The organism is Bradyrhizobium sp. BR 1432 (assembly GCF_051547705.1).
Taxonomy (GTDB): Bacteria; Pseudomonadota; Alphaproteobacteria; order Rhizobiales; family Xanthobacteraceae; genus Bradyrhizobium; species Bradyrhizobium zhanjiangense.
On sequence record NZ_JBPUGF010000003.1, the window covers coordinates 6,962,629 to 7,019,891 of the forward strand.

A 57,263-nucleotide genomic window follows, 5' to 3' on the forward strand; every position below is an offset into this window, starting at 1 on the left:
TGTCGATGGAGCCGTTGAGGCCGACCTGGGTCAGGTCGAGTGTCGCCGACTGGAGCGCCAGCGGCACGTCGATGTCGGTGTGGCTCTGGTCGACCGAAAAGCCGATATTGACACCCGGTGCGAGCCGCGCGCCGATGCCGGCGACACCGCCAAAGGTCTTGCGCTTGTCGCCGAGAAAGTCGCCTTGCGCATCGGTGCGGACCGAGATGCCGTAACCCTCGAACCAGGTGCGGTAGCGCGGATCTTCGGTGCTCGCCGATGCGCCGCCGCCGCCGGGATTGGTGCGGGATGCCCGGTTGATGCCGCTCGATGCCTGATTGCCGAGGCGCTCCAGGAAACCTGAGCCGAGATTGAGCGTGCTGTTGCCGGCCGACTGGTCGTAATTGGTCGAGGTCGGCATCGGAACCGGGGTCGGCGACGGCGTCGGTGTCGGGGTCGGCGTGGGCGTCGGCGTCGGACTTTGCGCGAGGACGGGCGTCGCCGCCGACACCGTCACGATGAGCGCAAACGTCATAAGGGCAAAGGTCGTGGCGACCGCTGCCGCGACGCGGCGGATGCGGCTCAGCCCGACAGTCTGCCGTGTCCCTGGTGGCTGCGCGGTGCAGCGCATGACGACAAATCCCAAAGCAAATGGCGGCGCGCAAAAATGCAACAGGAGCGGCGCACGCATAAGCTGATTTGCGCCGAACTGTTACGGAGGGTCAACCAGCTGACACCTCCTGACGAGGGGGATTGCTCCTGATTGTGGTTCCCGGGCCACAGGTCGAAAATTGCACTCGAGCGTGTCCGGTGCGATCTTCGAAATTCGCACCCTGCTTGCTAACGCGCGCTTTTCATGTTGCAATATTGGCCACAATCGGAATTGGCCGCTCGGCTGTGCGTTTCGCGACATTAAGACTTAAAACTCGAACAGACTTCCGGAAGCCCGTTTGTGGCGTGGCACGCGAAAAGCGGCCGCGTCTTTTTTCTATCTAGTGGAGGAGATTAGCGATGCCGCAAAAGGGCACCGTCAAATGGTTCAACCCGACCAAGGGCTATGGGTTCATCAAGCCGAACGGCGGCGACAAGGACGTGTTCGTCCACATCTCCGCCGTCGAGCGCGCCGGACTCTCGACCCTCAACGAGAACCAGGTGGTTGAATACGACCTCGTGGAGAACCGCGGCAAATCATCCGCGGAGAACCTCAAGGTCTCCTGATTTCTCTCAAAGCTACGCGCGAGAGATCATGACGTTGCCCCGGCTCTGCCGGGGGATTTTGTTTGGGAAGTCGAAAAGCGACGTCGCTTCAGCTCACCACCGGCGCAACCAAAAAATTCTCCGACGCAGAGCTGCCCGCCGTTCTGCACACCTCGCCGTCGATCCGGACCCTGCCGGCCGCGAGCAGCCGCAGCGCCTCGGGATAGATGCGGTGCTCGACTTCGAGGATGCGCTCCGAGAGCGTGTCCGACGTATCGTTGTCGCTGACGGGAACCGCGCCCTGCATCACGATCGGTCCGGCATCGGTCTCGGGGATCACGAAGTGGACCGTCGCGCCGGACAGCTTGACGCCGGCACGCAAGGCCTGGCCGTGCGGGTCGAGACCGGGGAAGGATGGCAGCAGCGAGGGATGGATGTTGAGCATCCGCCCGTACCAAGCCTGGGTGAACTCCGCCGTGAACAGGCGCATGAAGCCGCCCAGACAAATCAGCTCGATGCCGTGCCGGTCGAGCGCGGCCTGCAGCACCTTCTCAAAACCTGCGCGGTCCTTGCCGAACGGCTTGCTCTCGATCACCTCGGTTGTCACGCCGCTCGCCCTGGCCCGTTCGAGCCCCAGTGCATCGGCCTTGTTCGAGATGACCAGCGAAATCTCTGCCGGAAAATCCGCGGCAGCCGCTGCCTTGATCAGCGCAGCCATGTTGGAGCCGCGGCCGGAGATCAGGATGGCGACGCGGCGCTTCATCACAGCGCCAGGTCGAGGTGGCCGTTATAGACGACGCGGTGCTCGCCTTCGGCCGGGATCACGGTGCCGAGCTGCGCCACGGTCTCGCCGGCATCGGTGAAGACCTTGACCACCTTGTCGACCTGGTCAGGCTCAACGATCGCGATCATGCCGATACCGCAATTGAAGGTGCGCAGCATTTCCAGCTCGGCGATGCCGGCCTGCGCGGCCAGCCATTTGAACACCGGCAGCACCGGCAGCTGTGCAAGGTCGATGCCGACGCCGAGGTGCTTCGGCAGCACGCGCGGAATGTTGTCGGTGAAACCGCCGCCGGTGATGTGGGCGAGCCCCTTCACCGCGCCGGTCTCGCGGATCGCACGCAGGCAGGATTTGACGTAGAGCCGCGTCGGCGTCAGCAGCGCGCCGCCCAGCGTCATCACGGGCGCGAAAGGCGCCTGCGCCTCGAAGCCGAGACCGGATTGTTCCACGATCTTGCGCACCAGCGAGAAGCCGTTGGAATGCACGCCCGACGAGGCGAGCCCGATCACGGCGTCGCCCGCCGCGATGTCCTTGCGCGGCAGCAGCGTGCCGCGCTCGGCGGCGCCGACGGCAAAGCCGCCGAGATCATAATCGCCGTCCTTGTAGAGGCCGGGCATCTCGGCCGTTTCGCCGCCGATCAGGGCGCAGCCGGATTCGCGGCAGCCCTCCGCAACGCCAGCGACGATCGCGGCGGTGGCCTCCGGATCGAGCTTGCCGCAGGCAAAATAGTCCAGGAAGAACAGTGGCTCGGCGCCCTGGACCACGAGGTCGTTGACGCTCATGGCGACGAGGTCGATGCCGATGCCGCCATGCAGGCCGGTCTCGATCGCGATCTTGACCTTGGTGCCGACGCCGTCGGTCGCAGCAACCAGGACGGGGTCCTTGAAACCGGCCGCCTTGAGGTCGAACAGGCCGCCGAAACCGCCGATCTCGGCGTCGGCGCCCGGCCGTGCGGTGGCGCGCACCATCGGCTTGATCAGGTCGACGAGGCGGTTGCCGGCGTCGATATCGACGCCTGAATCGGCGTAAGTGAGGCCGTTTTTGCGGTCGGTCATGCCCGATTTCCAGTGGGTTTGCGGCTGGTTACGTCGAATTCCGGGGACGCGCAATGGCTCGCATGGCGCCCGGCCCTATACTATGTAGATATCAACCGGTTCAGCCTCCGAGGGGGCCGGATCTGAGGTCAATCCGGGTGCCGGGAAGCGCCGCGTGAGTATTCCGAACATCATTACCCTGGGCCGCATCATGCTGGTCCCGATCATCGTCTGGGCCATCGTGTCGAGCCAAATGGAGGTGGCGTTCGCGGTCTTCCTGATCGCCGGTATCAGCGACGCCGTCGACGGCTTCCTGGCCAAGCGCTTCAACATGACGAGTGAGCTCGGCGCCCTGCTCGATCCGCTCGCCGACAAGGCGCTGCTGGTCTCGATCTACATGGCGCTCGGCATCTGGGGGGCGATTCCGCGCTGGATCGTCATCCTCGTGGTCTCGCGCGACATCATGATCGTCGCCGCCGTGATCGTATCCTGGCTGTTCGACCGGCCGGTCGAGATGAAGCCCTCGAAGGTGTCCAAGCTCAACACTGTGGCCCAAGTGGCGTTCGCGGCCTTGGTGCTGGCCGCACTTGCCTTCGGCTTCAAGCCGCAACCCTATGATATGATCCTGATGGGCCTCGTCACGGTTTTCACGCTCTCCTCGGTGTCGCTCTATCTCGTCGAGTGGCTGCGGCACATGAGCACGATCGAGGCCAAATGAGTTGGGATGCGGCCCCGCAAAAGGCCAACTCCCGCTCGATCAAGTCGAATCTTTTCCAACGAGGCCGGCGCGCCGGCATGGAGCAAGGCAAGCGTGGCAGGCCGCGTTCATCCCCGACAATTGGCGTTTTCGCTTCCGCATGCGGAAAGTCTCAGCCGGGACAATTTTCTCGAGGGCCCGGCCAACGCGGCCGGCCTCGGCCTGATCGACGCCTGGCCGGAATGGCCGAACCGGATCATGTGGCTGGCCGGCCCCGAAGGCAGCGGCAAGAGCCATCTCGCCGCGATCTGGGCCGAGGAGGCTGGCGCCCGCTCGACCACGGCCAATGCCCTGACCGCCGCAGCGGTCCCGGGCGCGCTCGCCACCGGGGCGCTAGTGGTCGAGGACCTCAAGGCGAAAGAATTTGACGAGCGCGCGCTCTTCCACCTGATGAACCTCGCCCGTGAGGATGGCGCCTACGTCCTCTTCACCGGGCGCGAGGTCCCGGCATCGCTCGAGATCGAGCTTCGCGACCTGCGCTCGCGCCTGCGCGCCGTGCCGGCGGTCGCGCTGCTGCCGCCCGACGACCAGCTTTTCCGTGGCCTGATCGTCAAATTCTGCGCCGACCGTCAACTCACGGTGGATGAGAGCGTGGTCAGCTACCTCGCCACCCGCCTGGAGCGGTCCTCGGCCGCCGCCCGGCGGGCTGTGGAATTGCTCGACAGCGAGGCCCTGCGGCTTGGGCGCCCCGTCACCCGGGCGCTGGCCGCCGAGCTGCTTCGGGACGCCTGACCGGCCCCGCCCGCCTCCGAGGCCGCTTGACGCGGCGGAGCGGCGGAACATCAATGTCATCGAAACGTCATCGCTCTAACACATGCTCCCGCCGGTTTTGCGCGTAAGTCGCAAATTGGGGTGAACTGGATGGATCGACTTCTCATGGACTCTGCGCAAGCCGTTGAAATCAAAGAAAAACCCCCGGAAACCGAGGGCCTGCCGGCGATTGCTTCCAGCCCCGAGCGTTTCATCAACCGCGAGCTGTCCTGGCTGCATTTCAATCGCCGCGTCCTGGAGGAATCGGTCAATCCCAGCCACCCCATGCTGGAGCGGGTACGATTCCTGTCGATTTCAGCGAATAACCTCGACGAGTTCTTCATGGTCCGCGTGGCCGGCATCAAGGCCCAGGTGCGCGAGGGCATTGCCGAGCGCGCCCCCGATGGCCTCACGCCGTCGGAGCAGCTCGCGCTGATCAACCGCACCGTGTCCGAGCTTGCCTCCGACCAGCAGGCGATCTGGCGCGACCTGCGCGGCACGCTCGCCGATGTCGGCATCGTGCTGGTTGAGGGCAAGGACGTCACCAAGGCGGAGCGGAGCTGGATCGAGGACTACTTCCTCAACAACGTGTTCCCGTTGCTGACGCCGCTCGCAATCGATCCGGCCCACCCTTTCCCGTTCATCCCGAGCCTCGGCTTCACCATCGCGCTTCAGCTCACGCGCGCCGCCGACGGCAAGCAGATGAACGCGCTGATCCGCATGCCCGGCAAGATCGACCGCTTCATCCGCCTACCAGCCGAAGGCAGGGCCGTCCGGCTGATTTCGCTGGAACAGGCGACCACCCTGTTCATCAACCGCCTCTTCCCCGGATACAATCTGCACGGTCAGGGCGCCTTCCGAATCATCCGCGACTCCGAGCTCGAAATCGAGGAAGAGGCGGAAGACCTGGTCCGCCTGTTCGAGACCGCGCTGAAGCGTCGCCGCCGCGGCTCGGTGATCCGGCTCGAGATCGACGCCAAGATGCCGGAGGAATTGCGGAGCTTCGTGCAGCACGCACTATCGGCCGCCGATGACGAGGTGTTCCTGGTCGATGGCGTGCTCGCCATGAACGAGCTTTCGCAGCTCACCCGCCTCGACCGTCCCGACCTCGAATTCACCCCTTACGTGCCACGCCATCCCGAGCGGGTGCGCGAGCATGCCGGCGACATCTTCGCGGCGATCCGGCAGAAGGACCTCATCGTCCATCACCCCTACGAATCCTTCGACGTGGTGGTGCAGTTCCTGCAGCAGGCCGCGCGCGACCCGGATGTGGTCGCGATCAAGCAGACGCTCTACCGCACCTCCAACAACTCGCCGATCGTGCGCGCGCTCGCTGAAGCCGCCGAGGCCGGCAAGTCGGTGACCGCGCTGATCGAGCTGAAGGCTCGCTTCGACGAAGAGGCCAACATCCGCTGGGCGCGCGACCTCGAACGCGCCGGCGTGCAGGTCGTCTACGGCTTCCTCGAACTGAAGACGCATGCAAAGCTCTCGATGGTGGTGCGCCGCGAGGGCGGCAGCCTCACGACTTACGTCCATACCGGCACCGGCAACTATCACCCGGTGACCGCGCGCATCTACACCGACCTCTCCTACTTCACCTCGGACGCGACCATCGGCCGAGACGCGGCGCGCGTGTTCAATTTCATCACCGGCTATGCCGCGCCGAGCGATCTGGAGAAGATGGCGGTGTCGCCATTGACCTTGCGCAAGCGCATCATCGAGCACATCCAGGGCGAGACCGCGCATGCACGGCACGGGCGGCACGGCGCGGTCTGGATGAAGATGAACGCGCTTGTCGACCCCGACATCATCGACGCGCTCTACGAGGCCTCGCAGGCCGGCGTCCAGGTCGAGTTGGTGGTGCGCGGCATCTGCTGCCTCAGGCCCGGAATTCCCGGCTTGTCGGAGAACATCCGCGTCAAGTCGATCATCGGACGCTTCTTGGAACACGGCCGAATCTACTGCTTCGGCATGGGCCAGGGCCTGCCGGGCGCGAAAGCGGCTGTGTATATCTCCTCGGCCGACATGATGCCGCGCAACCTCGACCGCCGCGTCGAGGTGCTGTGTCCGCTGCAAAATCCCACGGTGCATCAGCAGGTTCTCGAACAGATCATGGTCGCGAATCTGAAGGATAATGAGCAGAGCTGGCAATTGTTGCCGGACGGGTCCTCAACGCGTATGAAGGCCGCGAAGGGCGAGGAGCCTTTCAACGTCCACAACTACTTCATGACAAATCCGAGTCTGTCTGGCCGTGGAAAGTCGCTCAAAGAATCCTCGCCGCGCCGTCTCACGCGCCGGAACGAACGTCACCAATCCTGATCCCGGATTCTCGACGTGAAGCAGCCGCGCAAGCGCGGCGCGAGCGTCGCAGTTATCGACATCGGTTCCAACTCGGTCCGCCTCGTCGTCTATGAGGCGCTCGCGCGCAGCCTCATTCCGATCTTCAACGAGAAGACGCTGTGCGGCCTCGGACGCGAGGTGCAGAGCACGGGCCTGCTCGCGCCCGACGCCGTCGACAAGGCGCTGACCTCCCTCAAGCGTTTTCGCGCGCTGTGCCGCGTGATGCAGGTCGGGCGCGTGTTCGCGATTGCGACCGCCGCCTGCCGCGACGCCTCCAACGGCCCCGACTTCATCGCGAAGGCCGAGCGCATCTGCGCCGTGAAGATCGAGATCCTGTCGGGCCAGCGCGAAGCGCGGCTGTCGGCGCTCGGCGTGATCTCCGGTATCCATCATCCCGACGGCATCGTCGGCGATCTCGGCGGCGGCTCGCTCGAGCTGATCGACGTGCGCAGGAACAGCGTGCGCAGCGGCGTGACGCTGCCGCTCGGTGGCCTCGCGCTCCAGGACCTCGCGCACAAATCTCTCAAGCGCGCCGACCGCATTGTGCGCGAGGCGCTCGACGAGGTGCCGCAGCTCGCCGCGGGCAGCGGCCGCACCTTCTACGCGGTTGGCGGCACCTGGCGCGCGCTCGCGCGCATCCACATCATCCAGAGCGGCTATCCGCTCCAGGTGATGCACGGCTATTCGATTTCGGCGGCCGAGGCGCTCGACTTCTCGCGACGTCTGCGCCGGCTTGCGGCCGCCGACATGCTGGCCGACATCGAGATCGTCGCTGATGCGCGCCGCCCGCTCCTCACCTATGCGGCACTGGTGCTCGAGCACATCATTCGGGTGGCGAAGCCGAAAACCATCGTGTTCTCGACCTTCGGCGTGCGCGAGGGCCTGCTGCACGAGAAGCTGCCGGACTCCGAACGCAACGAGGACGGGCTGATCTGCGCCGCAGAGGAGCTAAACCAGCTGCTGTCGCGTTCGGCGAAGCACGCCCGCGAGCTGATCGCCTGGACCGACCGCCTCGCCCGTGTCGTGAAGCTGCGCGAGACAGAAGCGGACCGCCGCCTGCGCCACACCGCGTGCCTACTCTCCGACATCGGCTGGCGCGTGCATCCTGATCATCGTGGCGAGCAGACGCTGAGCCTCGTCGTCAACGGCAATTTCGGCGCGATCACCCATACCGAGCGCGCCTTCGTCGGCCTGTCGGTGTTCTATCGCTACGCGGGCCTGAGCGAGGAAAACCAGCCGCCGGCCACCATGCAGAGCCTGCTGACGCCGGCGCAGCTCGAACGTGCACGCCTCTTGGGAGCAGCGTTCCGCGTCGCGCACCTGATCTCGGCGGCGCGGCCGGGTGTGCTGCCCGCCACGCATTTCCGCAATCAAGGCCGCAAGCTGATGCTGGTGTTCGAGCACCGCCTCGTCGATCTCGTCGCCGACCGCGTCGGCAGCCGCTTCCGCCAACTCGCCCGCCTGATCAACCGCGCCGGTTCGATCGTGCGACGGTGACCCTAACCCTTCCGGGACGTTTTTTGAGCCACATGATCAGGCCGCTGACGAACAGGGCGAAAGGCGCGAATCCGGCCGCGAAAACCAACAGGCGTCCTGCGAGTCCGAACGCCGCGCCGTTGTGAAGCCAGAGCTGTTCGGCCAGATAGCGGTCCCCCATCGACATGGCGACCGGACTGCGGTCGTGCACCACTGCGCCGCTCCATGGATCGAGCCAGATCGCCCCCCGTGCCCGTACGGCGGGATCAGCACCGTCGGGACGGAACTGCACGCGCCAGGTGTTGCGCGTTGCGGTCGGCGGATTGAACATAGCAATCGCAACGCCGGGCTTGGCCGCCTGCGCTAGTCGCGCGATCGCATCGGCTGGAAGCAACGGCGTCCCTGTCGGAGGCGGCATTTCGACCCGTGGCGAGCGATCAGGCGTCGTTTGCGACAGAAGGCCAACGATGGGACGCATCACGTCGGGGAAAACGATGCCGACGCCGGTGATCGAGATCCCCAAGAGCACGAGCAGGGCCCAAAAGCCGGCCGCACTATGAACATCCAGAACAAATCGAAGCAGCGAGACGTTCTTGCGCACCGAGACCGATCGCCAGAAAAGACCCGGCCTCGGCCACCACAGGACGAGTCCCGACATGGCCAAACGAGCAGCACGAACCCGGCCACGCCGACCAGCTCCTTGCCCCACAACTCATAGAGCAGCAGCGTGTAGTGGAGACGATAGACCTTGAGGGCGAACGCGTTGACGTAGTCACGCCGCCCGAGCACCTTCCCGTTCGAAGGATCGACCATGGTCGTCCAACGGTTCGGGTAGCGGCCAGGCGCGGTTTCATGCGTATGTATCACGATCCAGACCGGCCAGGTCCGATCCGGCGCAAGGATCGTGGCAATCGGCGCTGGATCCGCCGCCGCGGCGGCGCGCATCACTTCCGACAAAGTGAACTTTTGCTCCGGACCAGCGGGAGCATAGAGCGCTGGATTCAGGGCAACATCGATCTCCCGGTAGAAGACAATGAAGCTTCCGGTGAGGCCTATCAGCACCACGACGATGCCGAAGATCAATCCGAGCCATCGGTGAGCCCACAGCAGTGTGTGCCGCGTGCGCCCGGTCATCATTCGGGATCGGGCGGGCGCGGAGCCGTCCTGTCGCGGCGCCCTGATTCTTTCGTCCATTCAGAGCACCCGTCGTCTGCGCCTGATCGTGGCTCCGCGTCTGGCCTCGGTGACGTTCGGAACGCGCATCGTCGTTGCGCGCATCAAAGCCGACCCGGTTCAGAAATCCGTCGACATCGACAATAGCAGGGTTCGCGGCGTGCCTTGCGCCAATGCGGAGAAGCTCGCCACGCCAGCCCAGTAGTTGGTATCGAATACATTCTGGACCAGGGCCCGGAGCGTGACCGGCCGGTTATTGATGCGCGTGTTGTAGCGCGCACCTAGATCGAGCCTGGTCCAGGCCGGAATAACTTGCGTGTTTGCCCATCCAGATACTGGTGCCCGGTATAGATGGTGTTTGCGACCAGCGTCAGTCCGGGTGCAAACGGCGTGTCCCATTCGGCGGACAAATTGGCCTGCACCTGAGGCACGCCGATCGGCGTCTTGCCGAGATTGGCCAGCGTGCTCGTCTTTGTCAGCTCCGCGTCGATCAACGTCACGCCGCCAAGCACGCGAATGCCCGGCTGCACTTCTCCAAACACGGTGAATTCCACGCCGCGATTGCGCTGTTCGGCGTCGGCCCGGAAGACCTTATCGGCACCCAGCTGTCCCGACGGCTTGGTGATCTCGAACAGGCTGATCGTGGTCGCGAGCATCCCGAAATCGACCTTGACGCCTGCTTCCTTCTGCTTGCTGAAATACGGCGCCAGGACCTCTCCTTGATTGCTCGCCGTCGTCGGTGCGATGTCACCCTTGCTGAGCCCTTCGATGTAGTTGGCGTACAGCGAAACGTTGCTCCAGGGCTTGACGACCACGCCGACCATCGGCGTGAGCGCCGTCTGGTCGTAGGCGGAGGTAACGGCGCCCGTGGTGGTGTTGTAGTTGTTCGACTTGACGCCCTGTTGCCTGACGCCGACGGTCAGCTGAAGGCGCTCCTGGAAAACTGACATGGTGTCGGCGAGCGCAAGACCGGTCAGCTCGGTATCCGACAGCTTCGGCACGGTCGCGGGAGCCGGAACGAGCTGCTCGGGACGGGCGATCGGCGCATAGATATTGGACAACACCGGCGTCCCGGATACAGAGCCGCGCGAGATCTGATCCGTGTAGTAGCTGCCCTGGAAGGTCACGGCGTGACTGATCGCGGCTGTTTCGAACCGGGCACGCACACCGGCATCGGCCACGTTCCTGTCGATATCGAATTTGAAATGCCCCGGCGTCGAAGTCGTGTTGCCTGCCGCGTTCAGGATCGTCGGCGTCCCGAACAGACGATCGACCTGGGTCCTGCCACCACCGCCGTCGGCGAACACTGTCACGGAGTCCGTCACATCGTATTCGGCGCGCGCCAGCAGCGAGTTGTCGTGAACCTTGGCCCACTCCCAGGCCTGCGTGACATTGCGCCGCCCGACCGGTGCGGTCGGGACGGCGACGCCTGTTGCAACCAGAAACGGCCTCGTAGGCGCGTCGAACTTTTCCTCCTGATCGATGAAGTCGAGCGAAGCTCTGAACTTCTCGCCGCGATAGTCGAACGCTGCGGCGCCGACATGCGCCTCCCGGGTCTGGTTGTCGAGCGGCGTATCGCCATTGTGGTAGCTGCCATTGACGCGAATGCCGAATTCGCGGTTCTCGCCGAACCGTCGGCTCACGTCGAGATGCGTGCCGAGCTGGGTGTTTGTCGTGTAGTCGGTCGTGACCCGGGTGAGATCGACATCCCCAGCACGTTTTGGAACGATGTTGATGGTGCCCCCGACGCTGCTGTTTGGCGCCATGCCGTAAAGCAGCGCCGTCGGGCCCTTGATGATTTCGATGCGCTCCACATAATCGGTGAACACCCGATAATTCGGTGCAACGCCATAGACGCCGTTGAAGGCAATTTCTCCGACATTCCCCTCCCCGATCGGAAATCCGCGGATGAAGAAGGAGTTGAGAATGCCACCGGTCTGGCCAGTGAAACGCACCGAAGGATCGTTGCTGACGACGTCGGCGACCGTGGTGGCCTGTTGATCTTCAATCTTCTTCGCCGTGTAGCTGGCGATGTTGAACGGCGTATCCATGAAATCCTTGTTGCCCAGCAAGCCGACCTGGCCGCCGCGGGCGACCTGCCCGCCTGCGTAGGACGGCGGAAGCGCGCCCGGCCTCGCAGCCGTGGGGGTTGCTTCCGCCTGCAACTTGGCCCGCTCATTCGCAGGCGCGCTACGGCCCGCCCTTCGGCCTGGATTGGAGCGTGGACGTGCGCGCGGCTTCGGCGCATCTGCGCTGACGGTCACCGCCGGCAACGTGCTGCCCCGCTCCGTCTCCGGCACAGCGCTTTGCGCGTTGGTGCCGTGCAGGAGGCCGTCGCTGAACAAGGCAATGGAGACCACAGAGACCGCGAAGGCTCCCGGGCTGGAGCAGGTCAGAAGGGCTTTGATGCTAGCGGCAAGAACAGCAACAGGACGGCAAATCACTCTCGACGGCATCGCACCAGCTTCCGATTTCATGAACATGAACGTCGGAGCGACGTGCCGTGGGGACCATCGTTGAGTCAACGAAAGCACCCTTTATTTTCAATAGTTTATAATAAGACAACCTCTAAATCGCGCGTTGGTTGCGAAGGAAGAATCATCGCACGCGAGCCCAAGCGCACTGCGTGCGACCGCGCAACGCAAGGTCTGCGCGCCGGTTGTACGAACGCGATGATGGGAGACTTCGGCTCTTGCGCTGAGCCCATGGCCGGTGATCGCTCGCGTACCGCGGCCAACGCGGCGAGCACATCAGTGACATGCTCGCCTCTCATCGCTGGAGAGAAGACCAAGACCGATCAGAGCGTCGAAGTCACTTCGCCGATGCCTTGGCGTGCCCCTCGGAGGATTCGAGCGCGGCCGCGCTCAGACTGCGCCGGCGCCAGATGGTGCCGACGACCAGCACGAGGACGACGCCGAGCGCGGCGCAGAAATATTCGCCGCCTCCGCCGCCATGGGCGAACTGCGGCGGGATGCGAAGTGCACCGAGTATGCTGTCCAGCGAGGCGCCGAGCGGGCCGTCGAACAGCATGTGCAGCTTCGGTGCGACGCCGGGATCGGTCGCGATCACCTCGCCCGCGATCCAGCCGAGCAGCGCCGCGCCGGCCCAGACCAGGACCGGCAGCTTTGCGAGCAGCGCCATGATCAGAGCAGCACCGGCGACGATGAGCGGCACGCTGATGGCGAGGCCGAGGATCAACAGCGGCACGCTGCCATTGGCGGCGGCCAGCCACCGCAATGACGTTGTCCAGGCTCATGACGATGTCGGCGACCACGACGATCTGGACCGCCTGCAACAGATGCGAGGCGGACTCGACGTCGTCCTCGTCCTCGTTTTCGGGCACCAGCAGTTTTGCCGCGATCACGATCAGCGCAAGACCGCCGACGAGCTTGAGGTAGGGCAGCCCCATCAGGCTCGCGACGATGCCCGTGAAGATGATCCGCAGTATCACCGCGGCGCCCGCGCCGAAGATCATGCCCCACAGCCGGTGCCGCGGCTTGAGGCCGCGGCAGGCGAGCGCAATCACCAGCGCGTTGTCGCCGGAGAGCAGGATGTTGATCCAGATGATCTTGCCGACCGCGATCCAGAAGGTCGGTTCAGCCATCTCGTTGCGAAACTGGGTGAAGAACGCCCCGATCGTCGCGGGATCGAAGATCTGCCAGAGCCAGTTCACAATACGTCCTTTCGCCCCGTCGTCCTAACTTATCGGCTGATGGATCAGCCGACGATCTCGTTGCCCGAAAAAAACTGCGCGATCTCGATTACAGCCGTCTCCGGCGCATCCGAGCCGTGCACCGAATTCTCGCCGATCGACTTGGCGTAGAGCTTGCGGACGGTGCCCTCGGCAGCCTTGGCCGGATCGGTCGCACCCATCACCTCGCGGTACTTGGCTATCGCGCCCTCGCCTTCCAGCACCTGCACCACGACCGGACCCGAGGTCATGAAGTCGACGAGCTCGCCGAAGAAGGGCCGCGCCTTGTGGACGGCATAGAAGGTCTCGGCCTGGTCCTTGGTCATGCGGATGCGCTTCTGCGCGACGATGCGCAGGCCCGCCTTCTCGATCACGGCGTTGACCGCGCCGGTCAGGTTACGCTCGGTCGCGTCGGGCTTGATGATCGAGAAAGTGCGTTCGATGGCCATAAATCTTGTCCTTGGAAGGAATGCGGTGGTTCGGGAGTTGCGGGGCTTATATCGGCGCCTTTGCCGGACGGCAAGCGACCGCCGAGGCGGCCGCACAGGCGCTTCGCCGCAGGCGTCGTAACCCGCGATTTCAGCTGATTACAACGATTTCACCCAGATGAACCGATCCTGAAACCCCCGTCAGGGTTCGGTTCAGCTTCGCGGGCGTAAGGTCGGGCCCATCGAAACCCAAGCCTGATTGTGAGGCAGACCGTTTCGGCGGCCTTTCCATCGACGCGACAGGCCCGCGCCGGCAGTTTGGAGGAGATCACCATGTTGAGGAAACTTTCGCTTGCCGCCGTTGCCGCGGTCGCGCTCGGTGCCGCGCTGGCGCCGACCTCCGCCTCCGCTCACTGGCATGGCGGCTGGCACGGCGGAGGCTGGCACGGAGGCGGCTGGCACCACGGCTGGGGCGGACCGCGCTTCTATGTCGGCGGCCCCGTCTCCTACGGTTATGGCGGCTGCTACGTGCGCCGGCTGGTCCCGACCCCTGGGGACCCCGCTGGCGGCTGATCAACCGCTGCTACTGAGCCCGACAGCACCTTCCAAAGCACTTTCCTGACAAAAGGGGTCCTATGCCCCCCAAGGCACCCCTTCAGGAGAGGCCCCGGCGTTCCCCCGCCGGGGCCTCTTATTTGGGCGGATATGGGGCGATTCATACAACTTTGACGAGAATTTCGGACATTCTCCGCGAGCAGCGAAACCATTTTGGAGGCAATGACTTGGTACCGTGTCTTTACTTTAAGAGCATGGAACCTCGCGATGGCTGGGCCTTTTGCCAATGACAGCGTACAGATCGACCGGCGCACCAGCCGCTCGATTTGCGATGCCGTGGGCGAACGGCTTCAGCAGAATCTGCGCCCCGATCCTCACCTCCCGACGCACCTCGAGCAGCTGCTCAACGAATTGAAGCAGCGCGAGCGCGAATCGCACTGACCGGCGCATGATCGGGAAAAGTGTGAAGCGGTTTTCCGATAGGATCATGCGCAAGCGATAACCACGGAAAAACGGGTTGCGTTCGTCGCGCCTTGCGGTGACAAGGCCGCATGCTGTCCATCACCGATCTCTCCATCCGCCTCGCCGGACGTCTTCTGATTGACCAGAGTTCCGTGCAGATCACGCCCGGCTCGCGCGTCGGCCTGGTCGGGCGCAACGGCACCGGCAAGTCGACGCTGTTCAAGGTGATCCGCGGCGAGCTCGCGGCCGAGCACGGCTTGGTGACGCTGCCGCCGCGCTGGCGCGTCGGCAGTCTCGCGCAAGAGGCCCCGAACGGCCCCGAAAGCCTGATCTCCGTCGTGCTCCAGGCCGACCTCGAACGCGACGCGCTGCTCGCCGAGGCCGAGCACGCGATCGATCCGCACCGGATCGCCGAGATCCAGACCCGCCTCGTCGACATCGACGCGCATTCGGCGCCGAGCCGCGCGGCCGCGATCCTCTCCGGCCTCGGCTTCTCCGCCGCCGATCAGCTCCGCCCCTGCGCCGAATTCTCCGGCGGCTGGCGCATGCGCGTCGCGCTCGCCGCGACGCTGTTCGCAGCTCCCGACCTGTTGCTGCTCGACGAGCCCACCAACTATCTCGATCTCGAAGGCACGCTGTGGCTGGAGGATCATCTCGCGCATTATCCGCGCACGGTGATCGTGATCAGCCACGACCGCGACCTCCTGGAAAGCTCGGTCGACCAGATCCTGCATCTGGAGCGCGGCAAGCTCACGCTCTACAAGGGCACCTATTCCTCCTTCGAGGAGCAGCGCGCCGCGCGCGAATTGCTCGATGCCAAGCAGGTCAAGCGCCAGGAGGCCGAACGCGCGCGGCTGCAAGCCTTCGTCGATCGCTTCAAGGCCAAGGCCTCCAAGGCGCGCCAGGCGCAGTCCCGGGTCAAGATGCTGGAGCGGCTGAAGCCGATCACCGCGCTGGTCACCGAGGACGTGCGCGAGATCAGCTTTCCGGCACCGGAAAAAATCCTGTCGCCGCCGATCATCGCCGTCGACAACGCTTCGGTCGGCTACGATCCGGCAACGCCTGTGCTGAACCGCGTCACCCTGCGCATCGACAATGACGACCGCATCGCGCTACTCGGCGCCAACGGCAACGGCAAGTCGACGCTGGTCAAGCTGCTGGCCGGACGCCTCGCGTCGTTCTCCGGCAGAGTGACCCGCGCGGACAAACTGTCGATCGCCTATTTCGCCCAGCATCAGCTCGACGAGCTCAACGAGGACGCTTCCGCCTACGATCACGTGCGCAAGCTGATGGGCGATGCGCCCGAAGCCAAGGTGCGGGCCCGCGCCGGCGCGATCGGTTTCTCCGGCAAGGCCGCCGACACCAAGGCCGGCAAACTGTCGGGCGGCGAGAAGGCTAGGCTGCTATTGGGCCTTGCGACCTTCTTCGGCCCCAACATGATCATTTTGGACGAGCCGACCAACCATCTCGACATCGACAGCCGCGCCGCGCTTGCGGAGGCGATCAACGAATTTCCCGGCGCTGTGATCATGGTCTCGCATGACCGCTACCTGATCGAGGCCTGCGCCGAACGGCTCTGGATCGTCGCCGATCGCACCGTGACCAATTACGACGGCGACCTCGACGAGTACCGCCGCCTGGTGCTGTCCGCGCGCAACGCCGAAGCGCCGCGCGAGCGCAGTCCCGCAAACGAAAAGCCGCAGCGCCCGAAGTCGGACAATCGCGGCTCGCTGAAGAAGCGCATCGCGGAAGCCGAAGCCGAGATCGCCCGCGTCGGCGAGATCATCACGAAGATCGACACGGCCCTCGCCCTGCCCGACATCTTCACCCGCGATCCCAAGCAGGCCGCGCAACTGTCAAAGGCGCGCGCCAATGCGGCGGACGCACTGGCGCGGGCGGAGGAACAGTGGCTCGAGGCGAGTACGCAGTTCGACGAAGCGGCGGGTTGACCCTCCCGACGCGATTGGCTGCATCAAAACCGGCAAAACAACCCCATGCACAGTACCGGTATTTACGCACCCTGGTCTTAGCCAAATGCCGGCAGGCTTTCGACCCGCAAGCACCTCCCTGAGGAGGATCAGCGCCTCCGAGAAAGCGGCACTCAGAGGTCTCGCCGGGCAGCGAGCCACCCAGCATCATGAGCGTGAGATAGACCGGCGAGCGATCCTGGAGACCGCTGTCGAGACGCCTCGCCGTCGTTACGCCAAGAAGGCATTGAGCTGCTCGAGGAGCAACTCAGGTGCCTCTTCCGGCAGATAATGGCCGCAAGGCAGGCTTCCGCCTCGCACGTCCTTGGCCTTGGCGCGCCATGTGTCGAGGACGTCGTAGCTCGACCCGACAACTCCCTTGCCGCCCCACAGCACGAGCAGCGGGCAACCGATTCTCTTGTCGGAATCCGCCTCATCGTGGATCAGGTCGATGCCGGCAGCGGCGCGATAATCCTCGCAGACGGCATGCAGCGTCTCGCGGGTGTAGCACCGGCGATACTCTTCGAGTGCAACCGGGTCGATGGCGCCCGGCGTCTTGTTCTGCTTGTTGATATGGGTCTGCAGATAGAATTCGAGATTGTTGCCGATCAAGGTTTCCGGAAGCGGCGCCGGCTGAATCAGAAAGAACCACCACATATATCGCGTAGCGAACTCCTTGTTCACCTTGGCGTACATCGTCGCGGTTGGCGCGATGTCGAGCAGGACCGCCCTGGAGACGGTGTCCGGATGATCAAGCATCAGGCGATGCAGAACACGCCCGCCGCGATCGTGGCCGACAGCCTGGAAGCGGTCAAAACCGAGCGCGCGCATCACTTCGACCTGATCCCGCGCCATCTCCCGCTTGGAATATGCGATACTGTCCTTGCCGCCGTCGGGCTTGCTCGAGTCGCCGTAGCCGCGCAGATCGGTCAGCACCACGGTAAAGCGCTCCGCGAGCTTGGGGGCGATCTTGTGCCAGCACGCCAATGTCTGCGGGTGTCCGTGCAGCAACAGCAGCGGCGGCCCCTCGCCCTTCACGAGCGCGTTGATCTCGGCCCCGCTGGTCTTGAGGCGCTTCTGTCGAAACCCCGGTAGCAACTTTTGCAGCGCGCTGGTCGTCACGGTATTATTCTCCTGAGCGAAAGCACCCGGCGCCAATATGGCCGAACCGAGGGCACCGGTTGTCAACGCGATCGACATCAGATGGCGGCGCGTCAACCCGGTCTCTGATCGATCGGAGCATGATTCAATCTGTTCGAATTCGAGCATTGAGATTTCCCCTGGAACATTCGTCCTGCGCGAAGGCCGCGGCCCGTATCAGGACAGCGATTTCATCAAGAGTGTCGCGATCACGATCATGATCGCGCCGCCGACGCGGGTGGCGATCTGGGCGAACGCCATCAGGCCCATGCGATCCGCGGCGCCAAGAATGGCGACGTCGCCGGTGCCCCCGAGGCCCGAGTGGCAGGCGGTCACGATCGCCGCCTCCACTGGATACATGTTCAGCCACTTGCCGACGAAGAAACCTGACACGATCATCGCCAGCACCGTGGTCGTGCAGATCATGATGTAGCCTGGATTGAAGGAGGCAACGAGCTGCTGCCATGAGACCAGCAATGTCCCCATCGCCACCAGGATCGCGAAAGTAAGGTTGGTCGACATGAACTTGTTGATCTGATAAGCGCCGAGCTCCATCTCGGCCGGTAGTAACCTGGTCAGCTTCAATGCCACTGCGGCGATGATCATCATGATCGGCCCGGGGATGCCGGTGAGCGGCGCCAAAATCATGCCGAGCACGAACAAGCCGCACGACAGCACCATGCCGGCACCGAGCAGTCCGAGATCGATCGGCAGGTCCGGCCGCGCTTCGCCGAGAATGTCGTCGTCTCCGGTTTTGACCAGCATCCCTCTGCCATTGAGGTCGGCCCGCATCTCGCCAAGGCGCGCCAGCAGGCCCGCGCTGACGATCGCGACGACGTTGCCGAGCAGCGCAGCCGGCACCATCTGCGCCACAAGCTCGGCTTGCGACCGATGCAACATCTCGGAATAAGCGATGGACAGCGGCAGGACACCTTCCGCAAGACCGCCGCCGACGATGGGGATGATGACAAAGAAGAACGTGTCCTTCGGGGTGTGGCCGAACAGAAGCCCGACGGCGATGCCGGCGGTGACGGCCGCGATCGTGCCGATCACGAGCGGAACGAACATGCGAACGAAGCCCTGAACCAGGACCCGATAGGGCATGCCGAGGATCGAGCCTGCGACAAGGCAGGCGATGAAGAAATACTGAAAGTTGGCGGTTCGGAACGTGGTCGTGATCGCCTTCAAGGCGGCTTCTGGCATCAGGCCGTAGCTCACCAGGGCCGACGGCACGAATAGACACAGGATCGCGGTGCCGCCGATCTGCTTCAGCACCGGAATGGTCTGACCGAGCTTGCCCAGCAGGAAGCCGAGCAGCATCAGGACCGAAAGGCCGCCGATCACGTCGTTCGGCAGCTTGCCGGAATAGACAGCGGCGGCGCAGACGAGCGCGGCCGCGACGTAGATGCCGATCGGCAACGGGCCGACCTTGAGACGGGCTAGATGTGTTGCAGCAACGGCGCCAGGCGCTTCGGCCGGGCGATATGTTGTGTCTACCAAAGCTTCCTCCGCTGTTTGTCGTTTTGTCGTTGGCGCGCGGATTCGAGCCGCGCAAGGTCGTGCAGGTCAGACGATCCAGGGGTTCTCCGCCCGATGCCGCGCCTCGAAGGCGCATATGTCGTCGGCGAAGACGAGCGTGGAGGCGATGAAATCGCGGCCGGTCAAGAAGGCCTCTTTCCTGTCCGGCTCGATGTCGAACCCGATCGAGCGGCGACCGCGATCGAACCGGATCGATTGCGCAGCAAGGTCGATCGTGACGTCATTGCGCGAGCTGTCGGCCACGACGCGGGCGAGTTCCGCCACCACATCGGCATCGAGCGAGATCGTCAGCAGACCGTTGTTGGCGCAATTGTCGTTGAAGATGCCGGCGAAGCTGGTGCCGATCAGCGCGCGAATGCCGAGCTGCTGCAGCCCCCAGACCGCGTGCTCGCGGCTCGACCCGCAGCCGAAATTCGGGCCGACGACGAGAAAGTTGGCGTCGCGATAGCCTTCCCGATTGAGGATGAAGTCAGCGTTGGGCTTACCGCCGCTGAAGCGCAGTAGGTTGAAGGCGCCCTCGCCCAAGCCGCTGCGGTCCACGCCCTTGAGGAACATTTTTGGCATGATGACGTCGGTGTCGACATTGGGCGCCATCATGGGCGCAGCCACGCCCGTGACCTGACCGAACGGAATCATTGGCGTGCTCCTGCCAAGAGAGAACGCACATCCGTGATGCGTCCGGTGACGGCTGCCGCCGCCACCATGGCCGGGCTCATCAGGTGCGTGCGCGCGCCCGGTCCCTGGCGGCCTTCAAAATTGCGGTTGGTCGAGGACGCGCACCGCTCGCCGGGCCTGAGCACATCGTCGTTCATCGCAAGGCACATCGAGCAGCCGGACTGCCGCCATTCGACGCCGGCCTCGGTGAACATCTTTGCGAGGCCCTCCGCCTCGGCCTGGGCCCTGACCTGGGTCGAGCCCGGCACCACGATCGCACGCACGCCATCGGCGACCCGGCGGCCGCGGAAGATCTCGGCCGCATCGCGCAGATCCTCGATCCGCGCGTTCGTGCAGGATCCGATGAAAGCGAAGTCGATCGGAACGGATTGAATGGGCAGTCCAGGCGAGAGGCCCATATAGTCCAGGGCGCGCCTTGCGGCCGCCTCGCGCTCGGGCGCAGCCTGCTGTCCAGGATCGGGAATGGTCTCAGTGACGGCGATCGCCTGGTCGGGACTGGTGCCCCAGGTCACGAGCGGCGCGACTTCGGAAACCTCGAGCGCGATCTCGCGATCGAACCGAGCGTCGGGATCCGATGCCAGGATCAGCCAGCTCCTGGCCGCCCGCTCCCACATCTCGCCCTTCGGCGCGCGCGGACGTCCCTTCAGATAATCCAGCACCTTTTGATCCGGCGCGATCACGACGCCGCGCGCACCCGCCTCGACGATCATGATCGAGATCACGATCCTGCCCTCGACGCTCATGTTGGAGACGACGGGGCCGCTGAACTCCACGGCATATCCGGTCGCACCGTCGGCACCTATCCGCCGGATCACCTCCATCACAATGTCCTTGGGCGTCACGCCGAGCGGCGCCTCCCCCGTCAGGTGGATGCGCATCGTCTTGAGGCGGCGATAGCGTACGGTCGACGTCGCGAGATAGTGCTCGATGTCGGATGTTCCGATGCCGTAGCCGAGAGCACCGAACGCGCCATAGGCGGTGCTGTGACTGTCGCCGGCCGCGATCACCATGCCTGGCATGACGAGCCCCTGCTCGGGAGCAACAACATGCTCGATGCCCTGCCGGGGGTCGAGGATGTCAAAATATTCGATGCCGAAATCCCTGGCGTTCTCGGCGAAGTAATCGACCTGCCGCGCCGCGCCTCGGTCCGGCATCGCGCGGGTGCGCTGAGCCGCGGTCGGGTTGACGTGGTCGACGACCATCAGCGCGGCCTTCGGATTCCAGACCTTGCGCCCAGCCGCGCGCAGCCCGGCGAAGGCTTGAGGACTGGTGTATTCGTTGAGCACGGTGCGGTCCACATAGAGCAACACGAGACCGCTATCATCGAGATTGCGGACGACATGAGCGTCGACCAGCTTGTCGTACAGCGTGCGCGCGGCCATCGCGCTTTCCTCCCAGAGAAGACTTGCTGCACCGTGACGCCCACGACACTGGAAATCCAATGTCGTGTTCTGATATCGTTATGCAAGTCATGCATAAGCAATGTCTTGAACATCAGGAGGCCGTGCGATGGAGATCAACTGGCTGCACGATTTCATCGCGGTGGCGACCACACGCAGCTTCTCGCGAGCGGCCGAGCAGCGGAACTGCTCGCAGCCGGCGCTGAGCCGCAGGATCCAGGCGCTGGAAGTGTGGACCGGGGCGCCGCTGCTGGACCGCACGACGCACAGCGTCAATCTCACGGCGGCCGGCGAAGGCTTTCGCGAGACGGCCGAGGACGTTCTGCGCCGGCTTGCGGCCGGCCGGCTCGACGCCCAGGAACGGGCTCGCGGCGCCTCCGACGTGCTGAAGTTCGCCTCGACCAACGCGCTATCGCTGACCTTCTTTCCGGACTGGCTGCGCGGGATCGAGACCAAGCTGGCGTTCGTTCCGAACGTGCAGCTGGTCGCCAACCACATGGAGGCCTGTGAGCGGATCTTGCTCGCGGGCGATGCGCACTTCCTGCTCTGTCATTACCACCCGGCAGCGACCACGGCGCTGGCGCCGTCGCATTTCCGCTCGCTGCATGTCGGAGACGACAGGCTGATTCCGGCATCGGTGCCGGTTTCAAGTCGAAGCCGCAAGCCCCGCTTCAAGCTCCCGGGAACGAAAGCCGCGCCGGTCCCCTTCCTGAGCTTCCGTCCTGAATCTGGCATGGGACGAATTCTCGAAGCCGTGCGCGTGACGTCGCCGTTGGACGCGCATCTGCGCACAACCTTTACCTCTCATCTCGCAAAGCTGCTGGTGACGATGGTCCAGGCCGGCCGCGGCATGGCCTGGCTGCCGGAAAGCCTGATCAGCGATCAGCTCGCCTCGGGCGAGATCGTCGCAGCAGGCGGGGCGGAATGGTTCGTGCCGATCGAGATCCACGTGTTCCGGCCGAAGCTTCGTCTGGCGCAGGCCGCGGAGGCGTTTTGGCAGCATATCGCGAAGAGCGGCCGTCAGATCTAAAGGAGCTGCGTCTTGAGACGGAAAACCGCTTCACACCTTTCCGGATCATGCTCCAATGCACTCTCGTGTCTCGGACGCGCGGCTGCACTCTTTGCACTGCTGCGCAGAGCCGGGACCGAGCGTGCCACGAGTTCTGGGCCCCGGCTCAGCAGCGCATCACTATGGTGCTGCGCGGCGTCCGGGGCACGCGACCTCAACGGCAAGCGTTACGCTTACGCCGGCTTCTTCTTCGCCTTCGGCTTGGTGGCCTTCGGCACGACCTGCGGCTCAGGATTGCCCTCGATCGAGGACAGACGTCCGGCCGTGAACGTGTAGATGCCGGCGCGCGGACCGGTCGTCCAGGTCACGACGGCGACGCGGCGGCCGATGGCGTCGTTGGAGAGGTTGACGGACGAAGGCGCGCCGATGCCGCGCACCACGTCGCATTCGGTGTGGCCGAGCGCGACCGTGCCGCCCATCGGCGCCGGCGACGTCGTCGATGCATTGGCATCGGCCGGACCGGGCGGCGGCGCCATGCCGGGACAGGCGCCGTCGGCGCTGACGAGATCCTCGGCTCCCACCGGTTTGTCAGGCGTGAGTGGCGGCGACTCGATCGAGATATTCTTGATGAAGAGACGGCCGGGCTTCTGGAACCATTCTGCGTCCTTCGACAGCAGATCGCTCGCGCCCGAGCAGCCCGCGACCAGCGGTGCTACGGCGGCCAACGCAATCATGAGCGAGCCGGGAAGCTTTTGATGTCGCACGATAAACTCATTCCCCGCGTGAAGGACCAGCCCTAAACGATTGTCCCAACATCCCTTTGCGGCACGAAGGTGGCCGAAGCCAGCATCGTTCGAAAAGTGCAAATTATCATTAATTGCGAACGGCGCTAATTCCGCTTCTGCCACCGGCCCCGCTCGTCGGCCTGCCAATAGGTGACATCAAATCCCCGCGCCTTGCAATCCGTCCAGGCGCTGCGCGCGAGCGCAAGCGCGTCGGGATCATCGCCGTTGAACAATAGCACCATGCGTTCATAGCCCTCCGCGTCCTGCGGCAGCGCGGCGCTGTCGACCAGGAATCGCACATTGGCGCCGTTCGGATTGTCCGCCTCGATCGCCAGCACGATCGGCTGGTCGGCGGCATCGTTCACGCGCCATGTCGCGTGCGGCAGGAACGAATCGTCGCGATAGGTCCACAAATGCGCGTCCAGCGCATCGGCGCGCTCTTCCGAGGTCGACTGCACCACGACGCGCCAGCCGCGCTCGAGCGATTTCTCGAGAAGCGGCGGCAACACGTTCTCCACCGTCATGTTTTGCAGATGGTAGAACAGCACTTCGGTCATTTGCGCTCGTAATGATCTGCCACCAGGCGATCCAGGAGACGGACGCCATAGCCGCTTCCCCAGCTCTGGTTGATATCGGACTTTGGCGCGCCCATGGCGGTGCCGGCGATATCGAGATGCGCCCAGGGCACACCGTCGACGAAGCGCTGGAGGAACTGCGCCGCGGTGATCGAGCCGCCGTGACGGCCACCGGTGTTCTTCATGTCGGCGAACTGGGAATCGATCAGCTTGTCGTATTCGGGGCCGAGCGGCATGCGCCAGACCTTCTCCCGCTCTCGATGCCGGCCGTGATCAGCCGGTCGGCGAGCTCGTCATTGTTGGAGAACATGCCGGCATGCTCGGTGCCTAGCGCGACCATGATGGCGCCGGTCAGCGTCGCCAGGTCCACCATGAATTTCGGCTTCACCTTCTTCGCCACGTACCAGAGCACGTCGGCGAGCACGAGGCGGCCCTCGGCGTCGGTGTTGATGATCTCGATGGTCTGGCCCGACATCGAGGTGACGATGTCGCCCGGCCGCTGCGCATTGCCGTCGGGCATGTTCTCGACGAGGCCGATGGCGCCGACCACGTTGACTTTGGCTTTACGCGCTGCCAGCGCGTGCATCAGGCCGACGACACAGGCCGCTCCCCCCATGTCGCCCTTCATGTCCTCCATGCTGCCGGCCGGCTTGATCGAAATGCCGCCGGTGTCGAAGCAGACGCCCTTGCCGACGAAGGCGACGGGCGCCTCGCCCTTCTTGGCCCCGTCCCAGCGCATGATCACGGTGCGGCTCGGCCGCATCGAGCCCTGGCCGACGCCGAGCAGCGCGCCCATGCCGAGCTTCTGCATCGCCTTGACGTCGAGCACCTCGACCTTGACGCCGAGCTTGCGGAGTTGGCCGGCACGGCGCGCGAATTCCTCGGGGAAAAGCACGTTCGGCGGCTCGTTGACGAGGTCGCGCGCGATGACGACGCCGTCGACGACGTGGCCGGCCGCGGCGAAGGCCTTTTTCGCAGCGGTGACATCGCCGACCGCAAACGAGACATCGGCACGTGAGCCGCCCTCCTCACCGTCCTTCTTCTTGGTCTTGTAGCGGTCGAACTTATAGGCGCGCAGCCGCAGGCCCGCGGCGACCGCGACCGCCTGCTCGCTCGTCATGGCGCCGTCGGGCAGTTCCGCCATCATGGTCATGGCGGCGGTCCCGGCCGGAAGCTTGCTCGCTGCCACGCCGCCGAATTTGAGGAAATCGTTCGCCTTCAGGCTGGCCGACTTGCCGGCGCCAATCACGATCAGGCGAGTGGCCTTCACCCCCTCCGGCGCCAGGATGTCCAGTGCGGCCCCGCTTTTGCCCTTGAAGGCGGTGGCGGAGGCCGCCCTCTTCACCAGGTCCGCGGCGCCGCCGAGCGCCTTGGCCGTTGCCGGGCCGAGCTTCAGACCGTTGTCGCAGAACACGACCAGGATGCCACGGGGCGCGGCAGACAACGGGACAAAGCCGACCTTGATGGCATCGGACATGGGTAACTTCTCCAAAACATGAGGCTTTTCGCCGCCCGGCGATCCCGGCCGCGGGCCGGAGCTGAACTGCGATTCACTGAGGTTTCCGTACTATGGGCCAGCGGCCCGCCAGATGCCAAGCACCCCCGTGGCCGGCGGGCCACAACGAGCGAAATATTAACCATATGTTGAGGGTGCCATGGGGCAGCCATTTTGTTGACGGATCAAAGGGATGGTAGAGAGAGTAAGCTGGCGGAACCGATGGCTGGCCGTCCCTTGGGGATCCCGTTGCGGGATTGGGCGGGCAGCCAGATTCCCGCCGGCATTGGGGTCTTGGTGGGATTCGTGCAGTAGCGCATGGGGTCGATCGATAGGTATATCTTCCGCACGACGCTGGCGTCGTTTGCGCTGGTCCTGGTCAGCCTCACCGGCGTGATCTGGATTACGCAGGCGTTGCGCGGCATCGACCTGATGACGAGCCAGGGTCAGACCATCCTCACCTTCCTCGGCATCACCAGCCTCGTCATCCCGGCCCTGGTCCTGATCATCTCGCCGATCGCGTTGATGATCGCGATCTCGCACACGCTGAACAAGCTGGCGACCGACTCCGAGATCATCGTGATGAATGCGGCGGGCTTCTCGCCATTCCGTCTGTTCTATCCGTTCTTCTACGCCACCTGCGTGGTGGCGCTGCTGGTCGCCTTCATCGCGGCCTATCTCGCCCCCGACGGCATGCGGCGGATCAAGCAGTGGGACGCCGAGATTACCGCCGACGTGCTCACCAACATCCTTCAGCCCGGCCGCTTCGCCCAGCTCGACAAGAATCTGACGATCCGGATTCGCGAGCGCCAGCCCGGCGGCATCCTCGCCGGCATCTTCATCGACGACCGCCGCGATCCGAACGAGCGCGTCTCGATCGTCGCCGAGCATGGCGAGGTCGTGAAGAACGACACCGGATCGTTCCTGGTGCTGGAGACGGGCAATCTCCAGCGCTTCGAAGCCGGCAAGCGCGATCCGGCGCTGGTGGCGTTCGGCCGTTACGGCTTCGACATGTCGAAATTCTCGGGCCAGGGCCGCGACGTCACCCTCGGCATCCGCGAACGTTATCTCTGGGAGCTGTTCTCGCCGTCCGAGGACGATCCCGTCTACAAGCAGATTCCCGGCCAGTTCCGCTCGGCCCTGCACGACAGCATCTTGGCGCCGATCTATCCGTTCGCCTTTGCCGTGCTGACCTTCGCGTTCCTGGGTGCGCCCCGCACCACCCGCCAGAGCCGCAATTTCTCGATCGGCTCCTCGATCCTCGCGGTGTTCGGCCTGCGCATGGCCGGCTTCGCCTGCTCGGTGATGGCGGTGAAATCGCCGGGCCCGGTGCTGGTGCAATACGCGATGGTCGTGGGCGCCATCGGCGTCGGGCTCTGGATGATCATAGGCGGCGTCGTGGTCGAGCCGCCCGGCCTGATGGAGGCCATCAACAGATCGAACGCGCGGATCGCGCGGCTGTTCGGACGGCCGGCCACCGCATGAGCATGCTCACCAACACACTCGGGCGCTATTTCGCCGGCCGCTTCGTGGTGGCCGCGCTCGGCGTGTTCGCCAGTATCTTCCTGCTGCTGGTGCTGGTCGACTACATCGAAATGGTGCGCAAGACCTCTGGCCTCGCATCCGCCTCGGCGATCATGGTGGCCGAGACCTCGCTATTCCGGGTGCCGCAACTGCTGGAGAAGCTGACGCCGTTCTGCATGCTGATCGGCGCCATGACCTGCTATCTCGCGCTCTCCCGCCGGCTCGAGCTCGTGGTCGCGCGCGCCGCCGGCATCTCGGCCTGGCAATTCATCTCGCCGGCGCTCGGCAGCGCGCTGCTGATCGGGGTGATCGCCACCGTCGCCTACAATCCGATGTCGGCCAATTTGCGCGAACTCTCCAAGCGCATGGAGGCGGAGCTGTTCGGCTCGGCGCCCGGCGGCGGCATCCAGGATGCGTCCGGCTTCTGGCTCAATCAGGTGACCAGCGACGGCCAGACCATCATCAATGCCGCGCGCAGCGAGCAGCAGGGCATCCGGCTCACCGGTCTCACGCTGTTCCGGTTTGACACAGAGCAGCACTTCAAGGAACGCATCGAGGCGCGCGAGGCGACGCTGGAGGCCGGCCATTGGCTGTTCAAGGACGTCCGACGCTTCTCGCCGGACTCCCCGCCGGTCGATCAGGCTCGCCTCGAGATCCCGACGACGCTGACCGAGGCGCAGGTCCGCAACAGCTTTTCCACACCCGAGACTGTGTCCTTTTGGCAACTACCGAGCTACATCCGCTCATCCGAAAGCTCGGGCTTCGCGACAGCAGGATACCGACTCCAGTATCAGAAGCTTCTGGCACAGCCGTTTTTGCTGGCGGCCATGGTGATGCTGGCGGCCTCCGTGTCGTTGCGCTTCTTCCGGATGGGCGGCGTGCAGAAGATGGTTTTGAGTGGCGTGGGCGCGGGCTTTCTGCTCTACGTCCTGTCGAAAGTAACTGAGGACTTGAGCAAGGCTGAGTTGATGCATCCGATCGCTGCGGCGTGGTTGCCCGTTGTGGTGGGCGGCCTCACCGGCTTTTTGGCCTTGCTCTATCAGGAGGACGGATAGTGACTGCCGTCCACCGAGGGCTCGTGTCTCGTTCGACGCGGCGCACATTGGTGCGCGCGAACGGATGCGGCTGGTCCGTCCGCAGGCTTCTGCTCGCTGTCGCTGCTGCCGCCTCGCTCGGCGCGCTGATCGACGTTGCCGCAGTGGTGCCCGCCTCCGCCCAATACACCTATAATCCGCTGCCGCCGCGTCCGAAGCCGCAGAGGGCTCCGAACGACAACCAGATGCTGGTGCAGGCGACCGAGGTCGACTACGACTACAACAACTCGCGCGTCTCCGCGGTCGGTAACGTCCAGCTGTTCTACAACGGCACCAGCGTCGAGGCCGACAGGGTCATCTACGACCAGAAGACCAAGCGGCTTCATGCCGAAGGCAACATCCGCATGACGGATGCCGACGGCAAGATCACCTATGCCGAGATCATGGATCTCTCCGACGATTACCGCGACGGCTTCGTCGATTCGCTGCGCGTGGATACCGCCGATCAGACCCGCATGGCCGCGAGCCGCGCCGACCGCTCCAGCGGCAATTACACGGTGTTCGAGAACGGCGTCTACACCGCCTGCGCGCCGTGTAAGGACGATCCGAAGAAGCCGCCGCTGTGGCAGGTCAAGGGTGCGCGCATCATCCACGACCAGCAGGAGAAGATGCTGTATTTCGAGACGGCACAGCTCGAATTCTTCGGCGTGCCGCTCGCCTACATGCCCTATTTCTCGACGCCCGACCCGACCGTGAAGCGCAAGTCCGGCTTCCTGATGCCGGGCTATTTCCCGGGCACGACGAACACCGGCTTTGGCGCCGAAATTCCCTATTATTGGGCGATCGCGCCCGACATGGACGCAACCATCACGCCCCGCTTCATGTCGCGGCAAGGCGTGATGCTGCAGGGCGAATTCCGGCAGCGCCTGATCGACGGCGCCTACCAGATCCGCGCTTATGGCATCGACCAGCTCGATCCGGGAGCGTTCGCCGGGCAGCCCGGTGACCGCCAATTCCGCGGCGCCGTCGACACCAAGGGTCAGTTCGCGCTGAACGACAAATGGGTCTGGGGTTGGGACGGCGTCCTGATGTCCGACTACTATTTCTTCTCGGACTATCGGCTCTATCAGTACCGCGATCCGCTCGGCTCGTTCCTGGCTGCTGCCGACGGAAGCGCTGTCGCAACTCTATCTGACCGGTGTCGGCAATCGCAGCTTCTTCGATGCGCGCACGATGTACTGGCTGAGCTATTCGGGCAACCAGAGCCATGTGCCGATCGTCTATCCGGTGATCGACTACTCGAACGTGCTCAACTATCCCGTCTTCGGCGGCGAGTTCAGCTACAAGACCAATTTCGTGAACCTGTCGCGTGACGGGGCGGTGTTCGATCCGATCACGACGACCGCCAACACCAACAGCCTGTGCACGACGGCGTCGGCCGATCCGCTGGCCCGTCTGCCTTCGCAGTGCCTGCTGCGCGGCTTCCCCGGCACCTACACCCGCCTCACCGCGGAAGCGCAGTGGCGCAAGTCCTTCACCGATCCGTTCGGCCAGATCTGGACGCCGTTCGCCAGCCTGCGTGCCGACGCGATCGATTCCTCGGTCTCCAACCAGCCGGGCGTGTCGAACTTCCTGCCCGTCGGCGACACCCAGGCGTTGCGCCTGATGCCGACCGTTGGCCTGGAATACCGCTATCCCTTCATCAACATTCAGCCCTGGGGCTCGACCACCGTCGAGCCGATCGCGCAGATCATCATCCGGCCGAACGAGACCTATGCCGGCAAGCTCCCGAACGAGGACGCCCAGAGCATGGTGTTCGACGCATCGAACCTGTTCAGCGTCGACAAGTTCTCCGGCTACGACCGCGTCGAGGGCGGCGGCCGCGCCAATGTCGGCGTGCAGTCCACCACGCAGTTCGACAAGGGCGGCGCCGTCAAGGTGCTGTTCGGCCAGTCCTACCACCTGTTCGGCCTGAACTCCTTCGCGGTCCAGGACACCATCAATACCGGCCTCAATTCCGGTCTCGACAAGCCGCGTTCCGATTACGTCACGAGCGCGAGCTACTCGCCCAACAGCACTTACACATTCAGCGTCCGCTCCCGCATGGACGAGCAGACCTGGAACGTCCAGCGTTTCGAGGCGGAAGGCCGCGCCAATTTCAATCGCTGGTCGGTCGCCGTGCTGTACGGCAATTACGCAGCGCAGCCGGAACTCGGCTATCTGACCCGCCGCGAGGGCATCCTGACGACAGGCTCGCTGAAGGTCGCCTCCAACTGGGTGGTGTCGGGCTCGGCCCGCTGGGATCTGGAGGCCAACAAGATCAACCAGTATGTGCTCGGCGCCGGCTATGTCGACGATTGCTTCGTGCTGGCGGCGAACTATGTAACTTCCTATAGCTATTCCGCGGGCAGTGCACCGCCCGTGCTGAGCCACGCGTTCATGTTCCAGATCGGCCTGCGCACGCTGGCGACCTCGTCGACGACCAGCGGTTCCTCGGGCCTCCAGTGAGCGGTTTGAAGTGCTGGCCGCGCTTGCCTCACCACAGGCTCGACGCAGCTGACATGCGAGCGATAACCATGACGATTCCGTTGCCGATCTTCCGCCCCCTTCTCGTCCTCGCCGCCCTGTTCCTGGTCGGTGCGCCGGCGCGGGCGCAGAACATCGTCGTCATGGTCAACGGCGATCCGATCACCGATTTCGACATCGAGCAGCGCTCGAAGCTCGACCAGCTCACGACGCAGAAGGCGCCGAGCCGCGAGCAGGTCATCAACGAGCTGATCGACGACAAGGTGAAGATGAAGGAAGGCAAGAAGTACGGGGTCGATCCCGGCGTCTCCGACATCAACCAATCCTATGAGGGCATGGCGCAGCGCATGCGCATCACGCCGGACCAGCTCACCAAGTCGCTCGAATCCAAGGGCGTGCGCCCCGAGACGCTGAAGGCCCGCATGAAGTCCGAGATGGTCTGGACCAGCCTCGTACGCGGCCGCTACAAGGAGAAGCTGCTCGTCGGCGAGCGTGACGTCGCCCAGGCCGTGCAGGCGCAGAGCGGCGAGAAGCTCCAGATCGAGGGCACCGAATACAAGATGCAGCCGATCGTGCTGATCGTGCCGCGCGGCTCGTCCCCGGCGTTCCTTGAAACACGCAAGAAGGAAGCCGACAGCTATCGCGCGCGCGTCGGAAGCTGCGAGGAAGCCAACTCGCTGTTCCGCTCGACGCCGAACGCCACCATCCGCGACAGCGTCACCAAGACCACCGCGGAATTACCCGAGGCGCTGCGCAAGGTGCTCGACGACACGCCGATCGGCCATCTGACCGCGCCCGAAGTGACCAAGGCCGGCATCGAGATGGTGGTGCTGTGCTCGCGCAAGCCGACCATGATCGACACGCCGAAGAAACGCGAGGTCCGCGAGAAGATGTATCAGGAGAAGTACGAGAAGACCCAGAAGGCCTATCTCGAAGAGCTCCGCAAGGCGGCGATGATCGAATATCGCAACCGCTGATGGCCGAGCCTTCCGCAGCGCGCCCGGCAAAACCCCTCGCCCTGACCCTGGGAGAGCCGGCCGGCATCGGCCCCGACATCACCATCGCAGCCTGGCTCAGGCGCCGTGAGCTGAACCTGCCCGCCTTCTACCTGCTCGGCGACGAGGCGCTGATCGCCCGGCGCGCCAAGGCGCTCGGCGCCGACATCAGGATCGCCGCGGTGAGCCCCGGCGAGGCCGAGGCCGCCTTCACCGAGGCCCTGCCCGTGGTTGCCACCGGCGAGCATGCCACGGCCGAGCCCCGCAAGCCTGACGCATCGAGCGCACCGGCCGCGCTCGCCTCGATCCGCCAGGCGGTCGCTGATGTGCGCGAGGGCCGCGCCGGCGCCGTCGTCACCAATCCCATCGCCAAGAGCGTGCTCTACCGCGCAGGCTTCCGTCATCCCGGCCACACCGAATACCTCGCCGAGCTCGCCGCGACGGACGGCCACGTCCCGCAGCCGGTGATGATGCTGTGGTCGCCGCAGCTCGCCGTGGTGCCGGTGACCATTCACGTCTCGCTGCGCGAGGCGCTGGCCCAGCTCACGAGCGAGCTGATCGTCTCGACCGTTCGCATCGTCGCGACCGAACTCAAATCCCGCTTCGGCATCACGGCGCCGCGCATCGCGGTCTCCGGCCTCAATCCGCATGCCGGCGAGGACGGCTCGCTCGGCCACGAGGAGCAGACCATCATCGCGCCGGCGCTGAAAGCGCTGCGCAACGACGGCATCGAGGCCAAGGGCCCGCTGCCTGCCGACACCATGTTCCACGAGGCTGCGCGACAGACCTATGACTGCGCGGTCTGCATGTATCACGACCAGGCGCTGATCCCGATCAAGACGGTCGCTTTCGATGACGCCGTCAACGTCACGCTCGGCCTGCCCTTCATCCGCACCTCGCCCGATCACGGCACCGCCTTCGACATCGCCGGCACCGGCAAGGCCAATCCGGCGAGCCTGATCGCCGCGCTTCGGCTCGCCAGCCGCATGGCGGCTGAAGACCGCTGATGAGCGCGATCGACGACCTCCCGCCGCTGCGCGAGGTCATCCGCCAGCATGCGCTGTCGGCCCGCAAATCGCTGGGCCAGAACTTTCTGCTCGACCTCAATCTCACCGCGCGCATCGCGCGCGCCGCCGCGCCGCTCGAGGATGCCACCATCGTCGAGATCGGGCCCGGCCCGGGCGGGCTGACGCGCGCTTTGCTCGCGCTCGGCGCGAGGCGCGTCATCGCCATCGAGCATGACGATCGCGCGATCCCGGCGCTACGGGATATCGCCGCGCGTTATCCCGGCCGGCTCGAGATCGTGCATGGCGATGCCATGACCTTCGACCCGCGTCCGCTGCTCGATGGCGAAAGAGCAAAGATCGTCGCCAACCTGCCCTACAACATCGCGACCCAGCTCCTGATCAATTGGCTCACGATCGAGCCCTGGCCGCCCTGGTACGAGATGATGGTGCTGATGTTCCAGCGCGAGGTCGGCGAGCGCATCGTCGCGCATGAGGACGAGGAGGCCTATGGCCGGCTCGGCGTGCTCGCCAACTGGCGCTGCGAGACCAAGATCCTGTTCGACATTTCGCCCTCCGCCTTCGTGCCGCCGCCGAAGGTCACCTCCTCCGTGGTGCGGCTGAAGCCGCGTGCAGAACCTCTGGCCTGCGATCGCAGGCTGCTCGAGCAGGTCGCAGCCGCAGCTTTCGGCCAGCGCCGCAAGATGCTGAGGCAAAGCCTGAAATCGCTGGGCGTCGATCCCGCGCGGCTCGCACAGGCTGCCGGCGTCGATGCGACCCGTCGCGCGGAGACCATTCCGATTGCGGGCTTTGTTGCCATGGCCTGTGAATTGGCCAATATACGAAGCGAAGCAGCATGATCCGGACCCGGAGGGCCGCGCTAGCGCAAAGTGTGAAGCGGTTTTCCGAAACAGATCATGCTCAAACAATGAGATAATTTCGGAGGAAAGAATATGGCGCTGATGCGCAGGCAGTCCCTGGTCAAGTTCGACGCGCCGTTGTGCGAGACCATCGTCGACACGCCCAAGCCGCAAGGTCGCGAGGTCCTGGTGCGCATCGAGCGCTGCGGCCTCTGCCACTCCGACCTGCACATCCAGGACGGCTACGCCGATCTCGGAGGCGGCAAGAAGCTCGACACCACGCGCGGCATGACACTGCCCTTCACGCTCGGCCATGAGATCGCCGGCGTCGTCGATGAAGTCGGCCCCGACGTTCCCGCCGGACTCGTCGGCGCGAAGAAGGCGGTGTTTCCGTGGATCGGCTGCGGCCAGTGCCGCGACTGCCAGAACGGCGACGAGAATCTCTGCGTCAAGCAGCGCTTTCTCGGCGTCTCCATCGACGGCGGCTTCGCCACCCATGTGCTGGTGCCCGACGCCAAATATCTGCTCGATTACGATCCCCTGCCCGTCAACCAGGCCGCGACCTTGATGTGCTCCGGCGTGACCGCCTACGGCGCGCTCAAGCGTCTGGTCGACCGTCCGCGCCAGCGCAACCTCCTGCTGATCGGGCTCGGCGGCGTCGGCATGATGGGCCTGTCGTTCGCGCAGGCGATGTTCAAGCAGCCGATTACGGTCGCCGACCTCTCACCGGCCGCGCGCGAGACCGCGCTGAAGAACGGCGCCGCGAGCGCCTACGATCCGGCCGAGCCTGACGTGATCAAGCGCATCCTCAAGGAGACCGAGGGCGGCTTCGACGAGATCGTCGATTTCGCCGGCAACGAGAAGTCGATGGCGTTTGCCGTCGCGGTCGCCGCACGCGGCGGCAAGATTGTGGTCTCCGGCCTGATGGGCGGCCAGTTCACGCTGCCGATGGTGCAATGGGTCTACAAGCGCATGACCATCGAGGGCTTCATGGTCGGCACCCTCGCGGAAGCCCAGGAGCTGATGGCGCTGGCACGCGCCGGCAAGATCAAGCCGACGCCGATGCGCGAGGAGCCGATGGGCGACGTCCAGAAATGGATCGATGAGTTGCGCGCCGGCAAGGTGGTCGGTCGCATCGTGCTCAAGAACTGAGATGCGCTGAAATCCGCGAATCAAGCGCCGGCGTAACCACCGCCGTCGCCGTCGCGTCCATGGCGCGATCAACCGAAATCCAACGTAAGCCGGGGTTCCGCTGACACGTATTGGTCCGGGACACGACCCGGCGCGCGGAACGGGCGCGGCTGCACGGCGTTTGCAGCGCATGACCATTCGCTGCACCGTCGAGAACGCATTCTTCATTGCCTGGAGCTTCCTGGAGAAGAGCGGCGAGCTCGGTCCGCCGGATGAGTCCGCAAACGTCATCCTCGATGCCATCGAGGCGCAGCTCAAGACCGGCGAGCGCCGGCCGTTGATGCTCGCCAACAGGGCGATCGCCCGCTACCGCGAGCACGCCGCGCGAAGCTGCGCCCCGGACGAACGCAAAGCACGGCTTGGATAGAAGCACGGCTCGGACAATGGTCTTCGCTCGGCGACTGCGGCGCCGATCGCCGTCGCAGATGTGTTCACTCCTGAACGGACCGCCACGCGCAGCCGGCGCCAGATGCCCGTAGTTCTCCGGCCGAGAACAGAGTTCTATCGCGTTTAAAATGCTTTAGAACGTAACGGCACCATTTGGAACGTCGCGAACGTTCATTGCGTTGATCTCACATCAGGCAACGATGGAGTCGATGCGCATGACGAAGCCGTTGACGAAAACGGTGCGCCCCGTTCCCGAGCAGAACCGGAGTCCCAAGGGCGCCGGCAGCGCGCCGTCAGTTCCCGTCGACACCACCAAGGGTCGCCGCGACGACGAGAAGCAGAACATTCGTGAGCAGGCCGCGCATGGCAACCTCACCCAGAACACCAGCAACAGGCGCATGGGGTAGACGATGAAGGTGTTGGACGTGACGACTCCCGGCCGATGGTACGATCCCATCTCGGAGCGCTGGATTGAGCCGCGCGACACGCGGACCGCAACGCCGCCTCGTGCGGAGGACGATGCCGTCTTCGAACGTCAAAGGACATTACAGATCGAACGCATCTGGCGCGCGCTGGTCGATTGCTGCGCGCGCGAGTGAGACAGGTGATACAATTGCAAGACTGGCGCCTTGGATGGCGTTGGCCACGCCGCCGGCACCGTTATTTTTTCTTGCCGTCGGTCCTGTTCTCTCCCTTGGACATATCCTTCATGCCGGGCCGCTTTGCCTGATTTGCATTCATGCCGGTGGTGTCCATCGCCCCCTTCTCCGTGGCACCGTTGGTGTTCTCCGGCCTTTCCATGCCGCTCTGCGGAGCGGGCCCAGTATTCTGGGCAATCGCGGACCCGGTCATGGCGGCAAACGCGATCGCTGCGATGAGAGCTTTCATGGGCATCTCCCTCGTTTCATGAATGACGTGCCCGGGAGAGAGTTGTTCCCCAGCTCGAGCTGGACCTCGCACTGGCGCACACGCCGTCACGATGCCGATTGACGCTTCAGGTGCAGATACGCCGGACTGAAATCCCCGAGCCGCTGCAATTCGCGCCATTTCAGCACGATCAGCTCACCGTCGCGCAGATCCATGGCTTCGCTCCGCCTGAGATCGGCAAGCGTTCGGTTCACGGTCGCAATCGCCATGCCCAGCGTCTCGCCAAGCTGGGCCAGGCTGATCGGCATCCGGCAGCGATTGCCGCGGACCAGCTGCGCGGCGCGGGCGCGATAGAACAGCTCGCAGAACAGGTGCGCCATGCGCGCCTGCATGGGACGGGCGCTGTTGTTGGTGATGGCCTCGCGAAAGATCGCGGCATCGAGCAGCGTCTCGCGCCAGACGGCAAACCCGAAAGTGGGCCGCCGTCGGAAGGCGGCGAACAACTCGCGATGCGGGATGAAGGCGACCGAAACCGGTCCCAGCGCGCTCAGCCCATGATCCATCTCATCGATGAACAGGCCCTGCGCGTCCGGAAGATCGCCGGTGAGATGGAACGCGAGATATTGCCGCCGCCCGTTGCCGAGCAGATGGTAGCGGGTGACCATGCCGGAGACGACCAGCGCCGAATGTTCAGATTCGTCGCCTTGACGGATGAAATCCTCGTTCGGCGCAAAGTCACGAACCGTGAAGGTGAGCGCCCGGATTTCGGCGACATCCTCCTCCGCCAGCGCGGTGTGCTCCCACAGGTTCCGGATCAGCACGTCGTGGGCTTTATCCATGCGGCCGCCAAAATCGCACCGGTTCGATCAAATGATACATCTGGGCTGTATTCAGCGGACTAGAACGCAATTCGGAAGCACAGGTTGCTAACCGGTTTGCGACGGCACCGGATCGATCGCTTCCTCCCCTCCATCACTCAGCGAACTGAGCCGACCTTCTCATGAGCCCTACCACGATCCTGGAGCGCATCCGCCGCCTGTTCGCGTCGGAGCAAAGCGAGCTGTGCAGATACTTGCAGATTTTGCGCCCGACTGTCTCACCTGAGCGTCGTCAGCTAAATTTCCGGTCGGTTACCGGTGAGAAACATTGACAAGTTCCCGCCCGCAGTGATGGTGGTTCCATTGCTGAGGGGGATGCAACCCGGGCTGATGCTAATTGCCCGCATTGCTCGCGTTCGTGGAAGGCTGGTGAGATGTCGTTTGCGACGCTCGGTGCCCGGCCAAGAGGGGCACTGGGAATGTCGCAAGAAGCGAGGGCTCTGAGCCGAAGCGCGAAACGCGGTCGACTCAGCATCACGTCATTGGCCGCGCTGGCGCTGTCCCTGGCGACATTGACATGGGCGGCAACGACACCGGCGCAGGCCCAGAACTGGAATGGCGCCACGGCGTGGTTTCGCAAGCGTTCAAAACCATCCTACGGGCTAGACGAAGTCTGCTCGCAGGTCACAAGCTGACTTCAAGCCTAGCCGCAGCGATCTCAGCTAAGGGGCCACTTCCGAACTCATGCATCGCAGCAAACTACGTTCTATTCGATCAGCTCGTTGGCGCTGGCGAGCAGGGGTGGAGGCACCCGGACCTCAATCTCTCGCCGATCGCGATCAGCGCCTGCCTGAAAGTTGTTGAGCTGAGCGTCTTAGCTAGGAGCACGGAGACAGTATCCGACACCGCGAATCGTACTGGATCAGCGGATAGGCTTGCTGGTCGTCCACCTTGCGGCGCAACCGTCCGACATAGACATCAATGATATTCGATGGATCCAAATGAAGATCCCAGACGTGCTGCAGCACCATCGCCCGCGACACGATGCGGTCTTCGTTGCGCACCAGATATTCCAGAATCTGGAATTCCTTGGGCAGAAGGAGAATCTCCTTGCCGCGCCGGCTGACGGTCCGCGAGATCAGGTCGATTGTGAGATCGCCGACGCGCAGGATCGCCTCCTCGGCGATGGCGTCGCTGCGCCGGCCAAGCGCTTCCAGTCGCGCCAACAGCTCGAGGAAGGAGAAAGGCTTGACCAGATAGTCGTCGCCGCCGGCCCGCAAGCCACGAACCTTGTCGTCGACTTCTCCGAGCGCGCTGATGATCAGGAAGGGCGCGGCAACGCCACCGTCGCGCAACTGGCACATCACCGCAATGCCATCGATGTCGGGAAGCATGCGGTCGATCGTGATCACGGCATAGTTGTGTGCCGCACCGTGGCTCAGCGCTTCGCTGCCGCTGGAAGCCAAATCCACCTGGTATCCGCTGATCGTGAGCTGGTCCTTGAGCTCACCGGCGGTTTCCGGATCATCCTCGACGACCAGAATGCGGCGGTAGCCACCCGTCATGGCCGTTCTCCGACGATCGCCCCAGCCTATTCAGCTTCTCTGCGCCAGAAAGTACCCAGTGGCGATCATCACAATGATGTGGGTTCGCCAGCGTTTAGTAGCCGTAGTCGTAGCAGACGTTGATCCACTGCAGTCCATATCGCGTCCACACTCTGCGCCAGCAATCGTCATAGTTATAGGCGGCGTAGGCGAAAGGCACGCCGATGAACGCAAAGCGGTGGAAGCGATGATGGAAGAAGCGGTGATGGAAGCGAGGCGTGAACGCAGCACGCGACGCAAAGAAGCGGGCGCCGCCGAAATGCGGACCGATCATGGGTCCGGTGCGCGGGCCTAGGCCCGTACCCGCGAAGCGGGCGCCGCCGAAATGCGGGCCTATCATGGGTCCGGTGCGCGGGCCTAGGCCCGCGCCGCCGAAGCGGGCGCCGCCGAAGCCACCACCGATAGCACGCCCACCACCGAAGCCGCCGCCGCCGCCGATAGCACGCCCGCCACCGAAGCCGCCACCGCCGCCGATAGCATGCCCGCCACCGAAGCCGCCACCGCCGCCGATGCCATGCCCGCCACCGCCACCACCGCCGCGCTGGGCGAGGGCCGGCGAGGCAATGGCGAGCGCGGAGGCGAGCGCACCTGCGATGAGGTAACCAAACAACTTGTTGCTCATCGAAGAATCCTCCGTTGTTGACGCGACAGCGAGAACGCCTGTCGCAGGAAGAACAACAATGAGGGGCCGAAATTATTTCTGAAAAGTCCAATGACTAATGTGACAGATTCTGACACCCAAGTTAGTGTTACTAACGAGGATAAAATTGGCCCCGGTTAGTGGCAATCGCTGGTTTGAACCCATGTCCGCCAAGGGGTCAAAAGGCAACTTCGCCGACCCATCCGCGCTTAGTCAGCTCTCCACCTGAAATGATCAGCCAAACAAAATAGGCACGTCGGCTAGGGGCGTCTTAGCTCCTGTGAGTAAATGTTTGAGCCCGCCTACCTGAATTCTTGCCCATATTTGAGAGCAATCGCGTTGATCTGCTCCCGCGTCAATTCCTTTCGAGGTTCGCCGGGTCGGCTGCAGGTTTCGCGAAAGAAACCGTCGAGACCTGGGGGCACCATGACCCACAGCAGAACCAGTTGCTGATCTGGACTACTGAAGCCATGCCACGTGTTCTTGGGTATGAAAATCGTTCCACCTCTTTCGCAAGAGTGACTCACATCATTGAGTGTAACCGTGCCACTGCCTTCCAGAACGTAGAAGGCTTCGTCCCTGTCGAGGTGTCGGGGAACTGGAATGCCTGAACCCTTGGGTAACTGCTGCGTGCCAAGGCCGAAATTGTTGGATCCCGTTACGGGGTCGACCATGATGAAGATGTTGCCGCCATCACGAAAATGGATCAGGTGTTCACCCTCGCTGGCACCAAGCACATAGCCCTGCGTCAGCGGGTTGTTCGACTTCGCCTCGATCTCCTCGCTGTTTGGCATTCGCGTGCTCCATTGGCCGACATTCAACAATGAGGAAAAGCTACAATAGCAGAACGCTGCACCACGAGCGACGCCCATGGCCAAGACGGCTTTGGGTCACAAACAGCGGTCCGACCGCACAGCTCGTCAAGTCCGGTTCTCCTCCGAGACCGGCGTTGCGGCGGCTTATAAGCAGTTCGGCCGAGGGGCCAATAAGCGACGTCATAGTGTCTATTCGATCACTACATCGGCCCACGTCAGCACGGTCGGTGGCATGTTGATGCCGAGTGCTTTGGCGGTCTGGAGGTTTATGACAAGTTCGTACTTGGTCGGCCGTTCGACTGGCAGGTCGCCAGGTTTCGCACCCCTAAAAATCTTGTCGACAAAGGTCGCAGACCGGCGAAACTGATCTGGCAAGTCAATCCCGTAGCTCAAGAGGAAGCCCGCTTCGGCGTATTCTCTCACGGCAGAGATTGCAGGCAGCCGATTTCTGACGGCCATGACGCCAATCAGGCCGCGGTGGTTGAACAGCACCCCATCGCTCAGCACGAGAAGCACCTGCGCGCGTTCTCTCACCATTGTCGCAAACGCTTGTTCAAGTATGTCCGGCCCGCCCGCCTCGGCCGGGACAAGAGTCAACGCCAGCGCTTGGGCAGCTTCCCGCAGCGACGTCAGCCGGTCCTGATTGGGCGCAAAGTCCGGATTCCACAGAATGCCAACACGCGAGAGGTTCGGCAGAATGTCCTTCAGAAATTCGAGCCGCTTGCCGTTGATCTCATCGCCGGGCTCCGAGCTGAACCCGGTGACGTTGCCACCCGGGCGCGCCAGACTGGCAACAAGTCCGGCACTGACCGGCTCGGCACTGTTGGCCATCACGATCGGAATCGCCCGGGTCGCCTTCATGGCGGCAACCGTGGTCGCATTGGTTCCGGAAACGATGACGTCCACGCCGAGCCCGGCCACCTCTGTGGCAAGCGCCGCCAGCCGCCCCATGTCTCCGTCGGCAAAGCGGTACTCGATGACGACATTCTCGCCGACGCGGTAGCCAAGGCTCCGCAGGCCCTCTTCGAAGGCTCTAACATTGCGAAGTGTTTGCTCCCGCGACGCGCTCGCGAGATACCCTACCCGGTAGACCGACCTTGCCGGTTGCTGCGCATGCGCGCCGAGCGGCCACGTCGCTGCCGCGCCGCCGATCAGCCCCATGAACTCGCGCCGTCTCATTGAGCACCACGGAGGAAACGCCCGTCCATGTCCAAAGCCTAGCACTTTGCGGCGAGACAGCGAGTGAGAATGAGCAAATAATCGGATCTCCGAAGCTGCGTCCCAATGTCCGAGATGGATCAAAGTCGGCGGTCTGCCTTCCTGAAAGCCGCATCCGGTCTACGTTCGTCAGCCGAGGTTTGCACGGGCTTCGAGCCAGGCAGCATCGGGCCAGAATCGGACATCAACCGTCAGCACTTATTGCAAAATCAAAGGCCACCCGGAGGCGGCTTCGCAACTTCAATCTGGTGTTAGTGGCTAGTCCGCATGCCGGCTATACAAGCGCGGAACGGCCCGTATCCATAGGGAATCGTTTAACCGTCCATGCGAGGAGGATGCATGACCAATGTAAAGGGTCCGATCATATCATTTGCGGACCTGCCATCCATCGAAGCCTATCTGTCTGCACACGAGGGAAGCGAGAGCGGCTTTTGGCTTAAGCTCGCTAAAGCCGGCGCACCAGAAGCAACCATCACCAAGGCGCAGGCCATCGAAGCCGCTTTATGTCACGGATGGATCGATGGTCAGCTTGGGAAGTTTGATGAGCATTACTATTTAGTGAGAATGACGCCGCGGCGAAGTGCGAGCCGATGGTCCGCAATCAATCGGGATACGGCGGAGCGTCTTATTCGCGAAGGGCGCATGCAATCTGCCGGGTTGAGCGAGGTCCAGAAAGCCAAGGCCGATGGTCGCTGGAGCGCGGCGTATCAATCCCAGGGCAAAGCCGAACCTCCGTCCGATTTCCTGGCTGCGCTGGCTGCAAATTCGGAAGCAGAACGCGCGTTTGCGACGCTCGACCGTGCCAACAGGTTCGCCTTCGTCTATCGCGTGAACGATGCCAAGCGCCCCGAAACGCGGAATAAGCGAATTCGCGAGTTTGTAGAAATGCTCGCCCGGGGCGAAACTATTCATCCAACCAAAAGTAAGGGGGCTCCAAGGGCCTGACCGAGCAGCGGAGCGGAGAATGAACGCATTGGAGGTTGGCGGAGGTCCGCTCGGGGTCAAAGGACTAAACCGCTCGCGCGGTAGGGCATGGTAGCTGGCAGCGCAGCTGAGAGGATAGCGCGACGAGGCGTCCTGTCTTGAGATGAGGGGTTCGCAACCTTCACCCAAGACAGGAGCCCCCCATGACCGACGAGGCAGTAAGCCCACTGCGCCGGCGCATGATCGAAGACATGACGATCCGGAAGTTCGCAGCCAAGACCCAACATGACTACGTTCAACGGGTCAAGCATTTCGCCGCGTTTCTCGGGCAATCACCCGATCTTGCGACCTTCGAGGACGTGCGTCGCTATCAGCTGCATCTGGCGACGGGCGGCGCCGGCGTGCCGACCATCAACCAGGCTGTCTCGACGTTGCGGTTCTTTTTCAAAGTCACCTTGAAGCGCCACGATATCATCGAGCACACTCAATTCATTCACGAGGCACGCAAGCTGCCGGTGGTACTGAGCGTGGAGGAAGTGGCACGGCTGCTCGATGCCGCACCGGGGCTCAAATACAAGGCGGCTCTCAGCGTGGCCTACGGTGCCGGGCTGCGTGCCAACGAGGTCGTCTCGCTCAAGGTCTCCGATATCGACAGCAAGCGGATGATCATCCGCGTCGAGCAGGGCAAGGGCGGCAAGGACCGCAATGTCATGCTGTCGCCCAGCCTGCTCGCGCTGCTACGGGCCTGGTGGAAGATGGCTCGGCCGCAAGGCTGGCTGTTCCCGGGCCGCGATCCGGCGCAGCAGATGACGACGCGCCAGCTCAATCGTGCCTGTCATGCCGCCGTGCAGATGGCGGAGATCAAAAAGCGCGTGTCGCTGCACACATTGCGCCACAGCTTCGCTACTCACCTCCTGGAGCAGAACGTCGACGTCCGCGTCATCCAGGTGCTGCTCGGCCACGCCAAGCTCGATACCACCGCGCTCTACACCCGCGTCGCCACCAAGACCATCAGCGAGGTCATGAGCCCGTTGGAGCACATCGCTCTCAAGCTCAAGGAGGCGCGGCCGCCCGGCTGACGCTGGGCACCTATGTCTCGCCCGGCTCTGGAGGTTGCGGATATCTTCCGCAGCCATGGCCCGGCATGGCGTCACGCCCATGCCGGCCATGTCAGCCTCGACCAGTTGAAGGTGATGTCGGCGATCGAGAGTTGCCGCACGGCAGCTCTCGGCGGCCATGTCGCGCGCTGCGAGGACTGTGCCTACACGTCCATCGCCTACAATTCCTGCCGCAATCGGCACTGCCCGAAGTGCCAGGGCGCCGCGGCGAAGCAGTGGCTCGCCGACCGTGAGGCCGAACTGCTGCCGGTGCCGTATTATCACGTTGTGTTCACGGTGCCGGCCCGGATCGCCGACATCGCCTATCACAACAGGGCCACCATCTACGATCTGCTGTTCAAGGTCTCGGCCGAGACCATGCTGACGATCGCCGCCGACCCGAAGCATCTCGGCGCCAGGATCGGCATTACGTCCGTGCTGCACACCTGGGGCTCGGCCATGACCCACCACCCGCACGTCCACATGATTGTGCCGGGCGGCGGCATCTCGCCCGACGGCCAGCGCTGGGTGGCCTGCCGGCCAGGGTTCTTCCTGCCGGTGCGTGTGCTCTCACGCCTGTTTCGGCGGCTGTTCCTCGAGCGCCTTGCCGCCCTCCACCAGGCCGGGCGCCTGAGCTTCTTCGGCAACGACGCTCATCTCGCCGGAGCACAATCATTCGCCGCGTTGCTCACAGCGTCGCGCAAGACGGAATGGGTCGTTTATGCCAAGCGTCCGTTTGGCGGTCCCGAGGCCGTGCTGGCCTATCTGTCGCGCTATACCCACCGCGTCGCTATCGCCAACAGCCGCCTGATCGCCCTCGGCCGGCACGGCGTCACCTTCAGCTGGAAGGATTACCGGGTCGAAGGCTACGACCGTCAAAAGCGGATGACGATCGCTGCAGACGAGTTCATCCGCCGCTTCCTCATCCACGTGCTGCCAAAGGGCTTCCACCGCATCCGCCACTACGGTCTGCTCGCGCGGAGCGCCTGCGCCGACAACGTTGCACGCGCGCGCGAACTGCTCGTCGTCAAGGATCGTAAGGATGAGCCGACCGAGACTGTCGTCGACAGCGGCAGGCCGCCGTGTCCATGCTGCGGCGGCCGCATGATCGTCATCGAGGTCTTCGAACAAGGCACAACGCCTCGCCATCAAGCGACCCCGCCAACCAGCGCCATCAGGATCGATACCTCATGAGCGCGCAACCGTCGCTCTGCAAAGCAGTTCGCCATGCCCGCCGCTCATCGACCGGCCACAACGGCATACGCCCCAACGGTCAGCTGTCGTCGCCAATCCGCCGACGATTGATCACGTTCGAAGCCATCTACCCATCATTCACCAGCCCCGCTACCCTCGCGCAGCTCGCTGCATTGCTTCGAACTCCATCGGCCAGTTCGCCCGCAGAGCTCAAATCCCCATAGAGCCCGCCGCACCCTTCCTGCCCACCATGCGCGGTTTCCTCCCTTGGAGGCTTTCGGACGCCGGCCGCCGAATGTGCCGCGCCATCAGTCATGCGGCCGGCATCCGAAACCCTTCACAAAGGCCGCCCTCGGGAGCTTACCGGAGACGGTCGGCTCATCTCCCAGAGGCAGACATCGCGGCGTCTGATTGAGCGGCCACGGGGCCATTATCCGACATCAACCGTTCGTGGATCATGTTGGCTAGGACAGGGTAACGCCACTGCAGAACGCGACGGGAACCGCAGCCGGGCTCAAAGCAATAGCTGGGAGGCCAAGCCAAAGGATTCGTCGGGACCGACCATGCGATGCACGCGTGGATGGGGTAGGTAAGCCACTCGTCCGATCAGACTGGCAAGCAGTCGGTCCCCAATCGTTGGACTCGCCGATTGGATATCCCGCCAGTCTTGCTGACAGAAATTCCATCGCCCTGCCCGACACCCCCGTCGTTCGCAGGTATTTAGGAAGTCGGTCGGTCTGGGTTGGGGACCCATTCCTCCGCGGTTGAGTCCCAATGATGGGTGTCGTCGAACTGCTTCCAGAGTGGCTGCTTTTGCTTCCTTTCGCCGTTCTGCCGGTTTGCCTGTGTGCGGACGACAAGCGCCACAGCCATCATTACCCATTCGCGAGCACTATGTCGGGAGTTCCATTTGATTGCTGCAAGCATTGGAGGCCTCCGTCAAGGTAAGAACCTTTCCTCACATTAGCGCGCGCCACGAGCGAAGGGATGTAAAGCTACTTCACAGGCAGTCAAGATCTTCGACATAGCCGAGGACGACGGCGCGGCGAACGCGAGCAAATCGTCGGCTTGCCCTTTCCGTTAAGCCTCAAGGGCAGCGGTCGGCGCCCTGGGCGGGGATTCATCGTAAGGGAGCCGCAGGCGGCCCCAAAAGCCAGTCCACCTTCCATTGCAGAGGAGCAGATCGAAGCCGACAACCCGTTGGCGCGCGGGCGAGCGTCGGTTTGCTCGGCCCGGCACCTGCAAGTGTCCTTTCCGTCGCAAGATGGAATGGGCCGGAACAGAAGCAGCAATCCCTGCAACAATGGGCTCGCCCAACGATGTCGCTGCAATCGTGATTGTCATCAAAGATATGGCGACTACAAGCACATCGATCATAATGCGCTTCGAAAAGTGTTTCGTCATGAGTTGAGCCCTCACAACCGAGATGAAATAACTGCGCAGTTACAATCTTAGTTCGTACGCAAATGGGTATCCCGAGCCATCGCCGCTTGGTTCGTTATTGCGCCTCGTCGACGAGAGCCCCATGTCTTGCGGCCGCTTCAATTCGGCGCGCCGTAGCTGAATTCGTGCTGCGTGTCCGTCCTACCAACGCTACTGTGATCAACGTTTCACGCGAGATCAGAAGCTGATTCCGCATTTCAGCTAGGCGGGCGCGGCAGTATTCGCGGTAAAGCAGGTCGAATATGGCGGGCATGGATACCCCCATCGTTAGAGCACCACTAGATTTCCAACACGGATTTCGGATAATCGTAGCCCCGGCGATGGCTGTCCGATGTGAGCCCATTTACAGGCTGAGCCAATTCAAAAAACTCAAAGAACGATTGGCTGGCTTGTCGGTGCAAAAAGGAACAGGGCTGATTACCTAAAATAGACTATAGCAGCCTTCTGTTTCAACAGAACTTCGTCAAACAACTTAAGAGCGCTGCGCTGCGAATAAATTTCCAACTACAGCGCGAAACAACTTACCAGTGGATGCAAGCACCGTTGGCTGCAACGTCGTCTGTTAGCCACCAGACCGAAGCAAGAATGGATCGACCGAGGCGGCTAGTCGGTCTGCCACTTGCATATTCGCCGTGGACTGCTTTTCGGTAGGCAGCGAGCCGAGAGAGTTGACGGCCAGCCCGGTACCAGCGGCAAGAACAGCTATCACAATCGCAGAGAGATATTCGATCCTCATGGCGATGATCCTCCATCGCTGACGACGAGACAATTGTGTTTGCTGAAAATTAGTTCCGTTGGCAGGTCGATGGTTGCGGAGAACGGCAAAAAAGCTCGGCCGGAATTGAGGGGTGCTCCGGCCGAAGCGCCATACGCGGGTCTCTCAGAACATTCCGATCGAGGCGAAAAGCGCAATCTCGATTAGGACAGTGAGGCCCATGATGGCGACTGTGAGAATTGCTTCGCCCGGCGGTAAAGAGGTCATGGCGTGCCTCGCATATTGCGAAGCCCCGAAGCCCAATAGCCAACCTCCCGATGTCGGAAATGTTTCGGGTTCTAGGGCGTTAGGTACAAGATGCCTAACGCGTTTCGAGTTCCTTGATCGCCAAAGCCGCAATTTCTGCCGGCGCGAGACCTCCGTTTGGGCGATCCTGATGATCTTGCTTGCGACCATTTCCGTGAGCGGATCGTCGCGATCCTTGACGCAAAGCGTATGGAGCGCCTGCTGGTAGGCTGCTGTGATACGGCTGACCATTTCCGGCTTTAAATTGGCGGTTTGTAATCGCAGGTAAGTAGACATTTCTTTGCCTCCAAGCCCACGCGGGAAGGCAGGATAACATGGGAAACCCGGTTGTTGGCGAACGGAGAACTTCGGACGCTCAGAGCACCGGTATCGGTGCAAAGCCGGGATCAAGGTGGCATGTCGCACGTTACTACGGTGGCGGCAGGATCATCCGTGCACGGCAAGGAGGCGGTGCACGTCAAGGCCAACGGTGGCAGCCATGGCAGATACCCCTTCGACCGCGCCCGTGGTCCATCCGCCAGGTTTAGATCATCCGGAGCATCGCCGGGCGATCTGCAACGAGATTGGCGAGCGACTTCGCGGGCACCCTCACGGACGATCTCACTCCGCTACCATTGCGACTGCAAGGCATGGTGGAGCGGCTGACCGAGTTGGATGGCGGCGCTCCGTCGGCCGCGCCGGATCGCCAGGACGATGCGCCATCCCGGCTACTCTCGAAATTTGTGTCGGCGCTTTGGCGGGTCCTTCGAAACGGGCCTTGAGGCGCGGGGACGCGCGACCGCGCCCCTTTCGTATATTTGCGATTTTCGGTTTGCCATTTCGCTTGGCGGGCTTATCTAGCGGAATCCGCAAGATAGACCCAGGCAATGACCAATCTTGATCAGGTGTGGCAGGCATGGCGAGCGCTTTCGCGAGCTGATCGGGCTCGGTTTCTGATCATGCTCCGCGACGCTTATGCCCGGGACCGCGAGGCAGTGGTGCGACAGCACGGCATCGGCGCCGATGGCGTAAGGGTATCAAGGCTCTCGGACCTGTCGTTCCGTGAGGCGGACCTCCAACGGCCTGGGCCGTAAACGGCCACTGGTGAGTTTTTCGGCCGCCGGCTACTTCCGGGCCGAGCCGCTTGCGTAAATCGCGGTAAACCGGGTTTGCGGGGCGAGGCTGCTCTAGGGAGTGTGCTCATACGCCGCGCCGGAATCGGGCGCGTGTGACCGTCCGCTGTGCCCCTGATAGCCGCGCAATACCGGACCTCACGGAAGGTCCGAGTCGGGCCACTCCCGACTAATGCGCGCAGCAAGCAGGTCCTCTATTCGATCACCTTGTCGGCCCCGGCGAGCAGCGTCGGCGGGACTTCGAGGCCGAGCGCGCTTGCGGTCCTAAGATTGATCGCCAACTCGAACTTGGTAGGCTGTTGCACCGGCAAATCGCCTGGCTTTGCGCCGTTGAAGATCTTGTCGATGAAGGCTGCGAGCTGGAAATAGAGGTCAGGATAGTTTACGGCGTAGGCGATCAGTCCCCGGCTTCGACGAACTCGCGGGCTGGGAAGACGGTGGGCACACGGTTGCGGGCTACCCATTCAACGATCATTTGTTGATGCATTTGGGTGAGACCGTCTGCCCCAACGACGAGGCCGTCGATATGCCGTCGCATCACCAGTTCGAATGCGTGGCTCAGGTCACCCTCGCTCCGCACGTCAAGAAGCTCAGCCTCGAGACCCAGCAAGCGTGCCGCTATCTTTGTCTCCTCCCATTCGGCTGGGACAGCTGGATTGCCCATGTTGTGAAGCAACCCAACTCGCGTGAGGCCAGGAACCAGTTCTTTGAGAACCTGAACCCGTTTCGCTGTCAGTTCGGTGCTGAAAGTAATCACCCCCGTGATGTTGCCGGTCGGCCGCGCGAAGCTCGCTACGATCGCACCGGGGCCGCCCATTGTCATCATGACTACTGGAATCGTTCCGGTCGCGTTCTGAACCGCCGTGGTGGCAGGAGTGCCTCTCGCCAGGATCAGGTCGACTTTGAGGCCAACCAATTCGGATGCGAGATCCGGAAACCGCTCGCCCCGACCGTCGGCCGACCGATACTCGATGATCAAGTTGCTTCCTTCGAAGTAACCGAAATCGCGCAGACCTTTGCGCAGAGCCTCGAGGTTGGCGGCGTTCCGTGCCGCCGGTATTGGCTCCAGAATCCCGACGCGATAGACCTTCCCGCCTCGCTGCGCACGCGCTGCGAGCGGCCAAGCCGCCGCGCCGCCGAGCAGCATGATGCATGAGCGCCGGTTCACTCCCGGTCCCTCCGTGCTTCCGACTGGAAGCATAACACACCTCGGCAACAGCAGGAGACTGCTGCGCTGCGGATTTCGATGCTGCCTATGTCGCAGATGGGTCAATCGCGTCGATTGGGGCGCGTTCTCGGCACGTCCGGTCTGGCCTCAACGGCTGGGACATGCCGAGCGCGATCCAGTCCCTAGACCATCAGCTTCCATGACCAATAGATACCTATCGCCATCTGGACCGCGAACGCGGTGAAGCGGAGACTTACTGCTATCGGACTGTTCGACGCGAGATGGATAATCGACTGCACAATCCTTGCGCCGAGAAACCAAAACGCTAGAGGGTCTGTAACATCCGTTCTTGACACCATGATCGCAATCGCCAACAAGCCGCCGAAAATCGGTAGACCTTCGATGCAATTCGCGTGAGCCCGTGCGAGGCGCTGCATGAAGGGCGATAGTCCGGAGTTATCCGGCGTGAAGGCGTTGGCCGCAACCTTTCCAGTCACGACGAGATACGTTCGGATGGTTTCCATCACGACCAGCAGAAGCAGCGCCCACGAGACGAAGCCTGCCAGTGCGTAGCCCGTGTTGGACATGTCTCCTCCCAGTCATTCCTGTTGTTCATTTGTAGCCGATCCTGTCCGAACAAGACAAACAGGACTCCTCTCCTGCTGTCCGCTTCGGATCCACCTGCTGACAAAGTCACGAAATCCGGAACGACGGATGGAGTTGATGGTGGCCCCCGGGAGGCGTCGGGCAACACACCCCGTCAAGGCCTCGCCGCGAAAATATTTCACTTTTCCGAATTTCGGATTTATGGCATACACCACGCATCCCGGCCCTGCCAAAGGGGCGTTCGCGACCGTCACGCGACGCGGGCTGGGTGGCGGTGGACGCGGCAGCGCCGGCGCGGATCAGCGGGATGACGGGGCGGGCAACCGTGAGTCGTCACGCTGGCGCGGTACGACACGGCGCCGTAACAGCGGTCTCGTTGATGCCGGGGGCGAGCACACGCAAGCCTCCAGGCATTCAGGCGGGACCGTCCGCGGACGGAGAAGTCGTGTGGTCCTGACGCCCGGGGTCTGTGCGTCAAGGCTTGCGGTGATGTGGCGGCCCGACCGGGCGCGCGCATCAGCCATCTGCAAGACGACGGGGGCAATAGTGCATCGCTCCCCGGGGAGAGCACGAAGGACACCGTTAAAACCATCCGCGCAGGGAAGGCCGGGCGTTCGGCCAACCCGTGGTCCACCCCGTGTGCACTCTTCGTGGCGCACGGACATGCGGGTGCCGCCGGCGCCCGGCCTTCCCTGCGCCCTTCGGCTTCCAAAGGGCGATGAGATCAAAGCAAGACTCGGGCGAAACGCGCCGCGGGAGCGCAGAGGTATGCCCCTTCGGCCTCGGTGCGCAGGCCCGTGATCTTACCGACTGTCGCACTGCTTTTCGCGCGCGCCCCTACGTCCGGCGCGGTCGTCGTCTCCTCGGGCAAGGTCATCGGCCAAGGCGTCACCGGTACCGTCAGCCCGAACGGCGCAGTCAGAACGGTCGGTCAAGGCGAGGGCGTGACCTTCACAGGCTCCGGCCGTCTCGGGGGCCGCAGCGGTTCCGGAACCTGGCGCCGCTCCGATGGCTGCGGCGGAACCTGGAGTTCGGCGAAATAGTAACGACGTGAAAAGGCCCGATTTCGCCGCGGAACCAACGCGCCGCAGGCCCAATTCAAGCCACATCCTCTCCGGATTTGCGGCTCATTGCCACCCAAGTCTTTGATGACAAAGGGGTGGTTAAGAGTTGCGTCATGCGTAACCGGGAGACCAGGATGGGCAACCGCACCGCAAAGTTCATATCCGCGCTAGTCGGCAGCATCATTGCTGGCGCGCCATTGGCCGCCGTGTCGCAGAACGCGCAGACCGCACCGAGCACGGCCAACGCGGCCACCGACTGCCTCGCCTCGCCGAAGGGCGTCGCGCCGCAGGGGCAGCACTGGTACTATCGCGTCGAACGCGGGACCAAGCGGCAATGCTGGTATCTGCGCGCCGCCGGCGACAAGGACAGCGCGAAGTCCGTGCAGAGCGCGCAGGCCACGAGCGATACGCCGACGGCGCAGGCGCCGGCGCCGCAGCAGCAACAGCACCCGGTGCAGGATGCGCGCGCCGAATATCTGACAGCGCGGAGCGGTATCGCCCCCCAAACACCAAACGCAGTTGCGCAGGCCGCAGCCGCGACCCCGGCGCAACCATCTGCGGACCAGACCGCTGACAGCAACGCGCAACAATCCGCGGGCGACACGCCCTGGCCCGATGTCTCCACGGCGTCCGCGCCGCCCGCGCCACAGCCGGCGCCTGCCGCGGTTGCGGCAGCCGCGCAGCCGAGCGCAAAGCCGTCAAAATCCCCTGCCCCGGCGGCGCTCGCCGTGGCAGACAGCAGCGCCGACAAACCGGCCGGCTCGGTCCAGATGTTGATGCTCGTGATCGGCGGTGCGCTGGCGCTCGCCGGTATCCTCGCCAGCCTCATTTACCGCTTCGCCGGCGCGCGCACGCGCGTCCGCGTCCAGTCCGCCGAGCGTCACGGCTATTGGAACGATTGGGAGACGCAGAACCAGCACGCAAGCCGCGCGCCCTGGCGCGATGCAACGCCGGCCGTTGCGCCGCGCGCGCAGCCGGCGCATCCGATCGACTTCGATGCCGCACGTCCGCAAGCGGCAAAACAAGTGACAAAACTCGCCGCGATTGGCCGCGAGATCGATCTGATCGACGCGCGCAAGCGGCGCGCTGCGGTCCCTGCCGCAGAACCCGACGAGATCAAGCCGGCCGAGGTCGAGATCAAGTTGTTCGATCGGGCTGCTGCGCCCAAGCTAGTCACCAACGAGATTGGCGAGGATCGCGATGAGGCGCCGGCAGGCCGCGACCAGGATGCGGTCGACGTCGACGTCATCACGACCATGCTGGAACAGTTGGCGAAGGAAGGGCCGCGCCTGTCGCGGCCTAACCTTGAAGCTGACCTTGCAAAGTTCGCACGAAGCCTACGAGGCCAATCCGCCGCTCGCGCTTGAGACGTTCGGCCTTCAGGATCGACTGTACCTCGGCGAAGGCCTGGTCGACGTCGTGGTTGATGACGATGTAGTCGTACTCGGCCCAGTGGCTCATCTCGTGGCTGGCGCGGCTCATCCGCTTGCGGATCACCGCGTCGGAATCCTGCGCGCGCGAGTGCAGGCGCTTTTCGAGATCGGCCGCCGAGGGCGGCAGGATGAAGACGCTGACGACGTCGGCGCGCGCCTTTTCGCGTAGCTGCTGCGTGCCCTGCCAGTCGATGTCGAACAGCACGTCCTGCCCCGCCGAGAGCGCCGCCTCGACCGGGCCGCGCGGCGTACCGTAACTATTGTCGAACACCGTCGCCCATTCCAGGAGCTCGCCGGCCTTCACCATCGCTTCGAACGTCGGCTTGTCGACGAACGAATAATCCTTGCCGTTGACCTCGCCGGGCCGCATCTCGCGCGTGGTCGCCGAGACCGACATTTTCAAGCCGGGCATTCGCTCGATCAAGAGACGCGACAGCGTCGTCTTGCCCGCGCCCGAGGGCGAAGACAAAACGAACATCAATCCGCGGCGCTCGACACCGTCAGTTCCGTGACCGCCCGTCGTCATCGATCACTCCAGATTTTGGACCTGCTCGCGGAACTGCTCGACCACGTTCTTCATGGCGAGTCCCGTATTGGTGAGCTCGATGTCGTTCGACTTCGAGCAGCAGGTGTTGACCTCGCGGTGAAACTCCTGCGCCAGGAAATCGAGCTTGCGGCCGATCGGGCCGCCCTTGCCGATCAGCTCACGCGCCTGCGCAATGTGCGAGGCGATGCGGTCGAGCTCCTCGCGGATGTCGGCCTTGGTTGCGATCAGGATCGCCTCCTGCATCAGGCGGTCGGCATCGAAACGATCGGAGGTGTCGAGCAGGCTAGCGATCTGCTCAGTGAGCTTCGCCTTGATCGCCTCCGGTTTGCGGCCGGGCGCAGCCTCGGCTTTCTTCGCCAACTGTTCGATCTCGTCGACCCGCTGGGTCAGGATCTGCCCCAGCGAGGTGCCCTCGCGCTTGCGCATCTCGACGAGATCGGCGAGCGCTTTGTCGAACGCCTCCACTGCGGCGGCGCGCGCGGCCTTGTCCTCCTCTTCGTCGCCCTCGGGTTCGGCGACCTCGACGACGCCCTTGATGGCGAGTAGGCCATCGATGCTCGGCGCGACCGCGTCGACCTTGCCGGAGATCAGTGCGGCCGCCTTCAGCACGGCGTTGAGCACGTCCTCGTTGACGCGGACCGTGGCGGCGGCATTGGTGCGCTTGACGTTGAGATTGGCGTAGACGGTGCCGCGCGCGAGCAGCTCACCGGCGCGCTTCTTGGCGTGGGCCTCGAGCTCGTCGAACCCCTGCGGCAGCCGCACCCTGAGGTCAAAGCCCTTGGCGTTGACCGACTTCAATTCCCATTCGAACGTGTACGGCCCGCTCGCGCCGTGGCTTCGGGCAAAGCCGGTCATGGACGACAGCGCCATCGGTTGAAATTCTCCAGAAACACGGGATTCGCGAGGCCATCAAGCCACGCGAATCTTAAGACTATTTTGCCGGAAAGTGGAATCCGCAATGTCCGCGGGCAGGTCTGCGCCAACCTAGCGCTGGACCACCGGCGGCAAGGACTGCACCGCGCCCTGCCGGGCCGGCGCGGGACCAGCGGGCCGTGATGGTTGCTTTTTCTGCTGGTTGGGCCGCGCCGGCGTGGTCGCGGTCGGCGGATCGGTGGCGGCCGGCGCAGCAGCAGCCGGCGGCTGCGCGTCCTCGGCCGGCTCGACCGTGTCGTTCTGGATCTGCTTCTCCATCGCGCGGAGTTTCGCGACGTTCTTCTGGTGCGCGTCGTAGGTCTCGGTGAAAGCATGCCCGCCGGTGCCGTCGGCGACGAAATAGAGATCGCGGGTGCGGGCCGGGTTGGCGGCGGCCTCGAGCGAGGCGCGGCCCGGATTGGAGATCGGCCCCGGCGGCAGGCCCTCGATCACATAGGTGTTGTAGGGCGATGGCTGCGTGATCTCGCTGCGCTTGATCGGACGGCCCAGCGTGCCCTTGCCGCCGACGAGGCCATAGATGATCGTGGGATCGGACTGCAGCTTGATCCTCTGCTTCAGGCGGTTGACGAACACGGCAGCGACGCGGCTGCGCTCGTCCGGCTTGCCGGTCTCCTTTTCGACGATGGACGCCAGCGTCACCAGCTGCTCCGGCGTCTTCACCGGAATGTCCTGGCTACGGCGCTCCCAGATCTCGGCCAGCACGCGCTTGTGCGCCTGCTGCATGCGCTGGATCACCTGCTCGCGCGTGGTGCCGCGCGGGAACTTGTAGGTCTCCGGCAACAACGTGCCCTCGCGCGGCAGCTCGCGCACGCTGCCGGTGAAGATGTCGTTGTCGGACAGCCGCGCCACGATCTGCTCGGAGGTCAGGCCTTCCGGGATCGTCACGGCATGCTGCACCACCTTGCCCTCGACGATGGTGGCGATGACGTCGCGCAAGGAGGCGTTCTTCTGGAACGAATACTCACCGGGCTTGAGGTCCGAACTCGCCTTCAGCGCGGCGACGCTGGCGATGAACACCCACGGATTGATGTCGGTGACGCCTTCCCGGTTCAACGTCTCGGCGATGTCGCGCTTGCCCGCGCGCTGCGGGATGTTGACGATCTTGTCTTCCCTAAGCGGCCCGGGTGCTTCCAACACCTGCCGGCCGTAATAATAGACCCCGCCGGCGCCGAGCATGGCAATCAACACCAGGGTGATGATGGCGTTGCCGACCACCACGAAGGGATTGCGCGCGCGTTCCGATCGCTTCGGCGGCGGCGGGACCTGCTCGGGCTCGAGCGCTGCCCGCGGACTCCGGGGCGAAATGGGCGGCCTTTCACTCATCGAAGCAACCTGAATTCTGCCGGTTCAATCGCGGCCTGACAATCACCTTGCCGAGCCAAATGCACGCGCCCACTTCTATGACTATCGCCGAATACGGCAAAACGGTGGATTCGTCTCAAACGCAAACTAACTGGCCAAACGCCGGACGATCACCGACGCATTGGTGCCGCCAAAACCAAAAGAGTTCGACAATGCGACGTTGACCTCACGCTTCTTCGCCTTGTGCGGCACGAGATCGATCGCGGTCTCGACCGACGGATTGTCGAGGTTAATGGTGGGCGGCACGACATTATCGCGAATCGCGAGAATGGCGAAGATCGCCTCGATCGCACCGGCCGCGCCGAGGAGATGACCGGTCGACGACTTGGTCGAGGACATCGCGACCTTGGAGGCGGCATTGCCCAGCAGGCGCTCCACCGCACCAAGCTCGATCTCGTCGCCGAGCGGTGTCGAGGTGCCGTGCGCATTGATGTAGTCGAGATCGGATGCCGTGAGACCGGCGCGCTTGAGCGCTGCCGACATGCTGCGGAAACCGCCATCGCCATCGGGCGACGGTGAGGTGATGTGATAAGCATCGCCGGAGAGGCCGTAGCCGATCACCTCGGCGTAGATCTTCGCGCCACGGCGCCTGGCGTGCTCAAGCTCCTCGAGCACCAGGACGCCGGCGCCCTCGCCCATCACGAAGCCGTCGCGGTCCTTGTCATAGGGACGCGAAGCCTTCTCGGGCGTCCCGTTGAAACCAGTCGATAGCGCGCGCGCGGCATTGAAGCCGGCAATGCCGATGCGGCAGATCGGCGATTCCGCGCCGCCGGCCACCATGACGTCGGCGTCGCCGAGCGCGATCAGGCGGGCGGCATCGCCGACCGCATGCGCGCCGGTCGAGCAGGCCGTGACCACCGAATGGTTCGGTCCCTTCAGCCCGTGCGCGATCGAGACATAGCCGGAGGCGAGATTGATCAGGCGTCCCGGAATGAAGAACGGCGACACTCGGCGCGGTCCGCGCTCCTTGAGCAGAATCGCCGTATCGGCAATGCCGTTGAGGCCGCCGATACCGGACCCGATCATGGTGCCGGTCGCGCACTTGTCCTCTTCAGTCTCGGGATGCCAGTTGGCGTCATCGAGCGCCTGGCCGGCTGCGGCCATGCCGAAGATGATGAAGTCGTCGACCTTGCGCTGGTCTTTCGGCTCCATCCACTTGTCGGGATTGAAGGTGTCGTTCGAACCGTCGCCGCGCACGACCGTGCAGGCGATCTTGGTCTGGAGATCGGAGACATCGAAGCTCGCGATCCTGCGCGCACCGCTTTCGCCGTTGAGGATGCGTTTCCAGGTCGCTTCGACGCCACAGCCCAGTGGCGAGACCATGCCGAGACCCGTGACGACAACCCGCCTCATATCCGAAAACTCCGCATCGAAAGATTCACGGCCAATAACAAGAAACCGGCTGGCCGCTGCGAAGCGGCCCGTCCGGTTTCAATGTTGTCCCCGCGAAAATGAAGAGCCTTAGCTCTTCGCGTTCTTCTCGAGAAACTTCGTGGCATCGCCGACGGTGAGAATCGTTTCCGCAGCGTCGTCCGGAATCTCGCAACCGAATTCCTCTTCGAACGCCATCACCAGCTCGACGGTGTCCAGACTGTCGGCGCCGAGGTCATCGATGAAGCTCGCGTTGTCGACAACCTTCTCGGGTTCAACACCAAGGTGTTCGACCACGATCTTCTTAACCCGCTCGCCAATGTCACTCATTGCTTAACCTCGTGTTGTTCCCTGTAGACCCGACCCCCCGGGACGATACGAGCCGTCGTGGTCGTGTTACTTGCCTTCGCTTACGAACTTTGATTTGGCCCCATCCTAACCGATACAGGGCCCGGCGAACGACGGCCAAGGCTCCGCATCGCCAATATACAGGGTTTCAAAAACCTGCAATGGCGTTCTTTGCCCATCCGTTGAAGGTCCGGTTATCATACTTCAATTGCCTTGACTACAAGCCTCATTTCGCTCCGGAAACGGCCTTGCCGCATCCCGCGCCGCCCATGTGGGCAGTGCGGAATGAGGGCTTAGATCATAGCCATGCCGCCGTTGACGTGGATGGTCTGGCCGGTGACGTAGGCTGCTTCGTTCGAACTCAGGTACACGGCGGCCGCCGCGATGTCCTCGGGCGTGCCCAGACGGGCAGCCGGAACCTTGGTCAGAATCGTTTCGCGCTGCTTGTCGTTGAGCGCATCCGTCATCGGCGTCTTGATGAAGCCTGGCGCGATGCAATTGGCGGTCACGCCGCGCTTGGCGTATTCGGCACCGAGCGTCTTGATCATGCCGATCAGGCCCGCCTTCGAGGCGGTGTAGTTGCCCTGTCCGGGATTGCCGGTGACGCCGACCACCGAGGTGATGGCGATGATGCGGCCGAAGCGCTTGCGCATCATCAGCTTGGTGGCGGCGCGTGCCAGGCGGAAGGTCGCGGTCAGATTGACGTTGATGACCTCCTCCCAATCCTCGTCACGGAGTTGCACGAAGAGATTGTCGCGGGTGATGCCGGCATTGGCGATGAGGATGTCGACCTGTCCCATCGCGGCCTCCGCAGCGGGTACCAGCGCTTCGACCTCATCGGCCTTGGAGAGATTGCAGGGCAGCACAAAGGCGCGCTCGCCGAGCTTGCCGGCAAGCTCATCCAGCACTTCCTTGCGCGTTCCGGAAATTGCAACGGTAGCGCCCTGCG

General features: G+C 63.7%; 46 protein-coding genes and 8 pseudogenes (2 of these 54 only partly in view). 25 read left to right on the plus strand and 29 right to left on the minus strand.

The features are described 5' to 3' along the window. On the minus strand, positions 1 to 610 hold the 5' portion of the coding sequence (locus ACSKB8_RS33875; RefSeq protein WP_438108809.1) for an autotransporter outer membrane beta-barrel domain-containing protein. Its footprint begins 569 nt before the window's first position; 610 of the gene's 1,179 nt are visible here — the first part of the coding sequence; the start codon lies at positions 608 to 610; its stop codon lies off the left edge, out of view. A 380-nt stretch (positions 611 to 990) separates the two neighbouring features. Here ACSKB8_RS33875 and ACSKB8_RS33880 point away from each other — a divergent pair, with 380 nt between their 5' ends. After that, positions 991 to 1,197, plus strand: coding sequence for a cold-shock protein (locus ACSKB8_RS33880; RefSeq protein ID WP_008551638.1), 207 nt, complete (start codon positions 991 to 993; stop codon positions 1,195 to 1,197). An 88-nt stretch (positions 1,198 to 1,285) separates the two neighbouring features. On the opposite strand, the gene purN is transcribed toward ACSKB8_RS33880, so the two are convergent. Beyond that, complete coding sequence (purN, locus tag ACSKB8_RS33885) at positions 1,286 to 1,939, minus strand: phosphoribosylglycinamide formyltransferase (RefSeq protein ID WP_438108811.1); 654 nt, start codon at positions 1,937 to 1,939, stop codon at positions 1,286 to 1,288. After that, complete coding sequence (gene purM, locus ACSKB8_RS33890) at positions 1,939 to 3,012, minus strand: phosphoribosylformylglycinamidine cyclo-ligase (RefSeq protein ID WP_091892880.1); 1,074 nt, start codon at positions 3,010 to 3,012, stop codon at positions 1,939 to 1,941. Before purM ends, purN begins: the two co-directional genes overlap by 1 nt. A gap of 154 nt (positions 3,013 to 3,166) precedes the next feature. Here purM and ACSKB8_RS33895 point away from each other — a divergent pair, with 154 nt between their 5' ends. The 4 genes from ACSKB8_RS33895 to ppx all read left to right on the plus strand — a co-directional run bounded on the left by ACSKB8_RS33895 (position 3,167) and on the right by ppx (position 8,335). After that, positions 3,167 to 3,709, plus strand: coding sequence for a CDP-alcohol phosphatidyltransferase family protein (locus tag ACSKB8_RS33895; RefSeq protein WP_091892878.1), 543 nt, complete (start codon positions 3,167 to 3,169; stop codon positions 3,707 to 3,709). Between the two features lie 93 nt (positions 3,710 to 3,802). Further along, on the plus strand, positions 3,803 to 4,480 hold the full coding sequence (locus tag ACSKB8_RS33900) for a chromosomal replication initiator DnaA (protein WP_370985405.1): 678 nt from the start codon (positions 3,803 to 3,805) through the stop codon (positions 4,478 to 4,480). A gap of 144 nt (positions 4,481 to 4,624) precedes the next feature. Then, a complete protein-coding gene (locus tag ACSKB8_RS33905; protein WP_438108813.1) occupies positions 4,625 to 6,817 on the plus strand; it encodes an RNA degradosome polyphosphate kinase in 2,193 nt (730 codons plus the stop codon). A gap of 15 nt (positions 6,818 to 6,832) precedes the next feature. Next, a complete protein-coding gene (gene ppx, locus ACSKB8_RS33910) occupies positions 6,833 to 8,335 on the plus strand; it encodes an exopolyphosphatase (protein WP_438108815.1) in 1,503 nt (500 codons plus the stop codon). Here ppx and ACSKB8_RS33915 read toward each other — a convergent pair. Further along, a pseudogene (locus ACSKB8_RS33915) lies at positions 8,304 to 9,508 on the minus strand (PepSY-associated TM helix domain-containing protein). The gene ppx and the pseudogene ACSKB8_RS33915 sit on opposite strands and share 32 nt — an antisense overlap. On the opposite strand from ACSKB8_RS33915, the gene ACSKB8_RS33920 reads away from it, so the two are divergent. Further along, positions 9,435 to 9,692, plus strand: a complete 258-nt coding sequence (locus ACSKB8_RS33920) for a hypothetical protein (RefSeq protein ID WP_438110923.1) — start codon at positions 9,435 to 9,437, stop codon at positions 9,690 to 9,692. The pseudogene ACSKB8_RS33915 and the gene ACSKB8_RS33920 sit on opposite strands and share 74 nt — an antisense overlap. Here the strand turns inward: ACSKB8_RS33920 and ACSKB8_RS33925 are convergent. From ACSKB8_RS33925 to ndk, 3 genes and pseudogenes are all read right to left on the minus strand, one after another. Beyond that, positions 9,608 to 11,538: pseudogene (locus tag ACSKB8_RS33925) on the minus strand (TonB-dependent receptor). The gene ACSKB8_RS33920 and the pseudogene ACSKB8_RS33925 overlap by 85 nt on opposite strands. A 760-nt stretch (positions 11,539 to 12,298) precedes the next feature. Beyond that, positions 12,299 to 13,160 (minus strand): annotated as a pseudogene (locus ACSKB8_RS33930) (TerC family protein). Between the two features lie 44 nt (positions 13,161 to 13,204). After that, positions 13,205 to 13,627: a nucleoside-diphosphate kinase gene (ndk, locus tag ACSKB8_RS33935; protein ID WP_128934245.1), complete on the minus strand. Its 423-nt coding sequence runs from the start codon at positions 13,625 to 13,627 to the stop codon at positions 13,205 to 13,207. Between the two features lie 312 nt (positions 13,628 to 13,939). On the opposite strand from ndk, the pseudogene ACSKB8_RS33940 reads away from it, so the two are divergent. The 3 genes and pseudogenes from ACSKB8_RS33940 (at position 13,940) to ACSKB8_RS33950 (ending at position 16,572) form a co-directional block, all read left to right on the plus strand. After that, positions 13,940 to 14,196: pseudogene (locus ACSKB8_RS33940) on the plus strand (sulfur globule protein precursor). A gap of 232 nt (positions 14,197 to 14,428) precedes the next feature. Next, a complete protein-coding gene (locus ACSKB8_RS33945; protein ID WP_164939730.1) occupies positions 14,429 to 14,602 on the plus strand; it encodes a hypothetical protein in 174 nt (57 codons plus the stop codon). A 110-nt stretch (positions 14,603 to 14,712) separates the two neighbouring features. After that, the gene (locus ACSKB8_RS33950; protein WP_438108817.1) at positions 14,713 to 16,572 is read left to right on the plus strand and encodes an ABC-F family ATP-binding cassette domain-containing protein; all 1,860 of its coding nucleotides are present in this window, start codon (positions 14,713 to 14,715) and stop codon (positions 16,570 to 16,572) included. 249 nt (positions 16,573 to 16,821) lie between these two features. Here the strand turns inward: ACSKB8_RS33950 and ACSKB8_RS33955 are convergent, their stop codons facing one another. From ACSKB8_RS33955 to leuC, 4 genes are all read right to left on the minus strand, one after another. Then, complete coding sequence (locus ACSKB8_RS33955; protein ID WP_245473800.1) at positions 16,822 to 17,712, minus strand: alpha/beta fold hydrolase; 891 nt, start codon at positions 17,710 to 17,712, stop codon at positions 16,822 to 16,824. 195 nt (positions 17,713 to 17,907) lie between these two features. Continuing rightward, positions 17,908 to 19,230: a 2-hydroxycarboxylate transporter family protein gene (locus ACSKB8_RS33960; RefSeq protein ID WP_438108820.1), complete on the minus strand. Its 1,323-nt coding sequence runs from the start codon at positions 19,228 to 19,230 to the stop codon at positions 17,908 to 17,910. 66 nt (positions 19,231 to 19,296) lie between these two features. Then, the gene (gene leuD, locus ACSKB8_RS33965) at positions 19,297 to 19,905 is read right to left on the minus strand and encodes a 3-isopropylmalate dehydratase small subunit (protein WP_370985411.1); all 609 of its coding nucleotides are present in this window, start codon (positions 19,903 to 19,905) and stop codon (positions 19,297 to 19,299) included. Beyond that, positions 19,902 to 21,326, minus strand: coding sequence for a 3-isopropylmalate dehydratase large subunit (gene leuC / locus ACSKB8_RS33970; protein ID WP_438108822.1), 1,425 nt, complete (start codon positions 21,324 to 21,326; stop codon positions 19,902 to 19,904). Before leuC ends, leuD begins: the two co-directional genes overlap by 4 nt. 127 nt (positions 21,327 to 21,453) lie before the next feature. Here leuC and ACSKB8_RS33975 point away from each other — a divergent pair, with 127 nt between their 5' ends. Next, positions 21,454 to 22,374, plus strand: coding sequence for a LysR family transcriptional regulator (locus tag ACSKB8_RS33975; protein WP_438108823.1), 921 nt, complete (start codon positions 21,454 to 21,456; stop codon positions 22,372 to 22,374). A 212-nt stretch (positions 22,375 to 22,586) separates the two neighbouring features. Here the strand turns inward: ACSKB8_RS33975 and ACSKB8_RS33980 are convergent, their stop codons facing one another. From ACSKB8_RS33980 to ACSKB8_RS33990, 3 genes and pseudogenes are all read right to left on the minus strand, one after another. Beyond that, a complete protein-coding gene (locus ACSKB8_RS33980; RefSeq protein ID WP_438110792.1) occupies positions 22,587 to 23,078 on the minus strand; it encodes a hypothetical protein in 492 nt (163 codons plus the stop codon). Between the two features lie 164 nt (positions 23,079 to 23,242). Next, positions 23,243 to 23,695: a DNA polymerase III subunit chi gene (locus ACSKB8_RS33985; RefSeq protein WP_128934251.1), complete on the minus strand. Its 453-nt coding sequence runs from the start codon at positions 23,693 to 23,695 to the stop codon at positions 23,243 to 23,245. Beyond that, positions 23,692 to 25,190 (minus strand): annotated as a pseudogene (locus ACSKB8_RS33990) (leucyl aminopeptidase). Before ACSKB8_RS33990 ends, ACSKB8_RS33985 begins: the two are co-directional and overlap by 4 nt. A gap of 336 nt (positions 25,191 to 25,526) precedes the next feature. Between ACSKB8_RS33990 and lptF the strand changes: the two are divergent. From lptF to ACSKB8_RS34040, 10 genes and pseudogenes are all read left to right on the plus strand, one after another. Beyond that, on the plus strand, positions 25,527 to 26,693 hold the full coding sequence (lptF, locus tag ACSKB8_RS33995; RefSeq protein ID WP_438108825.1) for an LPS export ABC transporter permease LptF: 1,167 nt from the start codon (positions 25,527 to 25,529) through the stop codon (positions 26,691 to 26,693). Next, positions 26,690 to 27,787 carry an LPS export ABC transporter permease LptG gene (lptG, locus tag ACSKB8_RS34000; RefSeq protein WP_438108827.1) on the plus strand — a complete coding sequence of 366 codons (1,098 nt, stop codon included), beginning with the start codon at positions 26,690 to 26,692 and terminating at the stop codon, positions 27,785 to 27,787. Before lptF ends, lptG begins: the two co-directional genes overlap by 4 nt. Then, positions 27,787 to 30,274 (plus strand): annotated as a pseudogene (locus ACSKB8_RS34005) (LPS-assembly protein LptD). The gene lptG and the pseudogene ACSKB8_RS34005 overlap by 1 nt, the downstream one beginning before the upstream one ends. Before the next feature lie 68 nt (positions 30,275 to 30,342). Further along, positions 30,343 to 31,269: a peptidylprolyl isomerase gene (locus ACSKB8_RS34010; protein ID WP_370985416.1), complete on the plus strand. Its 927-nt coding sequence runs from the start codon at positions 30,343 to 30,345 to the stop codon at positions 31,267 to 31,269. Next, entirely contained in the window at positions 31,269 to 32,294 is a 1,026-nt protein-coding gene (gene pdxA, locus ACSKB8_RS34015) for a 4-hydroxythreonine-4-phosphate dehydrogenase PdxA (protein ID WP_438108829.1), read from the plus strand. The genes ACSKB8_RS34010 and pdxA overlap by 1 nt, the downstream gene beginning before the upstream one ends. Further along, complete coding sequence (rsmA, locus tag ACSKB8_RS34020; RefSeq protein ID WP_438108831.1) at positions 32,294 to 33,151, plus strand: 16S rRNA (adenine(1518)-N(6)/adenine(1519)-N(6))-dimethyltransferase RsmA; 858 nt, start codon at positions 32,294 to 32,296, stop codon at positions 33,149 to 33,151. Before pdxA ends, rsmA begins: the two co-directional genes overlap by 1 nt. 93 nt (positions 33,152 to 33,244) lie before the next feature. Further along, on the plus strand, positions 33,245 to 34,303 hold the full coding sequence (locus ACSKB8_RS34025) for an alcohol dehydrogenase (RefSeq protein ID WP_128946987.1): 1,059 nt from the start codon (positions 33,245 to 33,247) through the stop codon (positions 34,301 to 34,303). Between the two features lie 169 nt (positions 34,304 to 34,472). Further along, a complete protein-coding gene (locus ACSKB8_RS34030; RefSeq protein ID WP_438108833.1) occupies positions 34,473 to 34,709 on the plus strand; it encodes a hypothetical protein in 237 nt (78 codons plus the stop codon). A 235-nt stretch (positions 34,710 to 34,944) separates the two neighbouring features. Beyond that, a complete protein-coding gene (locus tag ACSKB8_RS34035) occupies positions 34,945 to 35,136 on the plus strand; it encodes a hypothetical protein (protein WP_128934261.1) in 192 nt (63 codons plus the stop codon). Positions 35,137 to 35,139: 3 nt separating this feature from the next. Beyond that, positions 35,140 to 35,328 (plus strand): hypothetical protein, encoded by a 189-nt coding sequence (locus tag ACSKB8_RS34040; protein ID WP_091892838.1) that lies wholly within the window; start codon positions 35,140 to 35,142, stop codon positions 35,326 to 35,328. A 61-nt stretch (positions 35,329 to 35,389) separates the two neighbouring features. Here ACSKB8_RS34040 and ACSKB8_RS34045 read toward each other — a convergent pair whose 3' ends face one another. From ACSKB8_RS34045 to ACSKB8_RS34070, 6 genes and pseudogenes are all read right to left on the minus strand, one after another. Further along, on the minus strand, positions 35,390 to 35,617 hold the full coding sequence (locus ACSKB8_RS34045) for a hypothetical protein (RefSeq protein ID WP_438108835.1): 228 nt from the start codon (positions 35,615 to 35,617) through the stop codon (positions 35,390 to 35,392). An 86-nt stretch (positions 35,618 to 35,703) separates the two neighbouring features. Then, positions 35,704 to 36,435, minus strand: a complete 732-nt coding sequence (locus tag ACSKB8_RS34050) for a Crp/Fnr family transcriptional regulator (protein ID WP_438108837.1) — start codon at positions 36,433 to 36,435, stop codon at positions 35,704 to 35,706. An 853-nt stretch (positions 36,436 to 37,288) separates the two neighbouring features. Continuing rightward, positions 37,289 to 37,979: pseudogene (locus ACSKB8_RS34055) on the minus strand (response regulator transcription factor). Positions 37,980 to 38,073: 94 nt separating this feature from the next. After that, the gene (locus ACSKB8_RS34060; protein ID WP_438108838.1) at positions 38,074 to 38,640 is read right to left on the minus strand and encodes a hypothetical protein; all 567 of its coding nucleotides are present in this window, start codon (positions 38,638 to 38,640) and stop codon (positions 38,074 to 38,076) included. A gap of 320 nt (positions 38,641 to 38,960) precedes the next feature. Then, a complete protein-coding gene (locus tag ACSKB8_RS34065) occupies positions 38,961 to 39,452 on the minus strand; it encodes a cupin domain-containing protein (protein WP_438108839.1) in 492 nt (163 codons plus the stop codon). Between the two features lie 210 nt (positions 39,453 to 39,662). After that, positions 39,663 to 40,634 (minus strand): ABC transporter substrate-binding protein, encoded by a 972-nt coding sequence (locus ACSKB8_RS34070; protein ID WP_438108841.1) that lies wholly within the window; start codon positions 40,632 to 40,634, stop codon positions 39,663 to 39,665. 396 nt (positions 40,635 to 41,030) lie between these two features. Here ACSKB8_RS34070 and ACSKB8_RS34075 point away from each other — a divergent pair, with 396 nt between their 5' ends. The 3 genes from ACSKB8_RS34075 to ACSKB8_RS34085 all read left to right on the plus strand — a co-directional run bounded on the left by ACSKB8_RS34075 (position 41,031) and on the right by ACSKB8_RS34085 (position 43,906). Then, positions 41,031 to 41,636, plus strand: coding sequence for a YdeI/OmpD-associated family protein (locus ACSKB8_RS34075; protein WP_438108843.1), 606 nt, complete (start codon positions 41,031 to 41,033; stop codon positions 41,634 to 41,636). 182 nt (positions 41,637 to 41,818) lie between these two features. Next, a complete protein-coding gene (locus ACSKB8_RS34080) occupies positions 41,819 to 42,694 on the plus strand; it encodes a tyrosine-type recombinase/integrase (protein WP_438104197.1) in 876 nt (291 codons plus the stop codon). A 12-nt stretch (positions 42,695 to 42,706) separates the two neighbouring features. Beyond that, a complete protein-coding gene (locus ACSKB8_RS34085; RefSeq protein WP_438104195.1) occupies positions 42,707 to 43,906 on the plus strand; it encodes an IS91 family transposase in 1,200 nt (399 codons plus the stop codon). A gap of 2,323 nt (positions 43,907 to 46,229) precedes the next feature. Here the strand turns inward: ACSKB8_RS34085 and ACSKB8_RS34090 are convergent. The 3 genes and pseudogenes from ACSKB8_RS34090 to ACSKB8_RS34100 form a co-directional block, all read right to left on the minus strand. Continuing rightward, complete coding sequence (locus tag ACSKB8_RS34090; protein WP_438108845.1) at positions 46,230 to 46,646, minus strand: hypothetical protein; 417 nt, start codon at positions 46,644 to 46,646, stop codon at positions 46,230 to 46,232. Positions 46,647 to 47,676: 1,030 nt separating this feature from the next. Next, positions 47,677 to 48,683: pseudogene (locus ACSKB8_RS34095) on the minus strand (ABC transporter substrate-binding protein). A 149-nt stretch (positions 48,684 to 48,832) separates the two neighbouring features. Next, positions 48,833 to 49,237 (minus strand): MAPEG family protein, encoded by a 405-nt coding sequence (locus ACSKB8_RS34100; protein ID WP_128934268.1) that lies wholly within the window; start codon positions 49,235 to 49,237, stop codon positions 48,833 to 48,835. A gap of 816 nt (positions 49,238 to 50,053) precedes the next feature. Here ACSKB8_RS34100 and ACSKB8_RS34105 point away from each other — a divergent pair. Beyond that, complete coding sequence (locus ACSKB8_RS34105) at positions 50,054 to 50,299, plus strand: hypothetical protein (RefSeq protein ID WP_438108847.1); 246 nt, start codon at positions 50,054 to 50,056, stop codon at positions 50,297 to 50,299. A gap of 155 nt (positions 50,300 to 50,454) precedes the next feature. Further along, a complete protein-coding gene (locus ACSKB8_RS34110; RefSeq protein ID WP_438108849.1) occupies positions 50,455 to 51,687 on the plus strand; it encodes a hypothetical protein in 1,233 nt (410 codons plus the stop codon). On the opposite strand, the gene gmk is transcribed toward ACSKB8_RS34110, so the two are convergent. The 6 genes from gmk to fabG all read right to left on the minus strand — a co-directional run. Then, entirely contained in the window at positions 51,620 to 52,279 is a 660-nt protein-coding gene (gene gmk / locus ACSKB8_RS34115; RefSeq protein ID WP_091895057.1) for a guanylate kinase, read from the minus strand. The genes ACSKB8_RS34110 and gmk overlap by 68 nt on opposite strands. A 3-nt stretch (positions 52,280 to 52,282) precedes the next feature. Continuing rightward, the gene (locus ACSKB8_RS34120) at positions 52,283 to 53,170 is read right to left on the minus strand and encodes a YicC/YloC family endoribonuclease (protein ID WP_370985433.1); all 888 of its coding nucleotides are present in this window, start codon (positions 53,168 to 53,170) and stop codon (positions 52,283 to 52,285) included. A gap of 114 nt (positions 53,171 to 53,284) precedes the next feature. Continuing rightward, a complete protein-coding gene (mltG, locus tag ACSKB8_RS34125; protein ID WP_438108851.1) occupies positions 53,285 to 54,556 on the minus strand; it encodes an endolytic transglycosylase MltG in 1,272 nt (423 codons plus the stop codon). A 126-nt stretch (positions 54,557 to 54,682) separates the two neighbouring features. Continuing rightward, positions 54,683 to 55,948: a beta-ketoacyl-ACP synthase II gene (gene fabF, locus ACSKB8_RS34130; RefSeq protein ID WP_438108853.1), complete on the minus strand. Its 1,266-nt coding sequence runs from the start codon at positions 55,946 to 55,948 to the stop codon at positions 54,683 to 54,685. A gap of 108 nt (positions 55,949 to 56,056) precedes the next feature. Then, the gene (locus tag ACSKB8_RS34135) at positions 56,057 to 56,296 is read right to left on the minus strand and encodes an acyl carrier protein (protein ID WP_008551805.1); all 240 of its coding nucleotides are present in this window, start codon (positions 56,294 to 56,296) and stop codon (positions 56,057 to 56,059) included. Positions 56,297 to 56,607: 311 nt separating this feature from the next. Then, a protein-coding gene (gene fabG / locus ACSKB8_RS34140) for a 3-oxoacyl-[acyl-carrier-protein] reductase (protein ID WP_438108856.1) crosses the window boundary here: on the minus strand, positions 56,608 to 57,263 show its 3' portion. Its footprint extends 82 nt past the window's final position; 656 of the gene's 738 nt are visible here — the last part of the coding sequence; the start codon falls outside the window, past its right edge; the stop codon is at positions 56,608 to 56,610.

What these genes read in the sequence shown, in the direction of transcription:
- ACSKB8_RS33880 (WP_008551638.1), top strand. Translation starts at nt 991, where the DNA reads ATGCCGCAAAAGGGCACCGTCAAATGGTTCAACCCGACCAAGGGCTAT.
- purN (WP_438108811.1), bottom strand. Translation starts at nt 1,939, where the DNA reads ATGAAGCGCCGCGTCGCCATCCTGATCTCCGGCCGCGGCTCCAACATG.
- purM (WP_091892880.1), bottom strand. Translation starts at nt 3,012, where the DNA reads ATGACCGACCGCAAAAACGGCCTCACTTACGCCGATTCAGGCGTCGAT.
- ACSKB8_RS33905 (WP_438108813.1), top strand. Translation starts at nt 4,625, where the DNA reads ATGGACTCTGCGCAAGCCGTTGAAATCAAAGAAAAACCCCCGGAAACC.
- ndk (WP_128934245.1), bottom strand. Translation starts at nt 13,627, where the DNA reads ATGGCCATCGAACGCACTTTCTCGATCATCAAGCCCGACGCGACCGAG.
- ACSKB8_RS33945 (WP_164939730.1), top strand. Translation starts at nt 14,429, where the DNA reads ATGGCTGGGCCTTTTGCCAATGACAGCGTACAGATCGACCGGCGCACC.
- ACSKB8_RS33950 (WP_438108817.1), top strand. Translation starts at nt 14,713, where the DNA reads ATGCTGTCCATCACCGATCTCTCCATCCGCCTCGCCGGACGTCTTCTG.
- leuD (WP_370985411.1), bottom strand. Translation starts at nt 19,905, where the DNA reads ATGATTCCGTTCGGTCAGGTCACGGGCGTGGCTGCGCCCATGATGGCG.
- leuC (WP_438108822.1), bottom strand. Translation starts at nt 21,326, where the DNA reads ATGGCCGCGCGCACGCTGTACGACAAGCTGGTCGACGCTCATGTCGTC.
- ACSKB8_RS33975 (WP_438108823.1), top strand. Translation starts at nt 21,454, where the DNA reads ATGGAGATCAACTGGCTGCACGATTTCATCGCGGTGGCGACCACACGC.
- ACSKB8_RS33985 (WP_128934251.1), bottom strand. Translation starts at nt 23,695, where the DNA reads ATGACCGAAGTGCTGTTCTACCATCTGCAAAACATGACGGTGGAGAAC.
- lptF (WP_438108825.1), top strand. Translation starts at nt 25,527, where the DNA reads ATGGGGTCGATCGATAGGTATATCTTCCGCACGACGCTGGCGTCGTTT.
- lptG (WP_438108827.1), top strand. Translation starts at nt 26,690, where the DNA reads ATGAGCATGCTCACCAACACACTCGGGCGCTATTTCGCCGGCCGCTTC.
- ACSKB8_RS34010 (WP_370985416.1), top strand. Translation starts at nt 30,343, where the DNA reads ATGACGATTCCGTTGCCGATCTTCCGCCCCCTTCTCGTCCTCGCCGCC.
- pdxA (WP_438108829.1), top strand. Translation starts at nt 31,269, where the DNA reads ATGGCCGAGCCTTCCGCAGCGCGCCCGGCAAAACCCCTCGCCCTGACC.
- rsmA (WP_438108831.1), top strand. Translation starts at nt 32,294, where the DNA reads ATGAGCGCGATCGACGACCTCCCGCCGCTGCGCGAGGTCATCCGCCAG.
- ACSKB8_RS34025 (WP_128946987.1), top strand. Translation starts at nt 33,245, where the DNA reads ATGGCGCTGATGCGCAGGCAGTCCCTGGTCAAGTTCGACGCGCCGTTG.
- ACSKB8_RS34030 (WP_438108833.1), top strand. Translation starts at nt 34,473, where the DNA reads ATGACCATTCGCTGCACCGTCGAGAACGCATTCTTCATTGCCTGGAGC.
- ACSKB8_RS34035 (WP_128934261.1), top strand. Translation starts at nt 34,945, where the DNA reads ATGACGAAGCCGTTGACGAAAACGGTGCGCCCCGTTCCCGAGCAGAAC.
- ACSKB8_RS34040 (WP_091892838.1), top strand. Translation starts at nt 35,140, where the DNA reads ATGAAGGTGTTGGACGTGACGACTCCCGGCCGATGGTACGATCCCATC.
- ACSKB8_RS34045 (WP_438108835.1), bottom strand. Translation starts at nt 35,617, where the DNA reads ATGAAAGCTCTCATCGCAGCGATCGCGTTTGCCGCCATGACCGGGTCC.
- ACSKB8_RS34050 (WP_438108837.1), bottom strand. Translation starts at nt 36,435, where the DNA reads ATGGATAAAGCCCACGACGTGCTGATCCGGAACCTGTGGGAGCACACC.
- ACSKB8_RS34060 (WP_438108838.1), bottom strand. Translation starts at nt 38,640, where the DNA reads ATGAGCAACAAGTTGTTTGGTTACCTCATCGCAGGTGCGCTCGCCTCC.
- ACSKB8_RS34065 (WP_438108839.1), bottom strand. Translation starts at nt 39,452, where the DNA reads ATGCCAAACAGCGAGGAGATCGAGGCGAAGTCGAACAACCCGCTGACG.
- ACSKB8_RS34070 (WP_438108841.1), bottom strand. Translation starts at nt 40,634, where the DNA reads ATGGGGCTGATCGGCGGCGCGGCAGCGACGTGGCCGCTCGGCGCGCAT.
- ACSKB8_RS34075 (WP_438108843.1), top strand. Translation starts at nt 41,031, where the DNA reads ATGACCAATGTAAAGGGTCCGATCATATCATTTGCGGACCTGCCATCC.
- ACSKB8_RS34080 (WP_438104197.1), top strand. Translation starts at nt 41,819, where the DNA reads ATGACCGACGAGGCAGTAAGCCCACTGCGCCGGCGCATGATCGAAGAC.
- ACSKB8_RS34085 (WP_438104195.1), top strand. Translation starts at nt 42,707, where the DNA reads ATGTCTCGCCCGGCTCTGGAGGTTGCGGATATCTTCCGCAGCCATGGC.
- ACSKB8_RS34090 (WP_438108845.1), bottom strand. Translation starts at nt 46,646, where the DNA reads ATGTCTACTTACCTGCGATTACAAACCGCCAATTTAAAGCCGGAAATG.
- ACSKB8_RS34100 (WP_128934268.1), bottom strand. Translation starts at nt 49,237, where the DNA reads ATGTCCAACACGGGCTACGCACTGGCAGGCTTCGTCTCGTGGGCGCTG.
- ACSKB8_RS34110 (WP_438108849.1), top strand. Translation starts at nt 50,455, where the DNA reads ATGGGCAACCGCACCGCAAAGTTCATATCCGCGCTAGTCGGCAGCATC.
- gmk (WP_091895057.1), bottom strand. Translation starts at nt 52,279, where the DNA reads ATGACGACGGGCGGTCACGGAACTGACGGTGTCGAGCGCCGCGGATTG.
- ACSKB8_RS34120 (WP_370985433.1), bottom strand. Translation starts at nt 53,170, where the DNA reads ATGGCGCTGTCGTCCATGACCGGCTTTGCCCGAAGCCACGGCGCGAGC.
- mltG (WP_438108851.1), bottom strand. Translation starts at nt 54,556, where the DNA reads ATGAGTGAAAGGCCGCCCATTTCGCCCCGGAGTCCGCGGGCAGCGCTC.
- fabF (WP_438108853.1), bottom strand. Translation starts at nt 55,948, where the DNA reads ATGAGGCGGGTTGTCGTCACGGGTCTCGGCATGGTCTCGCCACTGGGC.
- ACSKB8_RS34135 (WP_008551805.1), bottom strand. Translation starts at nt 56,296, where the DNA reads ATGAGTGACATTGGCGAGCGGGTTAAGAAGATCGTGGTCGAACACCTT.